This window comes from Paenibacillus sp. DRB1-1 (genome assembly GCF_052119485.1).
Lineage (GTDB): Bacteria > Bacillota > Bacilli > Paenibacillales > Paenibacillaceae > Paenibacillus > Paenibacillus polymyxa_B.
On the sequence record NZ_JBODQH010000001.1, the window covers coordinates 3250001 to 3306702 of the forward strand.

Below are 56702 nucleotides of genomic sequence, written 5' to 3' on the forward strand. Positions count from 1 at the left end.
AGAATCGTTAACTCTTTGGAGATTGACTGATAATCAAACAGCTTTGCACCTTGAAAACTGGATACCGAAACGAAATTGCGTTTTAGAATATTCCTTTAAGCTGATCTTGTGTAAACAAGTGAAATAAAGGTAGCTGCCTTGAATTTCATTCACACGTAAGTGTTGAACCGAAATTCAAAGCAAATCGTATTTACCATGTAAATACTAGGTTAAGCTACAAAGAGCACACGGAGGATGCCTAGGCGCCAGGAGCCGACGAAGGACGTGGCGAACAACGATAAGGCCTCGGGGAGCTGTAAGCAAGCTTTGATCCGGGGATGTCCGAATGGGGAAACCCGGCTGTCTTCATCGACAGTCACTTTCTGCTGAATACATAGGCAGAATAGAGGCAGACCAGGGGAACTGAAACATCTAAGTACCCTGAGGAAGAGAAAACAATAGTGATTCCGTCAGTAGCGGCGAGCGAACGCGGATTAGCCCAAACCAAGGAGCTTGCTCCTTGGGGTTGTGGGACGTCTCACATGGAGTTACAAAGGAACCGGTTAGATGAAGAGGCCTGGAAAGGCCCGCCAGAGAAGGTAAAAGCCCTGTAGTTCAAAACTTGTTCTCTCCGAGACGGATCCCGAGTAGTGCGGGGCACGTGAAACCCCGTATGAATCCGGCAGGACCATCTGCCAAGGCTAAATACTCCCTGGCGACCGATAGTGAAGCAGTACCGTGAGGGAAAGGTGAAAAGCACCCCGGAAGGGGAGTGAAATAGATCCTGAAACCGTGTGCTTACAAGAAGTCAGAGCCCGATCTATGGGTGATGGCGTGCCTTTTGTAGAATGAACCGGCGAGTTACGTTCCCGTGCAAGGTTAAGGTGAAGAGCTGAAGCCGCAGCGAAAGCGAGTCTGAATAGGGCGAATGAGTACGTGGACGTAGACCCGAAACCGGGTGATCTACCCCTGTCCAGGGTGAAGGTGCGGTAACACGCACTGGAGGCCCGAACCCACGCATGTTGAAAAATGCGGGGATGAGGTGGGGGTAGCGGAGAAATTCCAATCGAACCCGGAGATAGCTGGTTCTCCCCGAAATAGCTTTAGGGCTAGCCTCGGAAAAAAGAATCGTGGAGGTAGAGCACTGATTGGGTGCGGGGCCCGCAAGGGTTACCAAGCTCAGTCAAACTCCGAATGCCATAGATTTAGTTCCGGGAGTCAGACAGTGAGTGCTAAGATCCATTGTCGAAAGGGAAACAGCCCAGACCATCAGCTAAGGTCCCCAAGTGTGTGTTAAGTGGGAAAGGATGTGGAGTTGCACAGACAACCAGGATGTTGGCTTAGAAGCAGCCACCATTGAAAGAGTGCGTAATAGCTCACTGGTCGAGTGACTCTGCGCCGAAAATGTAACGGGGCTAAACACACCACCGAAGCTATGGCTTGATGCTTGCATCAGGGGTAGGGGAGCGTTGAATGCGGGTTGAAGGTGTACCGTAAGGAGCGCTGGACTGCATTCAAGTGAGAATGCCGGTATGAGTAACGAAAAGATCTGTGAGAATCAGATCCGCCGAAAGCCTAAGGGTTCCTGAGGAAGGTTCGTCCGCTCAGGGTAAGTCGGGACCTAAGGCGAGGCCGATAGGCGTAGTCGAAGGACAACAGGTCGAAATTCCTGTACCACCGTAATCCGTTATGAGCAATGGGGTGACGCAGTAGGGTAGTGACGCGGACTGATGGATGTCCGTCTAAGCAGTGAGGCTGGTGTGTAGGCAAATCCGCACATCGTTAAGGCTGGGCTGTGATGGGGAGCGAAAATTGTAGTAGCGAAGGTCATGATCTCAGACTGCCAAGAAAAGCCTCTAGCCAGGAGAAGGTGCCCGTACCGCAAACCGACACAGGTAGGCGAGAAGAGAATTCTAAGGCGCGCGGAAGAACTCTCGTTAAGGAACTCGGCAAAATGACCCCGTAACTTCGGGAGAAGGGGTGCCTCGGTAGGGTGAATAGCCCGAGGGGGCCGCAGTGAAAAGGCCCAAGCGACTGTTTAGCAAAAACACAGGTCTGTGCGAAGCCGCAAGGCGAAGTATACGGGCTGACGCCTGCCCGGTGCTGGAAGGTTAAGGGGAGTGGTAAGCCTTCGGGCGAAGCTATGAACCGAAGCCCCAGTAAACGGCGGCCGTAACTATAACGGTCCTAAGGTAGCGAAATTCCTTGTCAGGTAAATTCTGACCCGCACGAATGGCGTAACGACTTGGGCGCTGTCTCAACGAGAGATCCGGTGAAATTTTAATACCTGTGAAGATGCAGGTTACCCGCGACAAGACGGAAAGACCCCATGGAGCTTTACTGCAGCTTGATATTGAATTTGGGTACGATCTGTACAGGATAGGTGGGAGCCGTTGAATCTTGAGCGCCAGCTTGAGAGGAGGCATCCTTGGGATACCACCCTGATCGTATCTAGGTTCTAACTTGGTACCGTGATCCGGTGCGAGGACAGTGTCAGGTGGGCAGTTTGACTGGGGCGGTCGCCTCCTAAAGAGTAACGGAGGCGCCCCAAGGTTCCCTCAGAATGGTTGGAAATCATTCGAAGAGTGCAAAGGCAGAAGGGAGCTTGACTGCGAGACCTACAAGTCGAGCAGGGACGAAAGTCGGGCTTAGTGATCCGGTGGTACCGCATGGAAGGGCCATCGCTCAACGGATAAAAGCTACCCTGGGGATAACAGGCTTATCTCCCCCAAGAGTCCACATCGACGGGGAGGTTTGGCACCTCGATGTCGGCTCATCGCATCCTGGGGCTGAAGTAGGTCCCAAGGGTTGGGCTGTTCGCCCATTAAAGCGGTACGCGAGCTGGGTTCAGAACGTCGTGAGACAGTTCGGTCCCTATCTGTCGTGGGCGTAGGAAATTTGAGAGGAGCTGTCCTTAGTACGAGAGGACCGGGATGGACGTACCGCTGGTGTACCAGTTGTTCCGCCAGGAGCACCGCTGGGTAGCTATGTACGGAAGGGATAAGCGCTGAAAGCATCTAAGCGTGAAGCCCCCCTCAAGATGAGATTTCCCAATTAGTAAGACCCCTTGAAGACGACGAGGTAGATAGGTTGGGGGTGGAAGTGCAGTAATGCATGGAGCTGACCAATACTAATCGGTCGAGGGCTTATCCTAAAAATAAAACGCAAATGAGTTTCGGATCCAGTTTTCAGGGTGTAACCTTGAAAGTATGTACAAGTGACATACGACAAGCGCATGGCTATTCATTCACACGATAAGTGATGAACCGAATAACTATACGGTAGAATTTGCACAGCAAATTCATGTTTGGTGGCGATAGCGGAGGGGTTCCACACGTACCCATCCCGAACACGACCGTTAAGCCCTCCAGCGCCGATGGTACTTGGACCGCAGGGTCCTGGGAGAGTAGGACGTCGCCAAGCAATAAGTAAAGAGGACCATGATCTCAATGAGATCATGGTCCTCTTTTTATGCGTTTTAGATGACCACCTGTTTCTAAGGTTGACAGAGAGAATGGGGTTTGCCACACTCTTAGTGTGTAATCTTTTTATGGATGCCCAAGTATACAAGCGAGGTGACGAAGTTATGGAGATCAGACAATTACAACGTGAGGAATTTGAAGCGGCCATTGAATTATCTCAATATGCTTTTCAGTTTACAATGTCCCTGGAGGATCTGGAAAAATCCAAGAAGAAATTCAAACCAGAGCAAACATGGGGAATATTCGACGGACATGACTTGAATGCTAAATTGACTTTGTTACCCCTACAGGTATACATAAACGGTCAGGTTTTTGATATGGGGGGCATTGCTGGTGTGGCAACGTGGCCAGAAAAGCGTCGCGGAGGCATGGTGTCACGTTTGTTGACGCATGCGCTTGAAGAGATGAAGTCTGCGGGACAAAGCCTTTCTTTTCTGCATCCATTCTCCTTTGCCTTCTATCGTAAATTTGGTTGGGAAACGTATATTGAATATAAAAAGTACGTCATTCCCATTGATAAATTCCCTGCAAAACTTAAAACAGAAGGTACAGTCAAACGCGATGTCAAAGATATTTCAGAACTGGACCAAGTGTATCAAGCGTATGCATCTCGTTATAATGGCACGCTGGTACGAGATAAGGAATGGTGGCAAGAGCGGATTTTAAATGAGAACTATCGAACTGCGGTATATTACTCAGAATCAGGCGATCCTCAGGGATATGCGCTATACAAAATTGAAGATAAACAGTTGAATTGTGATGAGTTGGTATATGAAAATGAGACGGCTCGTCGGGCTTTATGGACTTATTTTGCAAATCATGACTCAATGATAGCCCAAGGTAAATTTAATTACGTTCCAGCAGATGACAATCTGCCATTTTTACTCGATGATCCACGAATTCAACAAGAAACTGTGCCTTATTTTATGGGTCGTATTGTGGATGCAGCTGCTTTTATAGAAAGATACCCTTTTGAACAGATTGGAGAAGAAACAAGTTTAACCTTAAATCTGACTGATCGGTATGCTCCATGGAATGATGGATTATGGAGATTAACGATTACTACGGAGGGGCAAGGACATCTGGAGAGAGTGGATATAAGCAATTCATCTGAAAACGCCATAGTAGCTGACTTGAAACTTGGGATTCAGTCACTGACGACTCTGATGCTTGGCTACCAGCAGGCTGATGATCTGTATAATTGGGGGCGTATTGAAGGCAGCAGTGAGTCTGTGTCTGCCCTTAAACGTGTAATACCGGTAAAACAAACGTTCTTATTGGATTTTTTCTGATAAAGGCCATTTAGTTCTTCTTAAGCTTCATCTTTCAGGGAACATGACTTGTGTGGTTATCAAAATTTTCAAAACTCTTTCTGTAATGGGAAGAGTTTTTTTATGATATTGTATAAAACATAATTAGATTGCGAAAAATGGTATTGACCCCTTGGCAAAAATGAATAATGTGCTATAATATGAATATAGTCAAAGAAAGTCAAAGTCAATCAAACCTCGTGTGATTCTGTAGAAGTATTATGTTGATGGATTGGCTGTATAAGGTAATTTTGATAGCAAAGAAGTAAATGAGGATCGAAATGATTTGCGTATAGATAGGAGCTGACTCTTATGAACATAAGAGAAGTGTATGATTAATCGCAAATAAAGGCCACACTAGAGACAAAACGGTACAATTCCAATGGATTTAGATCAGGCAATAGCCTGAATACAGCTTAGATTCGTGACTTTACCGTTTGGTTAAGTTCAATATACGGCGGACTCTGTGGAGCGTAAAATGTACTTGAATACTTGCGTTTCCGTTAGTGGAGGATGATGAAATGCGCAATGTTTCCGATATTATTGAACAATATTTGAAGAGTATATTGCTGGAAAGTCCCCAAGGTTTAGTGGAGATTCAGCGCAATGATCTGGCTGACCGCTTTTCCTGCGTGCCGTCGCAAATTAATTATGTAATTAGCACCCGGTTTACGCTGGAAAAAGGCTATGTAGTGGAAAGTAAACGCGGTGGCGGGGGCTACATTCGTATTCAGCGAATTCAGCTGCCTGCACAGCATGCCATCCATACACATCTTCATCAGAGCATCGGGGAGGAAATAAGCCAATCGGCAGCCGAAGGACTGATTTATCAGTTAGAGGAAGCCCATTTTTTAAGCAAAAGGGAAGCTAATCTAATGAAGGCTGCTTTATCAAGGGATACATTATTACTGAAGCTTCCCTATCGTGATCAACTGCGAGCAAGATTGCTTAAGGCTATGCTGATCTCGTTGCTGGCGACCAAATAGTATGTGAATAGAGACTAACGTTTGGATGTAGGGATTGGTATAAATCCTGACATTGAAGGAGGTGCTTTTATGCTGTGCCAAGAATGTAATATGCGGCCGGCAACTTTGCATTTCACCAAAATTGTGAATGGCGAAAAGACAGAGTTTCATATTTGTGAGACGTGTGCCAAGGAAAAAGGGGAGATGATCCCTGGAACACCTAACGGCTTTTCGATTCATAGCTTGTTGTCGGGGATGTTGGATTTTGACTCCAGTACAAAGAGCCAGTCTCCAGGCCACAGTGGTCCGCAGAACCTGCAATGCAAGGATTGTGGCATGACCTATGCACAGTTTAGTAAGCTGGGACGTTTCGGATGCCCATCGTGCTATCAATATTTTGATAGTCGTCTGGACCCTCTGTTCAAGCGTGTGCATGGCAGTACGAATCATGTTGGTAAAGTTCCGGTTCGCACTGGAGGCCGACTGAAGGTTAAACGGCAAATTGACGATTTGAAAAAAGAGATGCAACAGCATATTGTACAGGAAGAATTTGAATCAGCTGCTGAGCTTAGGGATCAAATCAGAGAGCTTGAAAAAGAAATGACTGAAGAGTAAAGTTTGTGAAGAGTAGGAGGGATGCGTAATGCCCAATATTCGGTTTACGGAGAAGCCGCTAAGTGACTGGATGCGTGGTGATGCTGCGGATTCGGAGATTGTCATTAGCAGCCGGGTGAGAATTGCGCGTAACTTGCAGCATCTGCCTTTTCCCATGCTTGCTACCAATCAGCAGTCGGAAGAAGCACTTCAACGCTTGACGGATATCCTTCAGTATGATGATTTAGGCGGTTTTGGTACTTTTCATACGTTGAAAATATCCGAGTTGGATGAGATCGACAAGCAGGTGCTGGTTGAGAAGCATTTGATAAGTCCAAATTTGGCGAACGAATCTCGTAACGGTGCTGTTTTAATTAGCGATGATGAATCGGTTAGTGTTATGATAAACGAAGAGGATCATCTGCGTATCCAGTGCTTATATCCGGGATGTCAGGTTAGGGAAGCTTGGGAACGCGCTATGGTTATTGATGATGCATTTGAAGCGCATGTTGATTATGCATTTGATGATCGGAGAGGTTTTCTGACCAGTTGTCCGACGAATGTCGGCACAGGTATGAGAGCTTCGGTGATGATGCATTTGCCTGCATTAGTTATGACTCATCAAATCAATCGTATATTGTCTGCTGTTTCACAGGTAGGTCTTACAGTTCGTGGCATTTACGGTGAAGGCAGCGAAGCGGTCGGAAATTTGTTTCAGGTATCTAATCAGATTACACTGGGACAAACCGAAGCGGAGATTATTGAGAATCTACATGGCGTGGTGCTACAAATTATTGAGCACGAGCGTTCTGCCAGAGAAAGGCTAATGAATGAATCTATGCTGCGAATTACAGATCGGGTGATGCGTTCATTCGGTATTTTGTCATATGCAGCAGTATTGGATTCCAAGGAGGCTGCACAGCGGCTATCCGATGTACGTCTTGGCGTAGATTTAGGAATTTTGGAGCGTCCTTCCACCGCAGCGATGAATGAGCTGAATGTGATGACACAACCCGGGTTCCTGCAAAAAAGCTTTGGGGATAAAATGAATACCGAAGAGCGCGATATGTACCGGGCGAAGCTGATCCGGCAAAAATTAGGCACAACCCTTTAATATATAGAATGATCTGAAATACACACTGTGGAGGTGCAGGATATATGATGTTTGGAAGATTTACGGAACGTGCACAGAAAGTGCTTGCTTTGGCTCAGGAAGAAGCTGTTCGATTGGGACACAACAACATTGGCACAGAGCACATTTTGCTAGGCCTCATTCGTGAAGGTGAAGGAATAGCCGCGAAAGCCTTAATCGGTTTAGGGCTGGGACTGGAAAAGATCCAGGATGAAGTGGAAACGCTGATTGGACGCGGTCAAGAGCAACCGACGAACATTGCCTATACTCCACGCGCCAAAAAAGTCATCGAACTGTCTATGGATGAAGCCCGCAAACTGGGCCATACCTATGTAGGTACAGAACATATTTTGCTTGGTCTTATTCGTGAAGGCGAAGGCGTAGCAGCACGTGTACTGAACAACCTGGGCATCAGTCTGAATAAAGCGCGTCAGCAAGTGCTTCAATTGCTCGGCAGTAGCGAAGCTGTTTCCAGCCATCACGGTGCTCCAGCTAATGTCAGCACGCCAACTCTGGACAGTCTGGCACGCGATCTGACGGCATCTGCGAAGGAAAACAACCTGGACCCTGTTATTGGGCGTAGTAAGGAAATTGAACGCGTAATTCAGGTGCTCAGCCGCCGTACAAAGAACAATCCGGTTCTAATCGGTGAGCCTGGGGTAGGTAAAACGGCGATTGCCGAAGGATTGGCCCAAAAAATCATAGCGAATGAGATTCCCGAAACGTTGCGCGACAAGCGCGTAATGACGCTGGATATGGGTTCTGTGGTAGCAGGCACCAAGTATCGTGGTGAATTCGAAGATCGTTTGAAAAAAATTATGGACGAGATTCGTCAAGCGGGTAATATCGTGTTGTTCATTGATGAGCTGCATACGCTGATTGGTGCTGGTGGAGCGGAAGGCGCAATTGATGCGTCCAACATCCTGAAACCTGCTCTGGCACGTGGCGAGCTGCAATGCATCGGTGCGACCACGCTGGATGAATACCGCAAATATATTGAGAAAGATGCTGCTTTGGAACGTCGTTTTCAACCCATTACAGTGGATCAGCCTTCTCCAGAAGAGGCGATTCAAATCTTGTATGGTCTGCGTGACCGTTACGAAGCGCATCACCGTGTAAAGATCACAGATGAGGCTATTGAAGCGGCCGTAAAATTGTCAGATCGTTATATCACCGATCGCTTCCTGCCAGATAAGGCTATTGACCTTATTGATGAAGCGGGCTCCAAAGTAAGGCTGAATTCTTACACTGTACCGCCAAACCTGAAACAGCTGGAAAACCGTCTGGAAGATATCCGTAAGGAAAAGGATTCAGCGGTACAAAGTCAGGAGTTTGAAAAAGCGGCAGCGCTGCGTGATACAGAGCAAAAAATTCGTGAAGAGCTAGACGTGACGAAAAACCAATGGAAAGAACAACAGGGTCGTACAGATTCTGAAGTTACACCAGAGGATATCGCTCAGGTCGTTGCAATCTGGACAGGTGTTCCAGTCAGCAAGCTGAAAGAGGAAGAAACACACCGCTTGTTGAATATGGAAGAGTTGCTGCATGAGCGGGTAATTGGACAGGATGAAGCAGTTAAGGCAGTAAGCCGGGCAATTCGTCGGGCACGTGCCGGACTGAAAGATCCGAAGCGTCCAATCGGTTCCTTTATTTTCCTTGGCCCAACTGGGGTTGGTAAAACAGAGTTGGCACGTGCCTTGGCTGAATCCATGTTTGGAGATGAAAATGCGGTTATCCGTATTGATATGTCCGAATATATGGAGAAGCACTCCACGTCCCGTCTGGTAGGAGCACCTCCAGGGTACGTTGGATACGAAGAAGGCGGTCAACTGACTGAGAAGGTACGTCGTAAGCCATACTCTGTTGTGTTGCTGGATGAAATTGAAAAAGCACACCCAGAAGTATTCAATATTCTTCTACAAGTGCTGGAAGATGGTCGTCTAACAGATTCCAAAGGTCGTGTCGTCGATTTCCGTAACACACTCATCATCCTAACATCTAATGTTGGTGCACAGGCGATTAAACGTAACTCCACGCTTGGTTTTACAGCTGTAGTGGACGCCGGGGCGGATTACGATAATATGAAGGGCAAAGTGATGGATGAACTGAAGAAAAGCTTCCGTCCTGAGTTCTTGAACCGGATTGATGAAATTATCGTTTTCCATTCTCTCGAAGAAAAACATATTGCCGAAATTGTGTCACTCATGTCTGAGGAGCTGCGTAAGCGCCTGAATGAGTATGAGGTGGACTTCGAGTTGACAGACAACGCTAAAAAATTCCTTGCCAAGGAAGGCTTTGATCCAGCGTATGGTGCGCGTCCATTGCGTCGTGCAATCCAGAAGCATATTGAAGATCGCCTGTCCGAGGAACTGTTGACTGGCAACATTACTAAAGGTGACTCTCTCTTCATTGATGAGGAGAATGGCGCATTGACTGTAACGAAAAAGGATAATGTATCTGCCAAGTCCTAAAGCAGTTTACTAAATAAATAGTAGAAAAGGGTGTCTCGCAGGCTGAAAAGCTATTGCGAAGACACCCTTTTTGTGTATAAAACACGGTGAAAAGGTTGGGTAAATGCTTTGGGAAAGTTTGTGATATTGCTTTACGTCCGCCAAGCTTCAATGGTAAACTTTTATTGTTACAGCTCTTTCTGGGCTGTATGAACATAAATTTGACATCATCGTCGTCAATAAGGAGCCAAGGAATAAAGTATGGCTAAAGTGAAAACTAAATTTTCCTGTACGGAATGTGGTTATGAATCGCCCAAATGGTACGGAAAATGTCCTGGGTGCCAGGCATGGAATTCCATGGTCGAAGAAACGGAAAGCGTTGTAAAAACTCAAGGAATGGGGTCTTCCCTTCTTACTCATAGCACAAAAGACAAGCCACTCCCTATTATAGAGGTGGAGAGTGGCAAAGAAACACGAATTTTGACGGGAATTGGCGAATTGAATCGAGTACTCGGTGGAGGTGTGGTGCCGGGTTCACTCGTTTTGGTGGGCGGTGATCCGGGAATCGGTAAATCTACGCTTATGCTGCAAACATCTAATGAGCTAGCTTTAACTGGTTTAAAGGTGCTATACGTGTCTGGCGAGGAATCTGTCCGTCAAACGAAACTACGTGCAGATCGGCTCGGTGCCTTGTCTCCCAGCCTATACGTATTATGTGAGACGAATTTGGAGACGATTGAAGAAGCGGTGGACAGCTTGAAGCCGGAGTTTTTGGTCATCGACTCGATACAGACCGTATATTTGCCTGAGGTGACGAGTGCACCAGGTAGTGTGGCTCAGGTGCGGGAGTGTACTTCACGCTTTATGCGAATTGCCAAGGGGCTAGGTATTGCTACAGTATTGGTAGGACATGTGACCAAGGAAGGGGCCATTGCAGGTCCACGTTTGTTGGAACATATGGTTGATTGTGTGCTTTATTTTGAAGGAGAGCGTCATCATACGTATCGGCTTTTGCGTGCAGTTAAAAACCGTTTCGGTTCTACAAATGAAATTGGTATTTTTGAAATGGCTGAAAGCGGTTTGCGTGAGGTGTCAAATCCTTCTGAACTATTCCTGTCTGAACGACCACTGGGGGTGGCGGGTTCTACTGTTGTAGCCAGTATGGAAGGAACCCGACCTGTATTGGTTGAACTGCAAGCATTGATTGCAGCTACGCATTTTCCATCTCCGCGCCGAATGGGCACAGGAGTCGACCATCATCGAATGGGATTAATCATAGCCGTGCTAGAAAAGCGGATGGGCATGTTTTTGCAAAACCAGGACGCTTATCTCAACGTAGCCGGAGGCGTGAAGTTGGATGAACCGGCGGTGGATTTGGCTATCGCTGTGAGCATTGCTTCCAGCTTTAGGGATGCTCCTACCAAGCCGTACGATGTGATTTTTGGCGAGGTGGGACTGACAGGTGAGGTACGTGCGGTATCCCGAGCAGAACAGCGAGTACGGGAAGCGGAGAAACTAGGTTTCAAACGGGTGATCATGCCGGAGAAAAGCTTGAAGGGCTGGACACATCCGAAAGGGATTCAAATTATAGGAGTAGGAACGGTGGCAGATGCACTGGCAGCCGCATTAGATTAGGGGGCATTGAGAATGAAAGAAGCGAGCCAACTGGATAAAATGAACGATTTGCTGCGGCTTGTGGCACCGGGAACTCCCTTTCGCGACGGGTTGGAAAACGTTTTGCGTGCCAAAACGGGTGCTCTTCTGGTCGTTGGCTATAGCCCAGAAGTTATGGAAGTCGTGGATGGCGGTTTCTCCATTAATTGTGATTTTTCGCCTAACTATTTGTATGAGTTGGCTAAAATGGATGGTGCAATCATATTGAGCGAGGATTTAAAACGAATTTTATATGCCAATACGCAACTGATTCCGGACTCCTCCATTTCTTCAATTGAAACAGGAATTCGGCATCGGACAGCAGAACGAGTTGCGAAACAGACTGGCAAACTAGTGGTGTCTATTTCCCAGCGGCGTAATATTATTACCTTGTATCAGGGGACCTTACGGTATGCGCTCAAGGAAATCGGGGTTATTTTGACGAAAGCCAATCAGGCTATTCAGACGTTAGAAAAATATAGATCCGTGTTGGGGCAAGCCTCTACGAATTTGACAGCTTCTGAATTTGAAGAGCTGGTTACCATGCCGGAGGTCGTTAATGTCATCCAGCGGATCGAAATGGTGCTGCGCATCAAAATGGAGATCAAACGATTTATTAATGAGCTCGGAAATGAGGGCCGTCTGATTAGTATGCAGATGGAAGAGCTTGTCAGCAATATTGAGGAAGAAGCATGGTTGCTGTATAAGGATTATGCCAAAGACGATAGCGACGAGAAAATTCGTGAAATTATATTGGGACTCAAACGTTCTACAGACGACGAATTGTTGGATGTGAATCATATTGTACGTTTACTAGGCTACCCTTCTTCAGCTGCGACATCAGAGGAATATATTGCTGCACGCGGCTATCGGGTACTGAACAAGATACCGCGTTTGCCGAATGTGATTATTCATAATCTGGTGGAGCGGTTTGGACGTTTTCCACATGTCATGACAGCAACGATAGAAGAACTGGATGAAGTGGATGGTATTGGAGAGGTTCGTGCGCGTACGATTAAAGAAGGTCTTAAACGTTTGCAGGAACAAGTTTTCATTGACAGGCAAATGTAAATGTAATACAGTGAAAGGATTATAATGGAACAATTCATACATTGAGGTGAAGAGATGATTACCAAATCAATTCCGAACATGTGTACCTTAGGTAACTTGTTTCTCGGAATGATCGCCATTTTATTGGCTGTAGACGGAAAATACAGTCTTGCCGCTATTATGGTTATTGTCGCCATGTTGTTGGACGGACTGGATGGAAGGATGGCCCGGGTCCTGAACGCCCAAAGCGAATTCGGTAAAGAACTGGACTCCTTATCAGATATGATATCTTTTGGCGTTGCTCCCGCAGTTATTATGTACATGGTTGCTTTTCATGATGCGAATTCGGCTCTCGCTTGGACGGTTACTGCCATTTTCCCGATGTGCGGAGCGTTGCGTTTGGCTCGATTTAACGTACGTCCTGGTGTACCAGGTTATTTTACGGGATTACCAATTCCGGCAGCAGGTGGCGTATTAGCGACTTTGTCCTTATTCCATAACGATATTTCATTGTTATACATGTCGATTGCCATGTTGCTGGTCTCTTATCTGATGGTCAGCTCCATGAGATATCCGAATTTTAAAAAGGTCGGCCTCCCCAAAAAAGCGATCTGGGTTGCTCCATGGGTCGTAATTGCAGCGGTGGTGTTGGCTGTTAAATTCCCTGACCAGCTGTCGAAGCTGATTTTTGTACCGCTGGTGCTGTATGCATTGTATGGTATGAAACTGAACATTCGTAAGCTGTCACGCAGACGTGGACGTGATCGGGAGCGTTCCAGTCAGGAAGAACAGGACGATCAATATCGTCATTCACAGCGTTAGTATCAAGCAAGAACAAGAATAAGCATTTATTTCCTTGAAGCATTTCAGGGAGATAAATGCTTTTTTTTATGCATAAAAAGTGAAAATACAGGGTTAGTTATGTTGGAAATGGATCATACTGGTAAGAGAAATGCTATGTATCCAATAAATAGCAGACTCTATGAAAAGAAAATAAAGGAGGTATAGAGAATCAATGTGGAGAAAGGCTATTTTAACTTTTACAGGATTGTGCGGAGCATGGTTTGGCTATACGTTATACCAGCGGGTTGGAGGCATTGTATCGTGGATGCCACAATGGTTGAGTGATGGGTCTTTACCGGGAATCGTTGTTTGGATGATGGCGGGAGCAGTGCTATTTATGGCTGGATGCTCATTCGCAGGGGCATCCGTGGCGAATCGATTGCAGCAGGGCATTGAAGGCTTGGTACGAATTCCGATGAACGAGATGATGGCAGGTGTGATTGGTTTAGCGGTGGGATTGATACTTTCCTTAGCAGTTTATCCGCTTTTTTCATGGTTGGGGGCCCCGGGTCAACTTATCCAGACGGCTGTTACCGTGATATGTGGATATGTGGGATTGATGGTTGGGCTAGAGAAGCGGGACGAGCTGTCATCCTTTTGGAGTTCTGGTTTTTTTGGTCGGGGAACGGGTGTAGAAGAACGCAAGCTGGAGGAGCATAAAATACTGGATACCAGCGTCATTATAGATGGGCGTATTGCAGATATTTGCAAGACAGGTTTTATTGAAGGAACGATTGTAATTCCTGAATTTGTGCTGGAGGAGCTTCAGCATATTGCAGATTCATCAGATTTGCTTAAGCGTAATCGTGGACGGCGGGGTTTGGATATTTTGAATAAAATCCAAAAAGAACTGGATGTGAATGTGCTCATTTACGAAGGTGATTTTGAGGAGATTTCAGAGGTCGACAGTAAGTTGGTCAAGCTGGCAAAGGTGTTACAGGGTAAAGTTGTAACTAATGATTTTAACCTGAATAAAGTATGCGAACTTCAAGGTGTATCGGTGCTGAATATTAACGATTTGGCGAATGCAGTGAAGCCTGTCGTACTGCCCGGCGAGGAAATTATGGTGCAGATTATTAAAGACGGCAAGGAGCATGGGCAGGGTGTAGCCTATCTGGATGATGGCACGATGATTGTTGTAGAAGGCGGGCGTGACTATATTGGCTCTCTGATGGAAGTGCTGGTCACGAGTGTACTTCAGACCTCAGCCGGCCGTATGATCTTTGCCAAACCGAAATTATTGGAAAAAGCTCAATAAACGCGGTATGATGAAGTAGATGTGTTATCATACGGATCGTCCAAGTGCGATCAGGGCAGGAGTTATTTGAATGAACAATCGGGTAGGAGTTGTCATTGTGGCAGCAGGGCGCGGCTCCCGTATGGGGACGCAGGAGAGCAAGCAATTTCTGCTTTTGCGGGACAAGCCCATCTTCATACATACACTTGAAATATTCGCAGCTATGCCCGAAGTGGATGAAATGGTGATGGTGACTGGGACAGGAGATGTGGAACGCTGCCGAGATTGGATTCATCAATACAAAATCGGTAAAAATGTACGGGTGGTGGCTGGTGGCAGTGAACGCCAGCATTCGGTTTATCGCGGTCTGCGCCACTTACAAGCGGATTGGGTGATGGTGCATGATGGTGTGCGTCCACTAATTCAACCTGAGCTTGTACGTTCATGCCTTGAGGCAGCCCAGCGTACTGGTGCTTCTGTAGCGGCAGTACCTGTAAAGGATACAGTCAAGCAAGTGAACGGGGATGGTATCATTACAGCAACGCCGGATCGCCGAAGTCTGTGGAGTATTCAAACGCCACAGACTTTTCGTCTTTCCGATCTGCTGCGAGCCTATGAGGAAGCGGAGCAGTCGGGCTTCTTGGGAACAGATGATTCTATGCTGATAGAGCGACTAGGAATTCCGGTTACTGTCGTTCAAGGCAGCTACAAGAACATCAAAATTACTACGCCTGAGGATTTGGATATGGCGGCATTATGGGTAAAAACAGAGGGAGAGGATATCAAGTGATCAGAGTGGGACAAGGATTTGACGTCCACCAGCTGGTGGAAGGAAGGCCATGCATCATCGGAGGTGTGAATATTCCGTATGAAAAAGGCTTGTTGGGCCATTCCGATGCAGACGTGCTGCTGCATGCCATTAGCGATGCCATCTTGGGCGCGCTTGGCTTGGGAGACATCGGGAAGCATTTTCCGGATAATGACCCAGAATTTAAGGATGCCGACAGTCTTAAGCTACTGGAGCATGTGTGGGGACTAGCTAAAGAGCGAGGATATCGCTTGGGGAATATTGATTCTACGATTATCGCACAAAAGCCCAAAATGGCATCTTATATTCCGCAGATGAATGAAGTCATCGCTCGGGCGCTGGAAGCAGAGGAGCTATCCCAGGTGAACGTCAAGGCGACCACGACAGAGCAACTCGGGTTTCCCGGCCGGGGTGAAGGAATCGCCGCTCAATCGGTTGTCTGTCTTATTAAGTAAATGCTATCATCTTGAGTAATTCAATTTGGAGGAGATTATATGAACACGGAAGTTCGTGTACGTTATGCACCAAGCCCTACAGGGCATCTGCACATTGGAAATGCCAGAACGGCATTATTTAATTATTTGTTTGCCCGCAATCAAGGTGGGAAATTTATTATTCGTATCGAAGACACAGATGTGAAGCGCAATATTGAGGGCGGAGAAGAAAGCCAACTTAAATATTTGAAATGGTTGGGTATGGACTGGGATGAGAGCGTAGACGTGGGAGGCGAGTTTGGACCTTATCGTCAGACTGAACGCTTGGACATATATAAAACGTACTGGCAGGATTTGCTGGACCGTGGTTTGGCTTACCGTTGTTACTGCACTGAAGAAGAGCTGGAGCGCGAGCGTGAAGAGCAGACGGCACGTGGGGAGACACCACGCTATTCTGGGAAACATCGTGATCTAACAGAAGAACAGTGCCAGGCATTTGAAGCAGAGGGCCGTGTACCAAGTATTCGTTTTCGCGTACCGGAAGATCGTGAATATACGTTTGACGATATCGTAAAAGGTCAAATTACGTTCAATTCCAAGGAAAGCGGCGATTTTGTTATCGTCAAAAAGGATGGTATTCCGACATATAACTTCGCAGTAGCAGTTGACGATTATTTAATGAAAATATCGCATGTACTACGGGGCGAAGACCATGTTTCCAATACACCGCGGCAGTTGATGATCTTTGAAGCTCTTGGCTGGGAGCCGCCACGCTTCGGTCATATGACGCTGATTGTAGGCGAGGATCACAAAAAGCTCAGTAAGCGTAACGAATCCATTATTCAGTTCATGGAGCAGTATGACAAGTTGGGCTATTTGCCAGAAGCTATATTCAACTTCATTGCACTGCTGGGCTGGTCCCCGGAAGGCGAAGAAGAAATCTATGATCGGGAACAACTGATTTCGATTTTCGATCCTAATCGTTTGTCCAAAAGTCCAGCTGTGTTTGATACAAATAAGCTTGCTTACCTGAACAATCACTATATTAAAAAGGCTGATCCTGAGCGAATTGCCAGCATGGCGATTCCACATCTCCAGGCAGCGGGACTGTTGCCGACTGAACTGTCTGCGGAACAACTGGATTGGGCTAAGGCCCTTGTTCGCTTATACCAGGAACAGATGACTTCTGCATCCGATATTGTAGCGTTGTCTGAGTTGTTTTTCCGTTCACATCTGGAACTGGATGCTGAAGCAGCAGCTGTATTGGCCGAAGAGCAGGTTCCTGAGGTACTTAGAGCTTTTGCAGGTAAAGTTGAAACGAGCGAGGAATTTACAGCTCCACAAATGGCTAAGCTGATCAAGGAAGTTCAAAAGGAAACTGGTTTTAAGGGAAAACAACTATTCATGCCGATTCGTGTGGCTCTTACAGGGCAAACGCATGGACGGGATCTGAATGAAACTATCTTTTTGCTCGGACGTGACAAGGTACTGGATCGTCTTAAGGCACAAATTAAAGGCTGATATTTCTTGTCAATTTGTTGTCTTTTCGCTATAATGACTCCATTGATATGGATTGATATTTACGTGTAAAGGCTGCGAACAGGAGAAGTACACTGCATATGGGCATCTGCCAGAGAGGACGGTCGAGGGGAAACCCCGGGCTGAGAGCCGTCCAGATGACCTGCGGAGGAAATGCGCCTGGGAGCCGTGCGCCCGAACTCTCATTAGCTCAAATGCTGATGTGACAAGGGCGTGCCGAGTCGTTCCCGTTACAGGACGCCAAAGACGGACTGCTTTGCTTTTTATGCAGCAGATATGTTCGAAGCAGAGTGGGACCACGTTCATGCGTCTCTGCAGCTTAGGCTGCGGAGGCGCTTTTTCTTTTTTATCAGACTCAGACTCATTATAGATAGAAAAATGTCGAAGAGTGCTGGTGGATGCGGAAATTGGCGGAACGTGAAGTGTTGTGATGATGCGGCAAGGATATGAAGGGAATAGGAGGGCGACATGTTCAGACATTTCAGATCCGACATTCAGACTGTTTTGGATAATGATCCGGCCGCCCGGAGTATGCTTGAGGTCATTTTTACGTATTCCGGCGTTCATGCCCTTTGGGCACACCGAATCGCACATTGGTTTTATTTGCGAAACTGGTGTACTCTAGCCCGTGTTATATCCCAGGTATCGAGGTTTATGACAGGCATTGAAATTCATCCTGGCGCTCGTATCGGAGATCGGCTGTTCATTGACCATGGCATGGGAGTTGTCATCGGTGAAACCTGTGAGATTGGCGACGATGTCGTATTGTATCAGGGGGTCACACTCGGCGGGACTGGGAAAGAGAAAGGGAAGCGCCATCCGACCATTGGAAATAATGTTGTTATCGGCTCTGGTGCGAAGATATTGGGCTCTTTTACGATTGGAGCACAGTCCAACATTGGCTCCAACTCGGTTGTGCTCAAAGAAGTCCCACCAAACAGTACGGTGGTAGGAATCCCGGGGCGAGTTGTCAGACAGGATGGTAGGCGTCCAGACCGACTTAGTCATCAGTTGCCTGATCCGGTTGTGGACTCTATGAGAGAACTTCAACGGGAAATAGAACGTTTGCGTGCAGAAATATCTGATTTGAAGGATGGGCCATCCGCTCAGAAACATCAGGTGACCCAAGAGAATAAATTAGAAAAATGATTTTCATGAGGGAGGAACATAACAATGCCGCTTCAAATTTATAATACAATGACGAGGAGTCGGGAGCCTTTTGTGCCACTGGAGCCTGGAAAGGTTAAAATGTATGTATGCGGACCTACCGTGTATGATTACATTCATATTGGCAATGCACGACCTGTAATTGTATTTGACGTGGTGCGCAGCTACCTGGAGTACTTGGGCTATGATGTAAACTATGTGGTGAATTTTACGGATGTTGATGATAAACTAATCCGCAAAGCTCGGGAACTTGATATGGATGTTTCGGCAGTTGCTGAGAAATTTATTGCTGCCTACCATGAGGATCTGGCAGGATTGAATGTTCCTACTGCCAGCATGAACCCTCGTGTAACAGAGAGCATGGACCTGATTATTGATTTTATTAAGGAATTGGTAGACAAAGGCTATGCTTATGAAAATGATGGCGATGTATTCTATCGGACCAAAAAGTTCAAAGATTACGGACAACTATCAGGTCAAAATCTGGAAGAGCTTCAGTTCGGAATTCGCATCAATGTGGATGAACGCAAGGAAAATGCCGAGGACTTTGTACTCTGGAAGGCAGCGAAGCTGGGTGAAATTCATTGGTCGAGTCCTTGGGGAGATGGACGACCAGGCTGGCATATCGAATGCTCTGCTATGGCTCGCCATTATTTGGGGGATACACTGGATATTCATGGGGGCGGACAGGATCTGCAATTTCCGCATCATGAATGTGAATGCGCACAATCTGAAGTGATTACGGGTAAGCCTTTATCTCGCTACTGGATGCATAACGGATATATTCGCATAGATAATGAAAAAATGTCGAAATCACTCGGTAATGGTATTTTGGTTAAAGATTTGCGCGCTCACCACAAGCCGGAGGCTTTACGTTATTTTATGTTGTCGACACATTACCGGAATCCGTTGAACTATAACCAAGAGACTATGAGTCAGGCGGAGAACAGTGTTGAGCGGATCGCCAATGCAGTTGCCAATGTGAAGCATCGTTTAGCTAATGCGCTGGAAGGTAATGGGGGAGTATCGACGGAACTGCAAACGAAGCTCGACGGAATTTTGCAGCAGTTTGGCGAAAAAATGAATGATGATTTTAATACACCTGATGCGATTACTGCTGTATTTGATTGGGTTAGCGAAGCAAACCATTTGTTGCAGCGAGATGTCGTACATCAGGCGGAACTACAAGCTGTATTGCATACCTTTCATTCGATGAATAGCGTACTTCGCATTTATTCGGAACCGAGTGAAGAGTTGCTGGATGACGAAATTGAGCAGTTAATTGCAGAACGTGTCGAAGCTCGTAAGACCAAAAACTGGGGTAGAGCTGACGAAATTCGTGATCTGTTGGCTGCAAAAGGCATTGTGCTTGAAGATACGGCGCAGGGGATGCGGTGGCGGCGAAAATGAGTGATAAGCCACTGAACTCAGGAGCATCGGAAGGTACGGGGAACTGGTTCCCGTACCCTGCATCCAAGCCAGCCCGTTTGATGCCCCCCATTGCACTAGCTTACATTGGTGATGCAGTGTACGAGGTAGCTGTCCGGCAATATTTGTTGGCTCAGCCTAACCTGCGTCCAAATCATCTGCATCGGCGAGCCACAGGGCTAGTCTCCGCCAAGGCGCAGAGTCGCATGTTGGGGCTATTGGAAAAGGTACTGACGGAAGAAGAACGCGATATTGTCCGACAAGGAAGAAATGCTAAATCAGGAAGTTTGCCCAAAAATGCTGATGTGCTTGAGTATCGGCATGCCACTGCACTGGAAGGGTTGATTGGATCTCTTTATTGTGATGGACATTTGGACAGATTAAGAGAGTTGATTACGTTCGGAATTGCACAAATGGAAAATACAGAAAAATTATAAATGGGAACGGACTGGATGGAACAAGCATCGTCCGTTTCCCGGGAGGAAGCTAGAGATGGAAGAAGAATGGATTGCCGGTAAGCATTCGGTAACGGAGGCATTGCGTTCAGGCAGAACGATAAATAAAATATGGATTGCGGATAATGCACAAAAACATTTGACGCTGCCGATTACAGCTGAGGCGAAAAAAGCAGGAATCATTGTCTTGCAGGTGGACAAGCGTAAGCTGGATCAAATGGTTCCGGGCATTCAGCATCAGGGAGTGGTCGCGCAAGCTGCGCCTTTTGCCTATGTTGAAGTGGAAGAATTGCTCGCCACTGCTCGTGATAAGGGAGAAGAGCCGTTTTTAATTTTGCTGGATGAGATTGAAGACCCTCATAATTTGGGCTCCATCCTTCGTACAGCGGACTGTACTGGAGCGCATGGTGTTATTGTGCCGAAAAGGCGTTCTGCAGCTGTAACTGTAACGGTGTCCAAAACATCGGCAGGTGCTGTGGAGTATGTCCCGGTGGCGCGTGTAAACAATCTGGGACAAACCATTGACCGTCTTAAAGAAGAAGGTGTATGGGTAGTTGGTACGGATGTTACAGCGACAGACCCTGTCTTTGGGAATGGAGTATTTACGGGACCGGTAGCCATTGTCATTGGTAACGAAAATAAAGGAATGGGCCGTTTGATCCGTGAGAAATGCGATGTACTCGTCAAGCTGCCAATGGCGGGGCAAATTAATTCCCTTAATGCTTCTGTAGCTGCAGGTGTTGTCATGTACGAAGTATTGCGCGGACGACAGGCACGGGGCTAACGATATGGCTGACATGCGGGATGTTCTGCTTGTGGACGGTTACAACATGATTGGAGCCTGGCCCGAACTTTCCGCACTGGTACAATCTGGTATGCAGGAAGCGAGGGACAGACTTCTTGAACGGCTGGCGGATCATCAGGCGTATTCCGGCAGAAGAGTCATCGTCGTATTTGATGCTTACAGGGTGCCAGGATTAGGTAAGACCTTTGCCCAGAGCAAAGTCCAAATTTATTTTACCAGAGAAAAAGAAACTGCTGATGAGTGCATCGAGCGATTGGTTCGGGAGCTGAGCAGTAAAAGAAGAAGTATTTACGTGGCCACAAGCGATCAGGTAGAGCAACATGTCGCATTTGGGCAAGGTGCACTCAGGGTGTCGGCGCGGGAATTACTGATCGAGATTGAGGAATCCGAAAGGGAAGTGCAGAAGCGAATCCAGCAGGATAGTGCCAAATTGTCCCGTAACTCGCTAGATGCCAAACTGAGTCCGGAGCTTCGAAAGTTGTTTGAACGATGGAGAAGAGAATAAACCAATAATTGGACCCTTCTCCATTTTGAAACCATTGACAATTTTGTTAGCGCTCTTCTTTTTTAGGTTGTTGTGGTTGACGGTATCAGGTTACATCGCGTATACTTGTCGTATATTTGAGAGAGTAACGGGTACCTTGCGTTGCAGCCGGAGGGATTGTTAGTGAGTGTGGACCTCAAGGATATCATGTTGTCAAAGTTTGATTACAAAAATGATGAAGACATTGTCGGAGCAGTCCATGAAGGTGATGGGGAAGCGCTGGAGTTTCTGATTAACAAATACCGGAACTTTGTGCGGGCCAAGGCCAGATCCTACTTCCTGATTGGTGCTGATCGCGAGGATATTATTCAGGAGGGCATGATTGGTCTCTACAAATCCATTCGTGATTTTAAGGGAGACAAGCTTGCTTCGTTCAAGGCTTTCGCCGAGTTGTGCATTACACGACAGATCATTACGGCAATTAAGACGGCTACACGACAAAAGCACATTCCTCTGAACTCTTACGTGTCTCTGGACAAGCCCATCTATGATGAAGAGTCAGACCGGACGTTGCTCGACGTGATTTGCGGAACACAAGTAAGTGACCCTGAAGAGCTGATAATCAATCAGGAAGAGTTTGTGGGCCTTGAGGACAAGATGTCCGAGATTCTGAGCGAGCTGGAACGCAAGGTACTTATGTTGTATCTAGACGGACGTTCGTATCAGGAGATTGCAGAAGATCTTGACCGCCATGTGAAATCCATTGATAACGCGCTGCAACGGGTCAAGCGTAAACTTGAAAAGTATCTGGAAGTAAGAGATAGTTGAAAGTAGAGGCTGACAGGGAAAAGGCTCGAGTCCGAGTCTTTTTTTATTCGTTATAGGTAGATTATGCAGGTTTATAAGTGTTACAAATGATTTATACTAAAAAAGATGAATAATAGATATCGCCTTGATTTTTGGAGCAGCTTTTCAGAGAACAGTTTTAAAGGATCCACAGATGTTAAAATGCACCACAGCCGGGACTGCGAATTGTATGTAAACATTCGTTGACATGGAAAACCCCGTGTGATAAAGTGTTTTAGGTAGGCCTAAATTCGCGGTTTTTTTTAGGATCAATTATGAGACTTCCGGTGTTGGATGTCTTCGGGAGGTGCACATCATGCGGGTAATTATTACTTTGGCTTGTACAACATGCAAACAAAGAAATTACACAACGACGAAAAACAAGCGTAATCACCCCGACCGCATGGAGATGAAGAAATTCTGTAAGTCCTGTAACGAACAGACTTCTCATCGGGAAACCAGATAGTTTTTGGAGGTGTAGTCGGCGTGAAACGCAGTTTCAAGTCTCTGTTTTCCTTTTTCTCTGAAAGCTGGGCTGAACTCAAGAAGGTTCGCTGGCCCAATCGTAAAGAACTGACCAACTATACGCTGATTGTCATAGGGACAATTGCGTTCGTCACGATTTATTTTTGGGTTCTCGATATCGGCATTTCCGCTGTGATCGAAGCGATTATCTAGGAAGGGTTCCAGGTGGCTTGATATGGAAAAAAGATGGTACGTCGTTCATACCTATTCAGGGTATGAGAACAAAGTCAAAGCCAATTTGGAAAAACGCGTTGAGTCCATGGGCATGGAAGACAAGATATTCCGTGTTCTTGTTCCTATGGAAGAAGAACTGGTAACCAAGGACGGTAAGAAAAAAACCGTTATGCGTAAAGTCTACCCTGGTTATGTCTTAGTCGAAATGGTCCAAACCGACGACTCTTGGTATGTTGTACGCAACACACCAGGTGTTACGGGATTTGTAGGGTCGACAGGCTCGGGTTCCAAACCGACGCCATTGCTTCCAGAAGAAGTTGAACAGATTCTGAAGCATATGGGCATGGTAGAGCCGAAACCGAAGATTGAATTCGATGTTAAGGAATCCGTGCGAATTAAAGTTGGTCCTTTTGCGAATTTTGTGGGCTCCGTGGAAGAAATTTTGGTTGAGAAGAGCAAGCTTAAGGTTCACGTCAACATGTTTGGACGGGAAACCCCGCTTGAGTTAGATTATACTCAAGTGGAGAAAATATAGATTTTTCTTACAGGTTTCTTGTGGGAGGATCGATAGGTCCGTCTACCACTATTGAGTCAAGGAGGTGTCATCCATGGCAAAAAAGGTAATTAAAATGGTAAAACTGCAGATTCCTGCAGGGAAAGCTAATCCAGCGCCTCCAGTAGGTCCAGCTTTGGGTCAAGCAGGTGTCAACATCATGGCATTCTGTAAAGAGTTCAATGCTCGTACTGCTGATCAAGCAGGCCTGATTATTCCGGTTGAAATTTCGGTATTTGAGGATCGTTCTTTTACGTTCATCACCAAAACTCCACCGGCTGCTGTTCTGTTGAAAGTTGCTGCTAAAATCGAAAAAGGTTCCGGTGAACCGAATAAAACGAAAGTTGCAACTGTAAATCGCGCTGCTGTTCGTCAAATTGCAGAGCAAAAAATGCCTGACCTTAACGCAGCTTCCGTAGAATCGGCAATGCGTATGGTTGAAGGTACTGCTCGCAGCATGGGTATCACCATCGTAGATTAATTTTATTAATCTACGTGTGCCGGCAGTTTGACTGTCCGGCAAGTGTGGGAGGAATATCCGCTAATACCACATAAGGAGGAAAACATTATGGCTAAACATGGTAAGAAGTACCTGGAAGCTGCTAAGCTGATTGACAGCGAAGCAACTTACGAGCCTTTAGAAGCCGTTGAACTGGTGAAAAAGGCAGCGACTGCTAAATTCGACGAAACCGTTGAAGCGGCAGTTCGTCTGGGCGTAGATTCCCGTAAACAAGACCAGGCTGTTCGTGGTGTTGTTGTCCTGCCGCATGGTACGGGTAAAACACAACGCGTTCTGGTATTTGCAAAAGGTGACAAAGTGAAAGAAGCGGAAGCGGCTGGCGCTGATTTTGTTGGTGATCAAGATATGATCAACAAAATCCAACAAGGCTGGTTCGAATTCGACGTCTGCGTTGCGACACCTGATATGATGAGTGAGGTTGGTAAACTGGGTCGTTTGCTCGGTGGTAAAGGTTTGATGCCTAACCCTAAAGCAGGCACAGTTACTTTCGACGTTGCCAAGGCTGTTCAAGAAATTAAAGCCGGTAAAATCGAATACCGTCTCGACAAAGCCGGTCAAATTCATGCGCCAATCGGCAAAGCTTCCTTCAGTGCTGAACAGCTGAACGAGAACCTTAAAGCCTTGGTTGAAGCCTTGAACCGTGCGAAGCCAGCGGCTGCTAAAGGTGTATACCTGAAAAACATCGCTATTTCTTCGACTATGGGACCAAGTGCACGTGTGAACGCATCTGTTTACAGATAATATTTTGATTGACACACTCAATCAAATTTGTTATTCTATAAAAGTTGTGAGTCCTTGTGACTGACCATTAAAGTTGAATATGCTTACCGTAGACAGTAGGTGCCTTCGGGCTTAATTTCCTACCGAGGTGTTATGATAGAACGTTTCATGTGACGGGCTTGTCCCGTCCATGTAGATTTATCAAGCCTTCGTACTCTACGGAGGCTTTTTTCATGCTTATGAAAGCAAGCTTTGTAAGATCACCAGATCGGGTGCTTCGAACAAAGCGGATAAATTGATCAGGAGGTGTACAGTTTGGCAAATGCAAAGGTGATTCAAGCAAAACAAGAAGCTGTTGAAGTTGTAGCTGCGAAATTGCGCGAGAGCGTAACAACTGTGGTTGCAGACTATCGCGGTCTGAATGTTGCCCAAGTAACTGAGCTGCGTAAGCAGCTTCGCGAAGCCGGAATCGAATTTCAAGTGCTGAAAAACACACTGCTCCGCCGTGCAACTGCGGCAGCAGAATTGACTGAACTGGACGCAGTATTGACAGGTCCTACTGCAATCGCGTTCGGCAAAGATGATGCAGTGTCTGCAGCTAAAATCTTGAACGATTTCGCTAAGAAGAACAATGCACTGGAACTGAAAGGTGCAGTTGTAGAAGGTCGCGTTATCGGTGTTGAGGAAATCAAAGCACTGGCAGAACTGCCATCCCGCGAAGGTCTCCTTTCCATGCTCCTCAGCGTGCTTCAAGCTCCTGTACGCAACTTCGCGCTTGCAGTTAAAGCTGTTGCAGAAAAAGAAGAGCAAAGCGCATGAGTTAGGGATTAAACCTGCTGTATAGTAGTTGAGAACAAAAAAATACGAATTTAAATGGAGGTTCAACCATGAGTAAAGAGCAAATCTTGGAAGCGATTAAAGGTATGTCCGTATTGGAACTGAACGATCTCGTGAAAGCAATCGAAGAAGAATTCGGCGTAACTGCAGCAGCTCCAGTAGCTGTAGCAGGTGGCGCAGCAGGTGGCGCAGCAGAAGCTGAGCAATCCGAGTTCGACGTAATCTTGACAAGCGCTGGCGCTTCCAAAATCAACGTTATCAAAGCAGTTCGCGAAATCACAGGTCTTGGCCTGAAAGAAGCAAAAGAACTGGTTGACAACGCTCCAAAACCACTGAAAGAAAAAATCGCTAAAGAAGAAGCTGAATCCATTAAAGCAAAATTGGAAGAAGCAGGCGCTTCTGTAGAAGTAAAATAATTGACTGCTTTCTAGCAGACAATGAACTAAAACAAACCCCTTGAGGTGATCTTCAAGGGGTTTGTTGCTGTAAAACGGTAGTACCAGCATGTCTGAAAGGTTATTGTAAAGGCTATGATGGTAGTACAACCGAAAGAGGTGGGCATGAATGGCTGATCATTATTACTCCAAGCGGCCAGAGACGGCGCATGAACGACGGAGCCTGGAAACAGTGCTTCGGGGGCGGTCATACCGTTTTGCCAGCGATTCAGGCGTTTTTTCGAAGCAGGGAATTGATTACGGGAGTCGTGTGCTGATTGAAGCGATGCAGCTTCCTGCACAAGCTTCGGTATTGGATGTAGGATGCGGTTATGGGCCGATCGGTTTGGCGGCAGCTGCACTTGTCCCCGAGGGACACGTCACAATGGTTGATATTAATGAGCGAGCCGTTCAACTAGCGATAGAGAATGCGGAACGTAATGGGGTTAAGAATGTCACCATTAAGCAAAGCGATTTGTTTGCGGAAGTGAAGAATGAACGTTTTGACGTGATCTTGACGAATCCTCCTATACGTGCAGGAAAAGAAACAGTGCATACCATTTTTGAGCTTGCTTATGAGCATTTAAAAGAGGGTGGAGCTTTGTGGGTAGTCATTCAGAAAAAGCAGGGGGCCCCTTCGGCGAGTGCTAAGATAGAGAGCCTTTTCGGTTATGTAGAGGAAGTTACAAAGGATAAAGGTTATCGAATTTTGAAGGCTGAAAAAAGTTTTTAAGAAAATGCAATAGGACCATTGACTTGAATCCTGGTCTGTGATATTATTATAAAATGTCAGTATTAGGATGCCCTCCATGGCTTTAGTTTGTTGAAATGTCAATAGATTTATGCGTAGTAGGTATAGTATTTATCTCTATTACGTATAATACAACCATTTTGGGCAAATCTACAAGTGATGAAGATCTTCCGGTAAGAGGATTCTGCAGATACGTTGCTCTTTTTTCGAATGCATTCGAGTAAGGGCTTTTCTGTATTTGTAAGATTGAATCTTCTGTATGTGTCTTATTATAAGGTCACAAACAGAGGTTCGCAATGTATTTTTAAAGTGAGTAGACATGAGGGGTGAGTTTAAGTTGGCAGGACATCTTGTTCAATATGGTCGACGCACTCGGCGCAGTTATGCACGTATTAATGAGGTACTCGAGGTTCCGAACCTGATTGAGATCCAACAAAAATCCTATGATTGGTTTTTGGAGGAAGGATTACGGGAAATGTTTCGGGATATTTCGCCAATTCAGGATTTCACTGGAAACCTGATTCTGGAGTTTATCGACTATTCTCTCGGAGAACCCAAATATACCGTTGACGACGCAAAGGAACGCGACGTTACGTATGCAGCACCGCTTCGGGTAAAAGTCCGGCTTATTAATAAAGAAACCGGGGAAGTGAAAGAGCAGGAAGTATTCATGGGAGACTTCCCGCTGATGACTGAAACGGGTACGTTTATTATTAACGGTGCGGAACGGGTTATTGTCAGCCAGTTGGTTCGCTCTCCCAGCGTCTATTTCAGCACAAAAGTCGACAAGAATGCGAAAACAACATACACCGCAACGGTAATTCCTAACCGGGGGGCTTGGCTCGAACTGGAGATGGATGCGAAGGATATTATCTATGTCCGGATTGACCGTACCCGTAAAATTCCGGTTACGGTGTTGCTGCGTGCGCTGGGCTTTGGCACTGATGCTGAGATTCTGGATTTGCTCGGCAATGACGAATATATCCGCAACACACTTGATAAAGACAACACGGATTCCACCGAGAAAGCGCTGATTGAAATTTATGAGCGTCTTCGTCCGGGTGAGCCGCCTACACTGGATAACGCAAAGAGCTTGCTGGTTGCGCGCTTCTTTGATCCAAAACGTTATGATCTGGCCAACGTAGGCCGTTACAAAATCAATAAAAAGCTTCACATCAAAAATCGTCTGTTCAATCAACGACTTGCTGAGACTTTGATTGATACAACAACTGGTGAAATCATCGCTGAAGCCGGACAAATGGTAGATCGCCGCCTGTTGGACGAGATTTTGGCCCAACTGGAGGAATCAGTAGGACATCGTACGTATCATGTTGCGAGTGGTGTGCTAGAAAGCAATGATATTCCACTTCAAACGATCGATGTATTCTCACCAATTGAGGATGGTAAAGTAGTAAAACTGATTGCTAACGGAAATATTGATAAATCGGTTAAGAATATTACGCCTGCCGATATTATTTCCTCCATCAGTTATTTTATTAACTTGCTTCACGGAATCGGAAGTACGGACGATATTGACCATTTGGGTAACCGTCGTTTACGTTCTGTAGGTGAGTTGCTCCAAAACCAGTTCCGTATTGGTTTGTCCCGTATGGAACGTGTAGTGCGTGAAAGAATGTCGATTCAGGATGCTAATGTAATTACGCCACAAGCGCTGATTAACATACGTCCGGTAATTGCTTCGATTAAAGAGTTCTTTGGTAGCTCGCAGCTGTCCCAGTTCATGGATCAGACGAATCCGCTTGCTGAATTAACGCACAAACGTCGTCTGTCTGCACTCGGACCCGGCGGTTTGACGCGCGAACGCGCGGGTATGGAAGTACGTGACGTCCATCCGAGTCACTACGGCCGCATGTGTCCTATCGAGACACCAGAGGGACCAAACATTGGTTTGATCAACTCTTTGTCCACTTTTGCACGCATCAACGAGTACGGATTTATCGAAGCACCTTATCGTTGGGTAGATCCAAAAACCGGAAAAGTTACAGAGCAGATTGATTACCTGACTGCTGATGAAGAAGATAACTACATCGTAGCTCAGGCGAATGCGGAATTGACGGAGGAAAACACCTTTAAGGATGAGGTCGTCATTGTCCGTTATAACAAACAGTCTGATAACATTATTCCGATGGCTAGTAGCCGTGTCGATTACATGGACGTATCGCCTAAACAGGTCGTATCGGTCGCGACTGCATTGATTCCGTTTCTGGAGAATGATGACTCTAACCGCGCATTGATGGGTTCCAACATGCAGCGTCAGGCTGTCCCACTTCTGATTCCGAAGTCTCCATTGGTCGGAACAGGAATGGAGCACAAGTCTGCAAAAGATTCTGGTGTTTGCGTTGTATCCAAATACAACGGAGTTATCGAACGTTCTTCGGCCAACGAAATTTGGTTGCGTCGTATCGAAACTGTAGATGGCGCTGAAGTAAAGGGCGACATTGTTAAGTATAAATTACACAAATTTATGCGATCTAACCAAGGAACTTGCATCAACCAACGTCCGATTGTGAACAGAGGAGATATTGTCAAAGTTGGCGATATTCTTGCGGATGGTCCATCTACAGAGATGGGTGAGTTGGCGTTGGGACGTAACGTTGTCGTTGCCTTCATGACTTGGGAAGGTTACAACTACGAGGATGCAATCCTGCTGAGTGAGAAACTGGTTAAGGAAGATGTATACACCTCGATCCATATTGAGGAATACGAATCCGAGGCTCGTGACACGAAGCTTGGACCTGAAGAAATCACTCGCGACATTCCAAATGTCGGTGAAGAAGCGCTTCGCAACTTGGATGAGCGTGGAATCATTCGTATTGGTGCCGAAATCGGCGCAGGTGACATTCTCGTTGGTAAAGTAACACCTAAAGGTGTGACTGAATTGACAGCTGAAGAACGTCTCTTACACGCAATCTTTGGTGAGAAGGCACGCGAGGTTCGCGATACTTCTTTGAGAGTTCCTCACGGAACAGACGGGATTGTTGTAGATGTTAAGGTGTTTACACGTGAAAATGGTGATGAACTGCCACCAGGTGTAAATCAGTTGGTTCGTGTATATATTGCTCAAAAACGTAAAATCTCCGAAGGCGATAAAATGGCTGGACGTCACGGTAACAAGGGTGTCGTTGCTCGTATTTTGCCTGAAGAAGATATGCCGTTCCTGCCGGATGGCACACCAGTACAGGTCGTTCTGAACCCGCTGGGCGTACCTTCACGGATGAACATCGGACAGGTGCTTGAAGTCCATTTGGGTATGGCTGCAATGCGTCTTGGTATTCATGTGGCAACTCCAGTATTCGATGGTGCCAAGGAGTATGACGTATTCGATACAATGGAAGAGGCAGGCATGCAGCGTAATGGTAAGACTGTGTTGTATGACGGACGTACGGGTGATCGTTTTGAACGTGAAGTTACTGTCGGTGTCATGCACATGATCAAACTGGCGCACATGGTCGATGATAAAATCCATGCTCGTTCTACAGGTCCTTACTCTCTCGTTACGCAACAACCATTGGGTGGTAAAGCTCAATTCGGTGGACAGCGTTTCGGGGAGATGGAAGTATGGGCATTGGAAGCCTACGGCGCGGCGTACACGCTTCAGGAAATTTTGACTGTGAAATCCGATGATGTGGTTGGGCGTGTTAAAACTTACGAATCCATTGTCAAAGGTGAAAATGTACCTGAACCGGGTGTTCCAGAATCATTTAAGGTCCTGATCAAAGAGCTGCAAAGCTTGGGTATGGACGTGAAGATTCTGTCTGAAGACGAACAAGAGATCGAAATGAGAGAGCTTGATGATGAGGATGACACAACCGGCGATAAGCTGAGTTTGAATCTGGAAGGCTCTGAGGTTGGCGTAGAGTAGTTTGACTGCTGACTGACTCATATCAGCTTTGTTATATACCTTGATCCATTCTAGAATGGATCAGGTTTCTTGATACCGCCCGGTGCTGCTGGGCGGTATCAAACCTAAAAACTCAGGATTTGGTTAAGGAGGGTTGCTCCTTGTTGGACGTTAACAATTTCGAATATATGAAAATCGGGCTTGCTTCCCCCGAAAAGATTCGTTCTTGGTCCCGCGGAGAAGTCAAAAAACCGGAGACGATTAACTATCGTACGCTTAAACCGGAAAAAGAAGGACTATTTTGCGAGAAAATTTTCGGACCTACGAAAGACTGGGAATGTCATTGCGGTAAGTACAAACGTGTACGCTATAAAGGTGTTGTCTGTGACCGTTGTGGAGTAGAAGTTACTCGCGCTAAGGTTCGCCGTGAGCGTATGGGCCATATTGAGTTGGCTGCTCCCGTATCGCACATTTGGTACTTTAAAGGCATTCCAAGTCGTATGGGTCTTGCTCTTGATATGTCTCCAAGATCTCTGGAAGAGATCATTTACTTCGCATCTTATGTTGTAACCGATCCAGGAGATACGCCTTTGGAGAAAAAGCAACTCCTGTCCGAGAAAGAATACCGTAGCTATCGTGAGAAATACGGCTATGGCTTCCAGGCAGGTATGGGTGCTGAAGCGGTTAAAAAGCTTCTTCAAGATTTGGACATAGACAAAGAGTTGGAATTCTTGAAAGAAGAGCTGCGTACAGCTCAAGGACAACGTCGTAACCGTGCAATCAAACGCCTTGAAGTTATTGAGGCATTCCGTAACTCCGGCAACCAACCGGATTGGATGATCATGGACGTACTTCCTGTTATTCCTCCTGAGCTTCGTCCAATGGTACAGTTGGATGGTGGTCGTTTTGCTACCTCTGACCTTAACGACTTGTATCGTCGTGTTATTAACCGTAATAACCGTCTGAAACGTCTGTTAGATTTAGGTGCGCCAGATATTATCGTACAAAATGAAAAACGGATGTTGCAGGAAGCTGTTGACGCCTTGATTGATAATGGTCGTCGTGGTCGTCCTGTTACAGGTCCAGGTAACCGTCCTTTGAAATCCCTCAGCCACATGCTGAAAGGTAAACAAGGACGTTTCCGTCAGAACTTGCTCGGAAAACGTGTTGACTACTCTGGTCGTTCCGTTATCGTTGTAGGTCCGTACTTGAAAATGTATCAATGCGGTTTGCCGAAAGAAATGGCACTTGAACTGTTCAAACCTTTTGTTATGAAAGAACTAGTGAACAAAGGTTTGGCGCACAATATCAAGAGCGCGAAGCGTAAAGTAGAACGTGTGAGTGCAGAAGTATGGGATGTGCTGGAAGAAGTAATCAAGGAGCATCCAGTTCTTTTGAACCGTGCCCCTACGTTGCATAGACTCGGTATCCAGGCGTTCGAACCGATTTTGGTTGAGGGTCGTGCGATTCGTCTGCATCCGCTCGTATGTACTGCATATAATGCCGACTTTGACGGTGACCAAATGGCTGTTCACGTTCCGTTGTCTGCGGAAGCTCAAGCTGAAGCTCGTTTGCTTATGCTAGCATCCGGCAACATTTTGAATCCGAAAGACGGCAAGCCAGTTGTTACACCTTCTCAGGATATGGTTCTTGGTTCTTTCTATCTGACTATGGATAACAAAGAAGAAGAAGGAAGCAATATGATCCTTCGCAACATGAATGAAGCTATATCGGCCTACCAACGCGGTACAGCTGGCCTTCATGCTCGTGTAGCTATTCCGGTTAAAGCTTTGAATAAAACGAGCTTTACGGAAAAACAACAGGAAGCGATGTTGATCACAACGGTTGGTAAAATTATCTTTAATGAAATTTTCCCGGCAAGCTTCCCGTACATCAATGATGCGACCCGTGCGAACTTGCTTTATGGTACTGCGGAGGAGTTCTTTGTTTACGAGAAGGGTGTAAATCTTACAGAAGCCATTCAAAACGCTCCGCAAGCTAACGGGGTAGGCAAGGATTACCTTGGTAATATCATTGCCCGTTGTTTTGAGACTTACCATACAACAGAAACAGCTGTAATTCTGGATAAAATCAAGCAGCTTGGCTTTACGTATTCCACTCGTGCAGGGGTAACCGTTGCTGTATCGGACGTAATCGTGCCGGTGGAAAAACAAGAGATTCTTAAGGGATCTGAGGACAAAGCGCAAGTTGTGACGAATCAGTATCGTCGTGGTCTGATTACGAATGAAGAACGCTATGACCGGATTATCGACATTTGGTCTAAAGCAAAAGATGATATTACCGAAGTATTGATGAAGTCCATGGATCGCTACAACTCTATCATGATGATGGTGGACTCCAAAGCGCGGGGTAACAAATCACAGATTACTCAGCTCGGCGGTATGCGTGGTCTGATGGCCAATCCATCCGGACGTATTATCGAACTCCCAATCAAATCAAATTTCCGTGAAGGTCTGACAGTACTCGAGTACTTCATCTCCACTCACGGAGCGCGTAAAGGTTTGGCGGATACAGCCCTCCGTACGGCTGACTCCGGTTACCTGACTCGTCGTCTCGTAGATGTGGCACAGGATGTTATCGTGCGCGAAGAAGACTGCGGAACGGATAAAGGCTTCACAGTAAGTCGTATCCAGGACGGTAAAGAAGTGATTGAGGATCTCTATGACCGTCTGGAAGGTCGCTATTGCTTTGAAACGGTACGTCATCCTGAGACTGGCGAGATTTTGGCTAGACGTAACGAACTGATTGACTCCGACAAAGCTGAAGCGATTGTTAAAGCCGGTGTACACAAAGTTCAGATTCGTTCTGTACTAAGTTGCCGTGCTAAACATGGCGTCTGCAAGAAATGCTACGGTCGCAATCTGGCTACTGGTAAACACGTTGAGATTGGTGAAGCAGTTGGTATTATCGCTGCACAATCCATTGGTGAGCCAGGAACACAGCTTACTATGCGTACGTTCCACACAGGCGGCGTAGCGGGTGACGATATTACACAAGGTTTGCCTCGTATCCAGGAGCTTTTTGAAGCACGTAATCCTAAAGGTCAGGCAACTATTAGTGAAATTGACGGTACAGTTAAAGAAGTTCGTGAAGGTAAAGACCGCCGTGAGATTGACATTCAGGGTGAAGCCGAAACGAAAACATATTCAGTAACGTATGGTTCCCGCCTGCGCGTAAGCGAAGGTATGACTGTTGAAGCTGGGGACGAACTGACGGATGGTTCAATTGATCCTAAAGAAATGCTGCGTATTAAAGGTATTCGCGGGGTACAGAACTATATCCTTCAGGAAGTTCAACGCGTATACCGGAACCAGGGCGTGGAAATCAACGACAAGCACGTAGAAGTTATGATTCGTCAAATGTTGCGTAAAATCCGTATCATTGATGCGGGTGACACGATCTTACTTCCAGGCTCCTTTGTTGATGTCCATGAGTATGAAAATGCAAACAAGATAGCGATTCTCAGCGGTCAGGAACCAGCGGTAGCTAAGCCGGTACTGCTCGGTATTACCAAGGCCTCTCTGGAAACTGACTCCTTCTTGTCAGCAGCATCCTTCCAGGAAACTACTCGTGTCCTGACTGATGCAGCTATTAAAGGCAAGGTCGATCAGTTGCTTGGACTGAAGGAGAACGTAATTATTGGTAAATTGATTCCTGCGGGAACAGGTATGAACCGTTACCGTAGTGTGAAATTTGCCCAACCGGAAGAGGGAGAGTCTCCATCTGAGGAGCTCGAACCTATTTCGGCCGAGTAATATAAAAATAGTATGATTGCCGGAACACCGTAGACATAAGCTTTGCATAAAAGCTACAGCAGACGGTGCTCCGGTGTTTTTCAAAAAAGAATCGTACTATTCTGTTTAAATGAATTATAGTTTATAATTGTCTTGACATTACTTATAGTCAATGCTAATATAGCAAAGGTGCGTGAGCAGCCTATATGCTATTGGGTCTTTTCGGAGGAATGAGATATGTCTAAAGAACAGGGACTGCAAGATGCTCATGTCAAAATCGGTACCAAACAAACCATTCGTATGGTAGAATTGGGCTTTGCCTCAGAAGTATATGTGGCAGAAGACGCAGATCAGCGTCTCACTTCCAACATCATTGCTTTGTGCAACAAGCAAGGAGTCAAAGTGACTCTCGTAGACACAATGAAAAATCTCGGAGCTGCATGTGGGATTGAAGTGGGAGCCGCAATGGCTGCTATCGTAAAACAATAGGGTAAGGAACGTTTTTGTCTAAGGAATTGTTATTCTTGGCGGCAAAGACTTTTCATTTGTTCTTTTATGAACCGCCTGGGTCTGTGGGCTTAGATAAGGTTTGTAAAGTAACAGCAAAAATTGAGGAAGGGGGTGGCAACCAACATGCCAACTATTAACCAACTGGTTCGTAAAGGACGTCAAGCCAAAATCGAGAAATCGAAATCACCGGCTTTGCAAAAAGGTTTTAATGCCTTGAAACGTGAAGCTACCGACATCAGTGCCCCGCAAAAACGCGGAGTGTGCACTCGTGTAGGTACTATGACTCCGAAAAAACCAAACTCCGCACTTCGTAAATATGCTCGTGTTCGCTTGACGAACCGTGTAGAGGTGACTGCTTACATTCCAGGTATTGGACATAACCTTCAAGAACACAGCGTAGTGCTGATTCGCGGCGGTCGTGTAAAAGACCTTCCGGGTGTACGTTACCATATCGTTCGCGGTGCTTTGGATACTGCAGGCGTAAACAACCGCATGCAAGCTCGTTCCAAATACGGCGCAAAACGCCCTAAAGCTAAAAAATCCTAATGAGATATAAACCGCGTATGTCGGTTTAACATGTAAGAAAGGGGGATATCCATGCCACGCAAAGGTCCAGTTACCAAAAGAGACGTGTTGCCAGATCCGGTATACAACAGCAAGTTGGTTACCCGCTTGATCAACCGCATCATGCTCGACGGAAAACGAGGCGTTGCTCAAAGCATTCTGTACAATGCGTTCAAGCTTATCCAAGAACGTACGGGGAATGACCCGATGGAAGTTTTTGAAGCAGCTATCAAGAATATCATGCCAGTCCTGGAAGTTAAAGCACGCCGTGTCGGCGGTGCCAACTACCAAGTACCAATCGAGGTGAAACCAGAAAGACGTACGTCCCTGGGATTACGTTGGCTCGTAAACTACTCCCGCAACCGCGGTGAGAAAACCATGGAAGAGCGTTTGGCGGCTGAAATTATCGATGCTTCCAACAACACAGGCGCTTCCGTGAAAAAACGTGAAGACACGCACAAAATGGCTGAAGCGAACAAAGCGTTTGCTCACTATCGTTGGTAGGATTCAGCTCAAAAAAATAACTTCAATTTTGAAGGGAGACCCATTTCATGGCAAGAGAGTTCTCCTTGAAAAATACACGTAATATCGGGATCATGGCTCATATTGACGCGGGTAAAACCACAACAACAGAGCGGATCTTGTTCTACACAGGCCGTACGCACAAAATCGGTGAAGTTCACGAAGGCGCTGCGACAATGGACTGGATGGAACAAGAACAAGAGCGCGGAATCACGATTACTTCCGCTGCGACGACCGCTGCCTGGAAAGGTCACCGCGTCAATATCATCGACACCCCGGGGCACGTTGACTTCACTGTTGAAGTTGAACGTTCCCTTCGTGTATTGGACGGAGCAGTTGGTGTTTTCAGTGCGAAAGAAGGCGTTGAGCCTCAGTCTGAAACCGTATGGAGACAGGCTGATCGCTACGGCGTTCCACGGATCGCATATGTAAACAAAATGGATATCATTGGTGCCGACTTCTTGAATGTTGTCTCCGACATGCGTGATCGCCTTCAAGCGAACGCAGTTGCGATTCAATTGCCAATCGGCGCAGAAAATGATTTTACTGGTATTATCGATATCGTTGAACAAAAAGCTCATATGTACAAAGATGATCTTGGTCAAGATATCGAAGAAGTAGAAATTCCTGCGGAATTCAAAGATCAGGTTGAAGAACTCCGTAATGAATTGATCGAGAAGGTTGCTGAACTGGACGAAGAATTGACAATGAAATACCTGGAAGGCGAAGAAATTTCGGTTGCCGAAATTAAAGCCGCTCTCCGTAAAGGTGTTGTAGAAGTTAAAATCTTCCCAGTTATCTGTGGATCTTCTTACCGCAATAAAGGTGTTCAGCTGATGTTGGATGCTGTTCTCGACTATTTGCCGGCTCCTACTGACGTGCCAAGTATTCAAGGGCATTTGGAAGACGGTACGGAAGTTGAACGTCACTCTTCCGATGAAGAGCCATTCTCCGCTTTGGCCTTCAAAATCATGACGGACCCTTACGTTGGTAAGTTGACATTTTTCCGCGTATACTCCGGTGTTCTTCAATCCGGTTCTTACGTATTGAATGCAACAAAGGGTAAACGCGAACGTATCGGACGTATTCTTCAAATGCATGCGAACAGTCGTCAAGAAATCACTGTAGTTTACTCTGGTGATATTGCGGCTGCCGTAGGTTTGAAAGATACAGGTACAGGTGATACACTGTGTGATGAGAAGAATCCTGTTATTCTCGAGTCCATGAACTTCCCTGATCCGGTTATCGAAATCGCGGTTGAGCCTAAAACCAAAGCTGACCAAGATAAAATGTCTGTGGCTCTCGGTAAGTTGACTGAAGAGGATCCAACTCTTCGCGCTCATACTAACGAAGAAACAGGTCAAACCATCTTGGCGGGTATGGGTGAGCTTCACTTGGACATCATCATTGACCGTATGCGTCGTGAGTTCAAGGTAGAAACGAATGTGGGTAAACCACAGGTTGCTTACCGTGAAACGTTCCGTGCTCCAGCACGTGTCGAAGGTAAATTCGTTCGTCAGTCCGGTGGTCGTGGTCAATATGGTCACGTATGGGTTGAGTTCGAACCACTCGAGCCAGGTACTGGTAGTCAATTCGAAAGTAAGGTAGTCGGCGGCTCTGTTCCTAGAGAGTACATCGCTCCTGCTCTTGCTGGTATTGAGGAACAAATGAAAAACGGCGTTATCGCAGGCTTCCCGCTTGTGGACGTTAAAGCTACAATCGTGGACGGATCATACCATGATGTCGATTCCAATGAAATGGCATTTAAAATTGCCGGATCAATGGCGCTGAAAGCAGCGAAAGACAAATGTAAACCAGTATTGCTTGAGCCGATTATGAAAGTTGAAGTAACGGTTCCTGAGGAATACATGGGTGACGTAATGGGTATGTTGAACTCCCGTCGTGGTCGGATTGAAGGTATGGATTCCCGTAGTGGAGCTCAAATCATTCGTGCGAAGGTGCCTTTGTCCGAAATGTTCGGATACTCGACTACACTTCGTTCCGGTACACAAGGACGCGGCGTGTTCTCTATGGAACTTTCTCATTATGAAGAAGTGCCGAAGAGCATTGCTGAAGAGATCGTTGCCAAAACCAAAGGCGGCGAGTAATACAATGTATCAGCTGACCGGTACACTTAAGGTTTTACCAAAAGGGTATCCGGCAGCCTAAAATAAAACAAGTTATTGAGGAGGAATTGTTCAAATGGCAAAGGCTAAGTTTGAACGTAACAAACCGCACGTTAATATCGGTACTATTGGTCACGTCGATCATGGTAAAACTACTTTGACTGCTGCAATCACAACTGTATTGTCCAAAACTTACGGTGGTGCTGCTGTAGCATTCGATCAAATCGATAAAGCTCCAGAAGAGCGCGAACGCGGTATCACAATCTCCACTGCACACGTGGAATATGAAACACCTAACCGTCACTATGCACACGTTGACTGCCCAGGTCACGCCGACTATGTTAAAAACATGATCACTGGCGCTGCACAAATGGACGGAGCGATTCTGGTTGTTTCCGCAGCTGACGGCCCAATGCCGCAAACTCGCGAGCACATCCTGTTGTCCCGCCAAGTTGGTGTTCCTTACATCGTTGTATTCCTGAACAAATGCGACATGGTTGAAGACGAAGAGTTGCTGGAATTGGTTGAAATGGAAGTTCGTGATTTGCTGAGCGAATATGACTTCCCAGGTGACGACACTCCAATCATTCGCGGTTCAGCTCGTGAAGCTCTGCAAAACCCAGAGGGCGACTATGCTAAGAAAATCGTTGAAATGTTCGAAACAATCGACACTTACATCCCGACTCCAGAACGCGATACTGACAAGCCTTTCTTGATGCCTGTCGAGGACGTATTCTCCATCACTGGTCGTGGTACAGTTGCTACAGGCCGTGTAGAGCGTGGTACAGTTAAAGTGGGCGACGAAATCGAAATCATCGGTATTCAAGAAGAATCCCGTAAATCCGTAGTAACAGGCGTAGAAATGTTCCGTAAATTGCTTGACTCTGCTCAAGCTGGCGATAACATCGGCGCATTGCTTCGTGGTGTAGATCGTGCACAAATCGAGCGTGGCCAAGTATTGGCTAAACCAGGTTCTGTTAAACCTCATACAGAATTCTCTGCTCAAATCTACGTTTTGACTAAAGAAGAGGGTGGACGTCACAAACCTTTCTTCACTGGTTACCGTCCACAGTTCTACTTCCGTACAACTGACGTAACTGGTATCATTACTTTGCCAGAAGGTTCCGAAATGGTAATGCCTGGTGACAACATCACGGTTACTGTTCAACTGATCAACCCGATCGCTATCGAAGAAGGAACTAAGTTCTCTATTCGTGAAGGCGGACGTACAGTTGGCGCTGGTGCCGTAGCAACAATCTCCAAATAAGAAGGCTTTAGCCTTTAAATAGAGCAACAGTGTACTGGAACGAGTAACATTGTATTGGAACGAAGCTAAACGAGCCCCTGCCCTGGTGCGGGGGCTTTTCTCTTGAGAAAATCGCGAGCTGCGATCGCAATTGTATCTTTTGAAAATAAGATGCATTGTTTTTTCGTTTTTGCTTGCAATAGGCAGAACTATTCGATATAATAACTAATGTTGTTTGTGACTGTGCGATGATGTGAGAGGTTACTGACACACCCGGCCCCTTTGCCATGGGAGGGCTGTCGGAAAATTTTCACGGAGTATGTCCGATACCAAATTGGGCGATAGAAGGAGGGACTAAAATGGCAAAGCAAAAAATTCGTATTCGTTTGAAAGCTTACGATCATAGAATTCTTGATCAATCCGCTGAGAAAATTGTTGAAACAGCTAAACGTTCGGGCGCAGGTGTATCCGGGCCAATTCCGCTGCCAACTGAAAAACAAATCATTACTATTCTCCGTGCGGTACACAAGTACAAGGATTCCCGGGAGCAGTTCGAAATGCGCACACACAAGCGTTTGATCGACATTGTTAACCCGACTCCACAAACTGTGGATGCCTTGATGCGCTTGGACCTGCCGTCCGGTGTAGATATCGAAATTAAATTGTAATATGTAATTAGGAAAAGAAATGAGGTGTCAACATGAAAGGTATCTTAGGAAAAAAACTCGGAATGACTCAAGTGTTTACCCCTGAAGGTAACGTACTTGCTGTTACGGTTATCGAAGCAGGTCCTTGTGTTGTTCTGCAAAAGAAAGATCTGGAAAACGATGGATACGAAGCTATCCAACTCGGTTTCTCTGATAAAAAAGAAAAAAGATCCAACAAACCTGAAGCAGGACATGCGAAAAAAGCAAATACTGCACCTAAGCGCTACGTTCGTGAACTTCGTGGCATCGACCTTGCTGCGTACGAGGTTGGCCAAGAACTGAAGGCTGATGTCTTCACAGAAGGCGAGTTCGTTGACGTAACAGGTATTTCTAAAGGTAAAGGTTTTGCCGGCGTTATCAAACGTTGGGGACAAAGCCGCGGACCAATGGCACACGGCTCGCGTTACCACAGAGGTCCAGGTTCTATGGGTTCCATTCAAGCTAACCGCGTTCCTAAAGGTAAACACCTTCCAGGACACATGGGGCATGAAACGGTAACGATCCAACGTCTTGAAGTTGTTAAGATCGATACAGAACGTAATGTGTTGCTCGTGAAAGGTTCCATTCCAGGACCTAAAAATAGCTTCGTTAAAGTATTAGAAACGGTGAAAAAATAAACAACTGAAGAAAGGAGGAACACGAAATGCCAAAAGTAGCACTATTTAATATTAGCGGCAGCCAAGTTGGTGAAATTGAATTGAATGACGCAGTGTTCGGTATCGAGCCGAATAAGCACGTTCTTCATGACGCTGTTGTTATGCAATTGGCTTCCCTGCGTCAAGGTACTCACAAAGTAAAAGGACGTTCTGAAGTACGTGGTGGCGGACGTAAACCTTGGAAACAAAAAGGTACTGGCCGCGCTCGTCAAGGTTCGATCCGTGCGCCGCAATGGGTTGGTGGCGGTACTGTATTCGGTCCCACTCCACGCAGCTATGCTTACAAATTGCCTAAAAAGGTTCGTCGTCTGGCGATCAAATCGGCGTTGTCATCCAAAGTGATTGAGAATGAAATTATCGTATTGGACGCTCTTACACTGAACGGACCTAAAACGAAAGAATTCGCAGCCATTTTGAATAACCTTAAAGCTGATCGTAAAGCATTGATCGTAGCTCCTAGCTATGATGATAATGTAGCACTGTCCGCTCGTAATATTCCTGGTGTGAAGTTTGTAGCCGCAGACGGCATTAATGTTCTTGATGTGCTCGGACACGACAAACTGATCATTACGAAGGAAGCAGTTCAGAAGGTAGAGGAGGTGCTCGCGTAATGAAGGATCCTCGTGATATTATCAAACGTCCGGTTATCACCGAACGTACGGCTGGTATGATGAATGACTTGAAATACGTTTTCGAGGTTGACATTCGTTCTAACAAAGTCGAAGTTAAAAAAGCAATCGAAGCCATTTTTAACGTGAAAGTAAGTAACGTAAATACGCTTCGTGTTCCTGCAAAACCAAAACGCTACGGACGTCATTCCGGCTATACGAGCGAGTGGAAGAAAGCGTTCGTAACGCTGAGCAAAGACAGTAAGCCGCTTGAGTTTTTTGAAACGGTATAATTGAAACTGTAAAGTAAGGAGGGAAACTCAGTGCCAATTAAAAAGTATAAACCAACGTCCCCGGCCAGACGTGCTATGTCTGTATCTACTTTCGAGGAGATTACAACTAATCAGCCCGAGAAATCGTTGCTGGCACCTCTGAGCAAGCAAGCTGGACGCAATAACCAAGGTAAAATTACAGTTCGTCATCAAGGCGGCGGACACAAACGTAAATACCGTATTATTGACTTCAAACGTAACAAAGATGGAATACCGGGCCGCGTTGCTACGATCGAATATGATCCAAACCGTACGTCCAACATCGCACTTATCCACTATGTGGATGGTGAAAAACGTTACATCATCGCTCCTAAAGGTCTGAAAGTAGGAGACGAAGTGGTATCCGGTGCAGGTTCCGATATCAAAATCGGTAACTCCTTGCCATTGGAAAACATTCCAGTAGGTACGGTTATCCACAACATCGAATTGAAACCGGGTAAAGGTGGCCAACTTGTTCGCGCTGCTGGTACGGAAGCCCAACTTCTTGGTAAAGAAGAAAAGTATGTTACAATTCGTTTGACTTCTGGTGAAGTTCGCCGCATTCTGAAAGTTTGCCGCGCTACAATCGGTTCTGTAGGTAACGAAGACCACGAACTGGTGAAAATCGGTAAAGCCGGTCGTAGTCGCTGGTTGGGACAACGTCCTGAAGTTCGCGGTGTTGTAATGAACCCTAACGATCACCCACACGGTGGTGGTGAAGGTCGCGCTCCAATCGGACGTAAATCTCCAATGTCTCCATGGGGTAAACCAACCCTTGGTTACAAGACACGTAAAAAAGGTAAAGCATCTGATAAGTACATCGTTCGTCGTCGTACTAAGTAATAAAACGTGCGCTTAAGTCGCACGTTAACATATTAAGGAACGACTACGTTTTAACGAAGGGAGGATTCATAAATGGGTCGCAGTCTCAAAAAAGGACCATTCATTGATGGTTACCTGTTGAAAAAAGTAGAGGTTTTGAACGAGTCGGACAAAAAAGTGGTAATCAAAACTTGGTCCCGTCGCTCTACGATTTTCCCGCAATTTATCGGACATACGTTTGGTGTATACGATGGCCGTAAACACGTGCCAGTATACGTAACGGAAGATATGGTCGGACACAAATTGGGCGAATTTGCTCCAACACGTACGTACAAAGGCCATACGGATGACGATAAGAAAACAAGAAGATAATCAACACAGCGTAGTGTTTGAGAGGAGGTAAACTCAATGGAAGCAAAAGCACATGCTAAGTCCGTACGGATTTCTGCTCGCAAAGTGAAACTTGTTATCGATTTGATTCGCGGTAAGCAGGTTGGTGAGGCGATCGCAATTCTTCGTCACACTCCAAAGTCCGCTTCTCCAGTCGTTGAGAAATTGTTGAATTCTGCGATTGCAAATGCAGATCACAACTACTCTTTGGACGTAAATAAATTGGTAGTATCTCAGGTTTTTGTAAACCAAGGTCCTACAATGAAACGATTCCGCCCGCGTGCAATGGGTCGTGCAAGCCGCATCAACAAACGCACCAGTCATATTACTCTGGTGGTATCTGAAAAATAAGGAGGGAAAACGTGTGGGCCAAAAGGTAAATCCCGTCGGACTCCGAATCGGTATTATCCGTGATTGGGAATCCAAATGGTATGCAGGCAAAGATTTCGGTGATCTTTTGCTGGAAGACGTTAGAATTCGTGAACATCTGAAAAAAAGATTGAAAGACTCCGCTGTATCCCGTGTTGAAATCGAGAGAGCAGCTAACCGTGTCAACGTAACGATTCACACTGCGAAACCAGGTATGGTTATCGGTAAGGGTGGTTCCGAAGTTGAAAATCTGCGTAATGAAATTACTAAAATCGCAGGCGGTAAAAAGGTACACATCAATATTTCTGAAATTAAAAATCCTGAACTGGACGCAATTCTGGTTGCTGAAAGCATTGCACAACAATTGGAACGTCGTGTTTCTTTCCGTCGTGCTTTGAAACAAGCGATTCAAAGAACTATGCGTTCCGGAGCAAAAGGAATTAAAACTCAAGTAGGCGGACGTCTTGGCGGTGCCGAAATCGCTCGTTCCGAAGGGTACAGCGAAGGAACTGTTCCACTGCATACACTTCGTGCTGACATTGACTATGGTACAGCGGAAGCTCATACTACTTACGGTCGTCTTGGCGTAAAAGTATGGATCTATCGTGGAGAGGTTCTTCCTCCAGCTAAGAAACAAGCTCCTCAGGAAGGAGGCAACTAATCATGTTGGTACCAAAACGCGTAAAACATCGTAAACAACAACGTGGTCATATGAAGGGTCGTGCAAAAGGCGGTACTACACTGAACTTTGGTGAGTACGGTTTGCAAGCTACTGAACCTGCATGGATTACTAACCGTCAAATCGAAGCTGCTCGTATTGCGATGACTCGTTACATCAAACGTGGTGGTAAGGTTTGGATTAAAATTTTCCCTGACAAACCAATTACTCAGAAGCCTCTTGAGGTTCGTATGGGTAGTGGTAAAGGTAACGTAGAAAAATGGGTTGCAGTAGTGAAACCAGGCAAGATTATGTTTGAACTTGCTGGTGTTCCGGAAGAGATTGCTCGTGAAGCAATGCGTCTTGCCGCTCACAAACTGCCAATCAAAACTAAGTTTGTGAAACGTGAAGAATTGGGTGGTGAAGCAAATGAAGGCTAGTGAATTCCGCAACCTAACCACTGCTGAAATCGAACAAAAGATCTCCGGCTTTAAAGAAGAACTTTTCAACCTTCGTTTTCAACTCGCTACCGGTCAGCTTGATAACCCGACTCGGATCGGCGCTGTGCGTAAGGAAATTGCTCGTGCTAAAACTGTGATCCGTGAAAGAGAACTTGGGATTAGCTAAGATATCAGACCGGGTGGGAAATCCGCCTGTAATTAGGAAGGAGGCCAACAATGAGCGAACGTAATGCCCGTAAAGTATTAGTCGGTAAAGTAGTCAGCGACAAAATGGATAAAACGATTGTGATTGCTGTAGAAACTTACAAAAAACATGATCTCTACCATAAACGCATTAAAGTAACTAAGAAATTCAAAGCTCATGATGAAAACAACACTGCACAAATCGGTGATACTGTTAAAATCATGGAAACTCGCCCTTTGTCCAAAGACAAAAACTGGAGACTGGTCGAAATCGTTGAAAAAGCTGTTATAATCTAATGTAGTGTAGTTTTTCCGAAAGGAGGATAAATAAATGATTCAACCATTTACACGTTTGACTGTAGCTGACAATTCCGGCGCGAAGGAACTGATGTGTATCCGTGTGCTCGGTGGTACGGGACGTCGTACAGCTCAAATTGGTGACCTGATCGTTTGTTCCGTAAAACAAGCAACACCAGGCGGCGTTGTCAAAAAGGGTGATGTAGTAAGAGCGGTTGTTGTTCGTACTAAACGTTCTATCCGCCGTAAAGACGGTTCCTACATCGGATTTGACGAGAACGCAGCAGTGGTCGTTAAAGAAGACAAGAGCCCACGTGGTACTCGTATTTTCGGACCAGTTGCTCGCGAACTTCGTGACAAGGACTTCATGAAAATCGTTTCCTTGGCTCCGGAAGTGATCTAAACTCACCTTAAAATGTGCCCGTAGGAGGTGTACGAAATGCCAAAAGTGAAAAAAGTTCTGGAATCCCATAACAACAAGCTGCACGTCAAAAAAGACGACACTGTTCTGGTGATTACAGGTAAAGATAAAGGTAAAAAAGGTCGCGTTATCGCTGCTTACCCTCGTCAAAACCGTGTGCTTGTGGAAGGTGTTAACATGATTAAAAAACACCAAAAGCCTAATCAGCTGAATCCACAAGGCGGCATCATCGAGAAAGAAGCTCCGATTCACGTTTCCAACGTTATGCACATTGATCCGAAGAGCGGAAAAGTAACCCGTGTTGGTTACAAAGTTTTGGACAACGGAAAAAAAGTGCGCATTGCAAAACGTTCTGGCGAAGTGATCGACTAATTATTTTTTGAAGAAAGGAGGTATATGATTCATGGCTACAACAAGAATGAAAGAACGTTTCTTGAAAGAAATCACTCCTGCCTTGATGCAGAAGTTCAACTATACAACAGTGATGCAAGTGCCTAAAATCGAGAAAGTTGTAATCAACATGGGTGTTGGCGACGCAGTCCAAAACTCCAAAGTACTTGATTCAGCTCTCAACGACATGCAGCTAATTGCTGGTCAAAAACCAGTAATCACTCGCGCAAAAAAATCTATTGCAGGTTTTAAATTGCGTGAAAACATGCCGATCGGTGTAAAGGTAACACTTCGTGGCGAGCGTATGTATTATTTCTTGGACAAATTGTTCAACATTACTCTTCCTCGCGTACGTGACTTCCATGGTGTATCGACAAAAGCTTTCGACGGACGTGGTAACTACACACTTGGTCTGAAAGAACAGTTGATCTTCCCGGAAATCGAGTATGATCAAGTTGATAAAGTTCGTGGTATGGACATCGTTATCGTAACGACTGCCAAAACTGACGAAGAGTCCCGTGAGCTTCTGACTCAGCTGGGCATGCCTTTCGCAAAATAATGTTGGCATAACGTTTCGGGCGTCTGATTTTAAAGACACCCTGTTCTCCGAAACTATTTAGGAGGTGTCAGGCTAAGTGGCAAAAACTTCAATGAAAGTCAAACAACAACGCGCACCAAAGTTTAAAGTTCGTGCTTACACTCGTTGCGAGCGTTGTGGTCGTCCACATTCGGTACTGCAAAAGTTTAAGATCTGCAGAATTTGCTTCCGTGAATTAGCTTATAAAGGCCAGATTCCTGGCGTGAAAAAAGCAAGCTGGTAAAAAGTCCTGTTTGGGAAGGAGGTTTATACACAATGACTATGTCTGATCCAATTGCAGATATGCTTACTCGTATTCGTAACGCGAACACAGTTCGTCACGAAACAGTAGAAATGCCTGCATCTACAATGAAAAAACAAATCGCCGACATCCTGAAACGTGAAGGATTCATTCGTGATGCGGAATTTGTTGAAGATAGCAAACAAGGGATCATCCGTATTTTCTTGAAATACGGTGCGAACAACGAGCGTGTTATTACAGGTTTGAAAAGAATCAGTAAACCAGGTCTTCGCGTTTACACGAAGAGCAATGAGATTCCACGCGTACTGGGTGGACTCGGGATCGCAATCATTTCAACATCCAAAGGTATCATGACCGACAAAGAAGCACGTCAGTCTAAAGCCGGCGGAGAAGTTGTTTGCTACGTTTGGTAAGATAACGTTTAAAAGATAGGAGGTGCAACAGATATGTCCCGTATTGGTCGTAAACCAATCACAGTACCAAGTGGTGTTGACGTGACTTTGAACAACACAGCGATCACAGTTAAAGGTCCTAAAGGAACATTGACTCGTGAGCTTCATAAAGACATGTCCGTTACTGTGGAAAACAATGAAATTAATGTAGTTCGTCCTTCGGACAACAAACTTCACCGCTCTTTGCATGGAACAACCCGCAGCGTTGTCAACAACATGGTAAGTGGTGTAACTGAAGGGTTTTCAAAATCTCTGGAGCTGGTTGGGGTCGGATATCGTGCAAGCAAATCCGGAGATAAAATCGTTTTGAACGTTGGATACTCTCACCCGGTTGAAATCACACCGGAAGCGGGCATCGAATTCGAAGTTCCTTCGAACACTAAAATTATCGTTCGCGGAATTGATAAAGAGCGTGTAGGTGCCTACGCTGCTAAAATCCGTTCCGTTCGTGAACCTGAACCGTACAAAGGTAAAGGGATTAAATACGAAGGCGAGCGCATCATTCGTAAAGAAGGTAAAGCCGGTAAGAAGAAATAAGTTTCTTACCGACTTTGTGCGGTCTTTCTGCTGGAAAGACTTCGTACTTCTTTTTTACCCAGTGCGTCTTAGTATAAAGTTTTAAAAGGCAAACTGAAGGGAGTGAAAACTTGAGATGATTACAAAACAAGATAAAAATAAAGCACGTGTCAGAAGACATCTGCGTGTACGTAAGAAAATCGAAGGTACGGCTGTACGTCCTCGTTTGAACGTATTCCGCTCTTCCAAGCATATCTACGCACAACTGATTGATGATGTAGCTGGTGTAACATTGGTATCTGCATCCACTATGGATAAAGAACTGAGCAGCGAAATCAAAAACGGCGGTAGTGTAGAAGCAGCTCGTAAAGTTGGCGAACTCGTTGCTAAACGTGCGAAAGAAAAAGGTCATGCTAACATCGTATTTGACCGTGGTGGATACTTGTATCATGGACGGATTCAAGCTTTGGCTGATGCAGCTCGCGAAGCAGGCCTTGAATTCTAAGACATTTCTCAAAAGGAGGTTAACGACTTGCGTGTAGATCCGAATACTTTGGAACTGACTGAAAGAGTAGTAAATATTAATCGTGTAGCTAAAGTTGTCAAAGGCGGACGCCGTTTCAGCTTCAGTGCTCTGGTAGTAGTGGGCGACGGCAACGGCTGGGTAGGCGCTGGAATCGGTAAAGCTGGCGAAGTACCTGATGCAATTCGCAAAGGTATTGAAGATGCTAAGAAAAACCTGGTTCACGTTCCACTCGTAGGAACAACAATTCCTCACCTTGTTACAGGTAAGTTCGGTGCTGGCCGGGTTCTGTTGAAACCGGCATCGGAAGGTACTGGAGTTATCGCTGGTGGTCCGGTTCGTGCTGTACTGGAACTTGCTGGTGTAGGTGATATCTTGACAAAATCTTTGGGTTCTTCGAATTCCATGAATATGGTCAATGCGACTTTGGAAGGTTTGTCCCGCTTGAAACGCGCTGAAGAAGTTGCAAAATTGCGCGGCAAATCCATCGAAGAGCTGCTGGGCTAAGGAGGGAATATCATGGCGAAATTAGAAATTACCCTCGTTCGTTCGTTGATCGGCCGTCCTGGTAATCAGAGAACGACTGTTAAAACGCTCGGCTTGCGTAAAATCAACCATAAAGTAGTTCAACCCGACAATGCAGCTATTCGCGGGATGATTAATCAAGTTAGCCATTTGGTTTCTGTTAAAGAAATTGAGGCTTAAGAAATAAAGTATTTTAACAATAATCAAGGAGGTGCAACGAACGATGAAGTTACATGAACTTTCCCCAGCTCCAGGGTCCCGCAAAGAACGTAAACGTTTGGGTCGTGGTCCTAGTAGCGGTACGGGTAAAACTTCTGGTCGTGGTCATAAAGGTCAAAACGCTCGTTCCGGCGGTGGTGTACGTCCGGGCTTCGAGGGTGGTCAAAACCCACTGTATCGTCGCTTGCCTAAACGCGGTTTCGTAAATCCTACTCGTAAAGAGTATGCGGTTTTGAATATCGAAGATTTGAACAGTTTTGCAGCGGGTACTGAAGTAAGCCCTGAGTTTTTGCTGAACAATGGCATTGTGAAAAACGCCAAATCCGGAATTAAAATTCTGGGTAACGGTGAAATCACTGTGAAGTTGACAGTTAAAGCGAACAAGTTCTCTCAATCTGCGGTAGAGAAAATTGAAGCTGCCGGCGGTAAAACCGAGGTGATCTAATGTTCAAGACCCTGAAAAATATATGGCGGGTTGAGGATCTTAGAACCCGAATCCTGTTTACCCTGTTTATACTCTTTGTATATCGTATTGGCTCCTTCGTGCCGGTTCCCGGCGTGAACAAGCAAGTCTTTACTTCTCAGGATCAGGCAGGAAGCGAGTTGTTTGGACTCCTTAACACCTTCTCAGGGGGCGCATTGTATCAGTTTTCGATCTTCGCCCTCGGGATTATGCCATATATTACAGCGTCCATCATTGTACAGTTGCTGTCAATGGACGTGATTCCGAAACTTGCGGAATGGGCTAAACAAGGAGAGCATGGTAAAAAGAAGTTGGCTCAAATTACGCGTTATGGTACGGTAATACTTGGCCTGATTCAAGCATTCGGAACGTCGATTGGCTTTAATCGACTGTACGGTGCAGCGATGATTCCAGGAGCCACTTTTGCAGATTATCTGGTCATTGCCATTGTGCTTACAGCAGGAACTACGTTCCTTATGTGGCTCGGTGAGCAAATTACCGAAAAGGGAATCGGCAACGGTATCTCTATTGTTATCTTCGCAGGGATTGCGGCGGGTATTCCAAGACATATTCGGACGGTTGTAGAATCTCAGTTTATTCAGGCAGATCAGCTGTTTATGAATATTCTGAAGGCAATTATAATTGCCCTGGTGATTGTTCTGATTATTGTTGGTGTTATCTACATCCAGCAAGGTATTCGGAAAATCCCGGTACAATACGCGAAACGTGTAGTTGGCAACAAAATGTACGGTGGCCAGAATACGCATATTCCGATGAAAATTAATGCGGCAGGCGTTATTCCGGTAATCTTTGCGGTATCATTGCTGCAATTCCCGACAATTATTGCGAGTTTCTGGGCAGATCACGCTTGGGCTAAGTGGATTACCACTTACTTGTATTATGACAAGCCGCTGGGCATGGTTTTGTATGTCGTAATGATTATCGGTTTCACATTCTTCTATACCTTTGTACAGATGAATCCGCAGCAAATGGCCGACAACATGAAGAAAAACGGCGGTTATATTCCGGGAATTCGCCCGGGTAAAGCCACGGAGAAATACTTGACACGAGTAATGTCACGTTTGACAATGACAGGAGCTTTGTTTCTGGCAGTCATATCCGTTTTGCCGGTATTCTTCGGTTCGCTTTCGGGCTTGCCTCGTTCCGTGCAAATTGGCGGTACTTCATTGCTCATCATCATTGGTGTAGCATTGGATACAATGAAGCAAATCGAAAGCCAACTGATCAAACGCCATTACAAAGGCTTCATCAACAAATAGGCAATAGGTACCGGCTTAGGATGTTCGCATGCTTACCGGCACCTTTTGTGCTGTTTCTTGTGTAGGGGTCGTCTTGAGGAGTGACAGATTGTGAATATTTTGATCATGGGCCCTCCGGGGGCTGGTAAAGGTACACAAGCAGATGTCATTGTGAAGGAATTCGGCATTCCTCATATCTCGACAGGTGATGCTTTTCGCCTAGCGATGAAACAGGGAACACCTATTGGCATTAAAGCTAAAGAATATATCGACAAGGGTGAACTTGTTCCGGATGACGTAACAATCGGTATCGTTGAAGAACGGCTACAACAGCCAGATTGCAAGAAAGGGTTCTTGCTGGACGGTTTTCCAAGAACTTTGGCTCAAGCTGAAGCCTTGGATCAAATTTTGGGTCGTTTGAATACGAAGCTAGATGACGTCATCAACCTGAAAGTGGATAGTGACAACTTGTTGGCACGAATCACTGGACGGAGGGTTTGTAAAAGCTGCGGAACTAGCTATCATATTGTCTTTAATCCTCCTAAGGTTGAAGGCATTTGCGATAAAGACGGTGGGGAACTCTATCAGCGTCCTGACGATAATGAAGATAGCGTAAGAACACGACTTGACGAATATAGTAATAAAACAGCACCACTCCTCACGTTTTATGAGAACCAGAATCTTCTGCGTCATATTGACGGAGAACAGGATATTGATGTGGTTTCCCAAAATATCGTGTCCTTGTTGCGGGGTTAGCTGTAATGATCATTTGCAAGTCGGGGACGGAATCAAGCTTTATGAGGAAAGCTAAGAGAATAGATACGGAAACGGATCATCTCTTGGCAGGACACATCGAGCCCGGTATTACGACCGGTGAACTTGATCATTTAGCTGATCGGTATATTCGCAGTCAGGGAGCTGTGCCGTCTTTTAAAGGTTATAACGGTTTTCCTGCTAGCATTTGCGCTTCAGTCAACGAACAACTGGTGCACGGATTTCCCGGCAAACGCAAGTTAAACAAAGGCGATATCATCGCGAAAACTCGCCAGTTTACAATGTCGCATGCCATTCGGCAATATATTGAGAATCCAAACCGTGGTATTCCTGAGCAGGGGCCGAGGCTGAAAACCGGCATTGGGCTGGCTATTGAATCAATGATTCAGATAGGTTCTCACCATGTAGGGACGCTGGAAGACAACTGGACGGTCGTTACGATGAACGTAACCTCATGTGCTCATAACGAGCAAGCGGTGACGTGCGAAACGGGCGGCATGGACATTTTCACGAAACTGAGTGCGTAGGTGATTGGAATGATTCAGCAAGGAAACCTGCAAATCGGTCAGCTGGTGAAGATTCTGAAAGGCAGAGGTGCCGGACAGATTGCGGTTGTCGTTTCAGTAGCAGATAGCAGGTTTGTATATATTGCGGATGGGGATAAACGAAAGTTTGATCAAGCGAAGAAGAAAAATGTTCTTCATTTGGTGCCTCAGCCAAAGATTAGTAGCGAGATTGTAAACAGTTTAAACGAAAGCGGTCGGGTGACGAATGGAAAGCTGCGCCATGCAGTGAAAACTTTCCTGGACTCGTCCGAATACCAAGCTGAAGAGAAAGGAGACTGACTTTGGCCAAAGAAGATGTCATTGAGGTTGAAGGTACGGTAATCGAGCCACTGCCGAACGCTACGTTCAAGGTAGAGCTGGAGAACGGTCATCAAATTCTTGCTCATGTTTCCGGAAAGCTGCGGATGCACTTTATCCGTATTTTGACAGGCGACAAGGTGGTTGTACAGTTATCGCCTTACGATTTAACCAAAGGCCGTATAACGTACCGCAAGTAATTCATGCAGGTTTTTATTAAACTTATGTCATTTAAAAAACTTGTTTTGCTCGGCAAAACGATGTGAATGTTCACGAAGCGAGTTTTACCAGGGTAAAGCTTGGAGGAGGTAATCAACATGAAGGTAAGACCTTCTGTAAAACCTATTTGCGAAAAATGCAAAGTCATTCGCCGCAAAGGGAACGTAATGGTTATTTGCGAAAATCCGAAACACAAACAAAAACAAGGTTAATAGAAGGGGGTGTAGCGTAAAATGGCTCGTATAGCTGGTGTGGATTTGCCACGTGACAAACGCGTTGAGATCGCCTTGACTTACATTTTCGGAATCGGTAAAACGACTTCTCAGAAAATCTTGAAGGAAACAGGCATCAGTGCAAACACGCGTGTTCGTGATTTGACTGAAGATGAAGTGAGCAAATTACGTGAAACGATCGACAAAGAAGTTAAAGTAGAAGGCGATCTGCGTCGTGAAATTTCCTTGAATATTAAACGTCTGACTGAGATTGGCTGCTACCGTGGTGTTCGTCACCGTCGTGGGTTGCCTGTTCGCGGACAACGTACTAAAACCAATGCTCGTACCCGTAAAGGTCCTCGTCGGACTGTAGCGAACAAAAAGAAATAAGAAGGGAGGATAACATTCAATGGCTAAACCGAAAAAAGTTGTACGTACAAAACGCCGTGACCGTAAAAATATCGAGACTGGCGTGGCACACATCCGTTCCACGTTCAACAACACGATCGTTACGATCACAGATCCACACGGTAACGCAATCTCTTGGGCCAGCTCAGGCGGCATGGGATTCCGTGGTTCCCGTAAATCTACTCCATTCGCAGCGCAAATGGCCGCAGAAACTGCTGCTAAAGCTGCTATGGAACACGGCATGAAAACTGTCGAAGTCATGGTTAAAGGACCTGGTGCAGGTCGCGAAGCAGCAATCCGCTCTTTGCAAGCTGCTGGTTTGGAAGTTAACCTGATCAAAGACGTAACTCCGGTACCTCATAACGGATGCCGTCCTCCAAAACGTCGTCGCGTCTAATGAGATTTCTCCTCTGCGTGTAGTATAGATCCGGCACAAACTGCCAAGAATGGATGTTTAGGTATACTGCATGATAGACTATGGATAAGGTGAATGTTTCATATAGGAGCGACGTTTTGAAGGAGGGATATTGCAGTGATAGAAATCGAAAAGCCGAAAATTGAGACGGTTGACGTCAATGATGATGGCACCTATGGAAAATTCGTAGTAGAACCGCTGGAACGCGGATACGGTACGACGCTGGGAAACTCGCTTCGCCGTATTCTGTTATCCTCGTTACCGGGGGCAGCAGTCACATCGGTTCAGATCGATGGGGTTCTGCACGAGTTTGCAACGGTTCCCGGTGTGAAGGAAGACGTAACGGAGATCATTCTGAACTTGAAAGCTTTATCGCTTAAAATCCACTCGGATGAAGAGAAAGTACTCGAAATCGATGCGGAAGGCGAAGGAGTTGTAACGGCAGGAGATATCCGTGCGGATAGTGATGTGGAAATTCTTAATCCGGATCTTCACATTGCTACGCTCGGACCGGGTTCGAGACTTCACATGCGTATTTTTGCCAATCGCGGTCGCGGTTACGTTAAGCAGGATCGGAACAAACGTGATGACCAGCCGATCGGCGTCATTCCCGTCGACTCCATCTACACTCCGATTGCACGCGTGAACTACGGCGTAGAAAATACGCGTGTCGGCCAGGTTACGAATTATGACAAGCTGACACTTGAGGTTTGGACTGACGGAAGTATTCGTCCCGAGGAAGCAGTGAGCCTTGGAGCCAAAATTTTGACCGAGCATGTGATGTTGTTCGTGGGTCTCACGGACGAGGCAAAAGATGCTGAAATTATGGTTGAAAAAGAAGAAGACAAGAAAGAAAAAGTTCTTGAAATGACGATCGAAGAGCTGGATCTCTCCGTCCGTTCCTATAACTGCCTTAAGCGCGCTGGTATCAATACGGTACAAGAACTCACGACTAAATCTGAAGAAGATATGATGAAGGTCCGTAACTTGGGTCGCAAATCTTTGGAAGAAGTACAAGAGAAGCTCGAGGAACTTGGTTTAGGACTTCGTACGGAAGAATAGTACAGCAACGTTTTTGTGAAGGAGGGGAAATTACATGGCATACCAAAAATTGGGCCGTAACTCCAGTGCCCGTAAAGCTTTGTTTCGTGATTTGGTAACCGATCTGTTCTTGTATGAGCGTATCCAAACTACTGAGGCTAAAGCGAAAGAAGTTCGTTCTATTGCTGAAAAACTGATCACCAAAGCGAAAAAAGGAGATCTGCACGCACGTCGTCAAGTGGCTGCGTTCGTTCGCCGTGAAACTTTGGATGGTGAGCAGGATGCAATCCAAAAGCTGTTTAGCGAATTGGCTACACGTTACACTGAGCGTCCAGGTGGATACACTCGTATCCTGAAATTGGGACCTCGTCGTGGCGACGCCGCTCCAATGGTATATCTGGAATTGGTTGACCGCGCGTAAACAGGCGAAGATGAGGGAAGGGTGGACAGAATCGGCTTGATTCTGAACAACCCTTTTTTTCTCTTGGAGGAGTCCTTGAGGGGCTTCTCCTTTGTTATGTTCGGTTATTCCTTGTGAGGCCAGAGACTACCCCTACAAAGGTGTGAGAAGCATGCGGAACTTGTGCATGAAGGTGAACTATGACGGAACCCACTATGATGGCTTTCAGACGCAGCCTAACGGTAACACCATTCAGGACTGCCTTGAACATGCTATTTACTCATTGACGGGCGAGCGTCTTAAAATTACAGGCTCAGGCCGTACAGATGCAGGTGTACATGCATACGGGCAGGTATTCAATTTTCACACTGAATCGCCGATTCCGTTGCAGCGCTGGTGTCTGGCACTTAATGCCTGGTTGCCTCGTGATATCATCGTTACGGATGCGAGAGAGGTGCCACTGTCCTTTCATGCACGCCGCATGGCGAAGCGGAAGACATATCGGTACAGTATTAATGCGAATCGGTTTCCGGACATCTTTCACCGTCGTACACAGGCCCATCATCCAACGAGTCTGGATGTAAGAGCGATGGAGGAAGGGTTAGCTCATTTAGTTGGCACCTTTGACTATACTTCGTTCGCATCTCGACGCTCCCAAAAGACGAATCATGTTCGCACTATTTACGAAGCCTATATGACAGTAGACCATTCCTTTTCACGTCCGAACTCGGATGATCAGGGAATTATCCATACTTATATTACAGGTAGCGGATTTTTGCAGCACATGGTTCGGATTATTATGGGTACTTTGCTGGAAGTGGGAGAAGGCAAAAAATCGTCGGATGATATTCCTTCCATTTTGGAGGCGAAAAATCGTTCAAAGGCCGGACCTACGGCCGTTGGACATGCTTTAACGCTCTGGAATGTAGAGTACGACGAAAACATCAAAAAACATTGATTTTACCCTTGCGGAATTGATGGTTATCCTGTAATATAAAAGTTGTGTTTTCTTAATGGCTTTCCCACAGCCCCAATTAAGATAATCACTTTAAATCAACATCTAATCCATCAATAATGCAGCAACTTAACGAACGAAGATAAATGATGATTTCTGTTAACGAACTTAAGGAGGATACTTTTCATGCGTACTACGTATATGGCGAAGCCAAATGAAGTTGAGCGCAACTGGCACATCATTGATGCCGAAGGCAAAACGCTCGGCCGTCTGGCAAGCGAAGCGGCTGCGTTGATTCGCGGCAAACACAAGCCACAATTTACACCACATGTGGACACAGGTGATTTTGTTGTTGTAATCAATGCGGAAAAAATCGTATTGACCGGTAAAAAAATGGAGAACAAGAAATACTACCGTCACTCCCTGCATCCGGGTGGTCTGAAAGTAACGGTTGCACAAGAAATGGTTAAGAACAAGCCTGAGCGTATGTTGGAATTGGCTGTTCACGGTATGCTTCCTAAAACTCGTCAAGGCGAGAAAATGAAGCTGAGACTTAAAGCTTACAGAGGCACTGAGCATCCACATG

66 protein-coding genes, 2 rRNA genes and 1 other annotated feature (1 of these 69 cut by a window edge) are annotated in these 56702 nt (G+C 45.9%); all 68 genes read left to right on the top strand.

What is annotated here, in order from left to right:
- Positions 1 to 207 precede the first annotated feature (207 nt).
- Positions 208 to 3133 (top strand): 23S ribosomal RNA (locus tag ACQW03_RS14330).
- A gap of 152 nt (positions 3134 to 3285) precedes the next feature.
- Positions 3286 to 3402, top strand: a 5S ribosomal RNA gene (rrf, locus tag ACQW03_RS14335).
- Between the two features lie 163 nt (positions 3403 to 3565).
- Positions 3566 to 4753, top strand: a complete 1188-nt coding sequence (locus ACQW03_RS14340; RefSeq protein ID WP_076294726.1) for a GNAT family N-acetyltransferase — start codon at positions 3566 to 3568, stop codon at positions 4751 to 4753.
- A 539-nt stretch (positions 4754 to 5292) separates the two neighbouring features.
- A complete protein-coding gene (locus ACQW03_RS14345; protein WP_013312188.1) occupies positions 5293 to 5757 on the top strand; it encodes a CtsR family transcriptional regulator in 465 nt (154 codons plus the stop codon).
- A 69-nt stretch (positions 5758 to 5826) separates the two neighbouring features.
- Complete coding sequence (locus tag ACQW03_RS14350; RefSeq protein ID WP_023990574.1) at positions 5827 to 6351, top strand: UvrB/UvrC motif-containing protein; 525 nt, start codon at positions 5827 to 5829, stop codon at positions 6349 to 6351.
- A 28-nt stretch (positions 6352 to 6379) separates the two neighbouring features.
- Positions 6380 to 7444 (top strand): protein arginine kinase, encoded by a 1065-nt coding sequence (locus tag ACQW03_RS14355; protein WP_023990573.1) that lies wholly within the window; start codon positions 6380 to 6382, stop codon positions 7442 to 7444.
- Between the two features lie 44 nt (positions 7445 to 7488).
- A complete protein-coding gene (gene clpC / locus ACQW03_RS14360) occupies positions 7489 to 9933 on the top strand; it encodes an ATP-dependent protease ATP-binding subunit ClpC (protein ID WP_023990572.1) in 2445 nt (814 codons plus the stop codon).
- Between the two features lie 240 nt (positions 9934 to 10173).
- Positions 10174 to 11547, top strand: coding sequence for a DNA repair protein RadA (gene radA, locus ACQW03_RS14365; RefSeq protein ID WP_013312184.1), 1374 nt, complete (start codon positions 10174 to 10176; stop codon positions 11545 to 11547).
- A gap of 12 nt (positions 11548 to 11559) precedes the next feature.
- Positions 11560 to 12636: a DNA integrity scanning diadenylate cyclase DisA gene (disA, locus tag ACQW03_RS14370; protein WP_013373290.1), complete on the top strand. Its 1077-nt coding sequence runs from the start codon at positions 11560 to 11562 to the stop codon at positions 12634 to 12636.
- A 54-nt stretch (positions 12637 to 12690) separates the two neighbouring features.
- Positions 12691 to 13437, top strand: a complete 747-nt coding sequence (pssA, locus tag ACQW03_RS14375) for a CDP-diacylglycerol--serine O-phosphatidyltransferase (protein ID WP_025723803.1) — start codon at positions 12691 to 12693, stop codon at positions 13435 to 13437.
- Between the two features lie 193 nt (positions 13438 to 13630).
- Complete coding sequence (locus ACQW03_RS14380) at positions 13631 to 14716, top strand: PIN/TRAM domain-containing protein (protein ID WP_013312181.1); 1086 nt, start codon at positions 13631 to 13633, stop codon at positions 14714 to 14716.
- Positions 14717 to 14786: 70 nt separating this feature from the next.
- A complete protein-coding gene (gene ispD / locus ACQW03_RS14385; RefSeq protein ID WP_053326187.1) occupies positions 14787 to 15485 on the top strand; it encodes a 2-C-methyl-D-erythritol 4-phosphate cytidylyltransferase in 699 nt (232 codons plus the stop codon).
- The gene (ispF, locus tag ACQW03_RS14390; protein ID WP_025723806.1) at positions 15482 to 15958 is read left to right on the top strand and encodes a 2-C-methyl-D-erythritol 2,4-cyclodiphosphate synthase; all 477 of its coding nucleotides are present in this window, start codon (positions 15482 to 15484) and stop codon (positions 15956 to 15958) included. Before ispD ends, ispF begins: the two co-directional genes overlap by 4 nt.
- A gap of 39 nt (positions 15959 to 15997) precedes the next feature.
- Positions 15998 to 17458: a glutamate--tRNA ligase gene (gene gltX, locus ACQW03_RS14395; protein ID WP_076294715.1), complete on the top strand. Its 1461-nt coding sequence runs from the start codon at positions 15998 to 16000 to the stop codon at positions 17456 to 17458.
- A gap of 486 nt (positions 17459 to 17944) precedes the next feature.
- Positions 17945 to 18625 carry a serine O-acetyltransferase gene (cysE, locus tag ACQW03_RS14400; protein ID WP_076294716.1) on the top strand — a complete coding sequence of 227 codons (681 nt, stop codon included), beginning with the start codon at positions 17945 to 17947 and terminating at the stop codon, positions 18623 to 18625.
- Positions 18626 to 18649: 24 nt separating this feature from the next.
- On the top strand, positions 18650 to 20053 hold the full coding sequence (cysS, locus tag ACQW03_RS14405) for a cysteine--tRNA ligase (protein WP_441950287.1): 1404 nt from the start codon (positions 18650 to 18652) through the stop codon (positions 20051 to 20053).
- Positions 20050 to 20508: a Mini-ribonuclease 3 gene (locus ACQW03_RS14410; protein ID WP_104495561.1), complete on the top strand. Its 459-nt coding sequence runs from the start codon at positions 20050 to 20052 to the stop codon at positions 20506 to 20508. Before cysS ends, ACQW03_RS14410 begins: the two co-directional genes overlap by 4 nt.
- Before the next feature lie 55 nt (positions 20509 to 20563).
- Positions 20564 to 21310, top strand: coding sequence for a 23S rRNA (guanosine(2251)-2'-O)-methyltransferase RlmB (gene rlmB / locus ACQW03_RS14415; RefSeq protein ID WP_013312173.1), 747 nt, complete (start codon positions 20564 to 20566; stop codon positions 21308 to 21310).
- Between the two features lie 4 nt (positions 21311 to 21314).
- The gene (locus tag ACQW03_RS14420) at positions 21315 to 21836 is read left to right on the top strand and encodes an NYN domain-containing protein (RefSeq protein WP_023990563.1); all 522 of its coding nucleotides are present in this window, start codon (positions 21315 to 21317) and stop codon (positions 21834 to 21836) included.
- 162 nt (positions 21837 to 21998) lie between these two features.
- On the top strand, positions 21999 to 22643 hold the full coding sequence (gene sigH / locus ACQW03_RS14425; RefSeq protein WP_016324748.1) for an RNA polymerase sporulation sigma factor SigH: 645 nt from the start codon (positions 21999 to 22001) through the stop codon (positions 22641 to 22643).
- Positions 22644 to 22977: 334 nt separating this feature from the next.
- The gene (gene rpmG, locus ACQW03_RS14430) at positions 22978 to 23127 is read left to right on the top strand and encodes a 50S ribosomal protein L33 (RefSeq protein WP_023990562.1); all 150 of its coding nucleotides are present in this window, start codon (positions 22978 to 22980) and stop codon (positions 23125 to 23127) included.
- A gap of 20 nt (positions 23128 to 23147) precedes the next feature.
- Positions 23148 to 23339, top strand: coding sequence for a preprotein translocase subunit SecE (secE, locus tag ACQW03_RS14435; RefSeq protein WP_013312170.1), 192 nt, complete (start codon positions 23148 to 23150; stop codon positions 23337 to 23339).
- Positions 23340 to 23361: 22 nt separating this feature from the next.
- A complete protein-coding gene (gene nusG / locus ACQW03_RS14440) occupies positions 23362 to 23895 on the top strand; it encodes a transcription termination/antitermination protein NusG (RefSeq protein WP_007432596.1) in 534 nt (177 codons plus the stop codon).
- A gap of 73 nt (positions 23896 to 23968) precedes the next feature.
- Positions 23969 to 24394: a 50S ribosomal protein L11 gene (gene rplK / locus ACQW03_RS14445; RefSeq protein ID WP_007432595.1), complete on the top strand. Its 426-nt coding sequence runs from the start codon at positions 23969 to 23971 to the stop codon at positions 24392 to 24394.
- Positions 24395 to 24481: 87 nt separating this feature from the next.
- Positions 24482 to 25174 carry a 50S ribosomal protein L1 gene (gene rplA, locus ACQW03_RS14450; protein ID WP_013312169.1) on the top strand — a complete coding sequence of 231 codons (693 nt, stop codon included), beginning with the start codon at positions 24482 to 24484 and terminating at the stop codon, positions 25172 to 25174.
- Between the two features lie 68 nt (positions 25175 to 25242).
- Positions 25243 to 25394, top strand: a sequence feature (ribosomal protein L10 leader region).
- A gap of 74 nt (positions 25395 to 25468) precedes the next feature.
- Positions 25469 to 25972, top strand: coding sequence for a 50S ribosomal protein L10 (gene rplJ, locus ACQW03_RS14455; RefSeq protein ID WP_013312168.1), 504 nt, complete (start codon positions 25469 to 25471; stop codon positions 25970 to 25972).
- A gap of 68 nt (positions 25973 to 26040) precedes the next feature.
- A complete protein-coding gene (rplL, locus tag ACQW03_RS14460) occupies positions 26041 to 26406 on the top strand; it encodes a 50S ribosomal protein L7/L12 (RefSeq protein ID WP_010348819.1) in 366 nt (121 codons plus the stop codon).
- 148 nt (positions 26407 to 26554) lie between these two features.
- Positions 26555 to 27157, top strand: coding sequence for a class I SAM-dependent methyltransferase (locus ACQW03_RS14465; RefSeq protein ID WP_076294719.1), 603 nt, complete (start codon positions 26555 to 26557; stop codon positions 27155 to 27157).
- A 355-nt stretch (positions 27158 to 27512) separates the two neighbouring features.
- On the top strand, positions 27513 to 31058 hold the full coding sequence (gene rpoB / locus ACQW03_RS14470) for a DNA-directed RNA polymerase subunit beta (RefSeq protein WP_028542620.1): 3546 nt from the start codon (positions 27513 to 27515) through the stop codon (positions 31056 to 31058).
- Positions 31059 to 31198: 140 nt separating this feature from the next.
- Positions 31199 to 34813 carry a DNA-directed RNA polymerase subunit beta' gene (gene rpoC / locus ACQW03_RS14475; RefSeq protein WP_441950294.1) on the top strand — a complete coding sequence of 1205 codons (3615 nt, stop codon included), beginning with the start codon at positions 31199 to 31201 and terminating at the stop codon, positions 34811 to 34813.
- 216 nt (positions 34814 to 35029) lie between these two features.
- Positions 35030 to 35281, top strand: a complete 252-nt coding sequence (locus ACQW03_RS14480; protein WP_007432588.1) for a ribosomal L7Ae/L30e/S12e/Gadd45 family protein — start codon at positions 35030 to 35032, stop codon at positions 35279 to 35281.
- Positions 35282 to 35425: 144 nt separating this feature from the next.
- On the top strand, positions 35426 to 35848 hold the full coding sequence (gene rpsL / locus ACQW03_RS14485; protein WP_007432587.1) for a 30S ribosomal protein S12: 423 nt from the start codon (positions 35426 to 35428) through the stop codon (positions 35846 to 35848).
- A gap of 51 nt (positions 35849 to 35899) precedes the next feature.
- On the top strand, positions 35900 to 36370 hold the full coding sequence (gene rpsG, locus ACQW03_RS14490; RefSeq protein ID WP_007432586.1) for a 30S ribosomal protein S7: 471 nt from the start codon (positions 35900 to 35902) through the stop codon (positions 36368 to 36370).
- A 47-nt stretch (positions 36371 to 36417) separates the two neighbouring features.
- Entirely contained in the window at positions 36418 to 38496 is a 2079-nt protein-coding gene (fusA, locus tag ACQW03_RS14495) for an elongation factor G (RefSeq protein WP_071643178.1), read from the top strand.
- Positions 38497 to 38590: 94 nt separating this feature from the next.
- Positions 38591 to 39781, top strand: coding sequence for an elongation factor Tu (gene tuf, locus ACQW03_RS14500; RefSeq protein ID WP_028542619.1), 1191 nt, complete (start codon positions 38591 to 38593; stop codon positions 39779 to 39781).
- Between the two features lie 338 nt (positions 39782 to 40119).
- On the top strand, positions 40120 to 40428 hold the full coding sequence (gene rpsJ / locus ACQW03_RS14505) for a 30S ribosomal protein S10 (RefSeq protein WP_005544556.1): 309 nt from the start codon (positions 40120 to 40122) through the stop codon (positions 40426 to 40428).
- A 32-nt stretch (positions 40429 to 40460) separates the two neighbouring features.
- Positions 40461 to 41084, top strand: coding sequence for a 50S ribosomal protein L3 (gene rplC, locus ACQW03_RS14510; RefSeq protein WP_013312161.1), 624 nt, complete (start codon positions 40461 to 40463; stop codon positions 41082 to 41084).
- A gap of 26 nt (positions 41085 to 41110) precedes the next feature.
- On the top strand, positions 41111 to 41734 hold the full coding sequence (gene rplD, locus ACQW03_RS14515; protein WP_013312160.1) for a 50S ribosomal protein L4: 624 nt from the start codon (positions 41111 to 41113) through the stop codon (positions 41732 to 41734).
- Positions 41734 to 42024 carry a 50S ribosomal protein L23 gene (rplW, locus tag ACQW03_RS14520; protein WP_013312159.1) on the top strand — a complete coding sequence of 97 codons (291 nt, stop codon included), beginning with the start codon at positions 41734 to 41736 and terminating at the stop codon, positions 42022 to 42024. The genes rplD and rplW overlap by 1 nt, the downstream gene beginning before the upstream one ends.
- 30 nt (positions 42025 to 42054) lie before the next feature.
- A complete protein-coding gene (rplB, locus tag ACQW03_RS14525) occupies positions 42055 to 42885 on the top strand; it encodes a 50S ribosomal protein L2 (RefSeq protein ID WP_013312158.1) in 831 nt (276 codons plus the stop codon).
- A 72-nt stretch (positions 42886 to 42957) separates the two neighbouring features.
- Positions 42958 to 43236: a 30S ribosomal protein S19 gene (gene rpsS, locus ACQW03_RS14530; protein WP_007432579.1), complete on the top strand. Its 279-nt coding sequence runs from the start codon at positions 42958 to 42960 to the stop codon at positions 43234 to 43236.
- A gap of 36 nt (positions 43237 to 43272) precedes the next feature.
- Positions 43273 to 43605, top strand: coding sequence for a 50S ribosomal protein L22 (gene rplV / locus ACQW03_RS14535; RefSeq protein ID WP_013312157.1), 333 nt, complete (start codon positions 43273 to 43275; stop codon positions 43603 to 43605).
- Positions 43606 to 43618: 13 nt separating this feature from the next.
- Positions 43619 to 44284 carry a 30S ribosomal protein S3 gene (gene rpsC / locus ACQW03_RS14540; protein ID WP_013312156.1) on the top strand — a complete coding sequence of 222 codons (666 nt, stop codon included), beginning with the start codon at positions 43619 to 43621 and terminating at the stop codon, positions 44282 to 44284.
- Positions 44285 to 44286: 2 nt separating this feature from the next.
- Positions 44287 to 44721, top strand: coding sequence for a 50S ribosomal protein L16 (rplP, locus tag ACQW03_RS14545; RefSeq protein ID WP_007432576.1), 435 nt, complete (start codon positions 44287 to 44289; stop codon positions 44719 to 44721).
- Entirely contained in the window at positions 44711 to 44908 is a 198-nt protein-coding gene (rpmC, locus tag ACQW03_RS14550) for a 50S ribosomal protein L29 (protein ID WP_007432575.1), read from the top strand. The genes rplP and rpmC overlap by 11 nt, the downstream gene beginning before the upstream one ends.
- 50 nt (positions 44909 to 44958) lie before the next feature.
- Positions 44959 to 45222, top strand: a complete 264-nt coding sequence (gene rpsQ, locus ACQW03_RS14555; protein ID WP_007432574.1) for a 30S ribosomal protein S17 — start codon at positions 44959 to 44961, stop codon at positions 45220 to 45222.
- A gap of 34 nt (positions 45223 to 45256) precedes the next feature.
- A complete protein-coding gene (gene rplN, locus ACQW03_RS14560) occupies positions 45257 to 45625 on the top strand; it encodes a 50S ribosomal protein L14 (RefSeq protein ID WP_007432573.1) in 369 nt (122 codons plus the stop codon).
- Positions 45626 to 45661: 36 nt separating this feature from the next.
- Complete coding sequence (gene rplX / locus ACQW03_RS14565) at positions 45662 to 46015, top strand: 50S ribosomal protein L24 (protein ID WP_013312155.1); 354 nt, start codon at positions 45662 to 45664, stop codon at positions 46013 to 46015.
- A gap of 31 nt (positions 46016 to 46046) precedes the next feature.
- On the top strand, positions 46047 to 46592 hold the full coding sequence (gene rplE, locus ACQW03_RS14570) for a 50S ribosomal protein L5 (RefSeq protein ID WP_007432571.1): 546 nt from the start codon (positions 46047 to 46049) through the stop codon (positions 46590 to 46592).
- A gap of 76 nt (positions 46593 to 46668) precedes the next feature.
- Positions 46669 to 46854 carry a type Z 30S ribosomal protein S14 gene (locus ACQW03_RS14575; RefSeq protein WP_010348808.1) on the top strand — a complete coding sequence of 62 codons (186 nt, stop codon included), beginning with the start codon at positions 46669 to 46671 and terminating at the stop codon, positions 46852 to 46854.
- A gap of 32 nt (positions 46855 to 46886) precedes the next feature.
- Positions 46887 to 47285: a 30S ribosomal protein S8 gene (gene rpsH / locus ACQW03_RS14580; RefSeq protein WP_007432570.1), complete on the top strand. Its 399-nt coding sequence runs from the start codon at positions 46887 to 46889 to the stop codon at positions 47283 to 47285.
- Positions 47286 to 47318: 33 nt separating this feature from the next.
- Positions 47319 to 47861 (top strand): 50S ribosomal protein L6, encoded by a 543-nt coding sequence (rplF, locus tag ACQW03_RS14585; RefSeq protein WP_013312152.1) that lies wholly within the window; start codon positions 47319 to 47321, stop codon positions 47859 to 47861.
- A gap of 115 nt (positions 47862 to 47976) precedes the next feature.
- Positions 47977 to 48345 (top strand): 50S ribosomal protein L18, encoded by a 369-nt coding sequence (rplR, locus tag ACQW03_RS14590; RefSeq protein ID WP_007432568.1) that lies wholly within the window; start codon positions 47977 to 47979, stop codon positions 48343 to 48345.
- A 27-nt stretch (positions 48346 to 48372) separates the two neighbouring features.
- Positions 48373 to 48870, top strand: coding sequence for a 30S ribosomal protein S5 (gene rpsE / locus ACQW03_RS14595; protein ID WP_013312151.1), 498 nt, complete (start codon positions 48373 to 48375; stop codon positions 48868 to 48870).
- A gap of 12 nt (positions 48871 to 48882) precedes the next feature.
- Positions 48883 to 49068, top strand: coding sequence for a 50S ribosomal protein L30 (gene rpmD, locus ACQW03_RS14600; RefSeq protein ID WP_013312150.1), 186 nt, complete (start codon positions 48883 to 48885; stop codon positions 49066 to 49068).
- A gap of 43 nt (positions 49069 to 49111) precedes the next feature.
- Positions 49112 to 49552 carry a 50S ribosomal protein L15 gene (gene rplO, locus ACQW03_RS14605; RefSeq protein ID WP_013312149.1) on the top strand — a complete coding sequence of 147 codons (441 nt, stop codon included), beginning with the start codon at positions 49112 to 49114 and terminating at the stop codon, positions 49550 to 49552.
- The gene (gene secY, locus ACQW03_RS14610; RefSeq protein ID WP_061831397.1) at positions 49552 to 50850 is read left to right on the top strand and encodes a preprotein translocase subunit SecY; all 1299 of its coding nucleotides are present in this window, start codon (positions 49552 to 49554) and stop codon (positions 50848 to 50850) included. Before rplO ends, secY begins: the two co-directional genes overlap by 1 nt.
- Before the next feature lie 90 nt (positions 50851 to 50940).
- Positions 50941 to 51585, top strand: coding sequence for an adenylate kinase (locus ACQW03_RS14615; RefSeq protein WP_013312147.1), 645 nt, complete (start codon positions 50941 to 50943; stop codon positions 51583 to 51585).
- 5 nt (positions 51586 to 51590) lie between these two features.
- On the top strand, positions 51591 to 52130 hold the full coding sequence (locus ACQW03_RS14620) for a M24 family metallopeptidase (RefSeq protein WP_049827765.1): 540 nt from the start codon (positions 51591 to 51593) through the stop codon (positions 52128 to 52130).
- Positions 52131 to 52139: 9 nt separating this feature from the next.
- Complete coding sequence (locus ACQW03_RS14625; RefSeq protein ID WP_013312145.1) at positions 52140 to 52448, top strand: KOW domain-containing RNA-binding protein; 309 nt, start codon at positions 52140 to 52142, stop codon at positions 52446 to 52448.
- Positions 52449 to 52450: 2 nt separating this feature from the next.
- A complete protein-coding gene (gene infA, locus ACQW03_RS14630) occupies positions 52451 to 52666 on the top strand; it encodes a translation initiation factor IF-1 (RefSeq protein WP_006212898.1) in 216 nt (71 codons plus the stop codon).
- Between the two features lie 117 nt (positions 52667 to 52783).
- Positions 52784 to 52897, top strand: coding sequence for a 50S ribosomal protein L36 (rpmJ, locus tag ACQW03_RS14635; RefSeq protein WP_003333770.1), 114 nt, complete (start codon positions 52784 to 52786; stop codon positions 52895 to 52897).
- A gap of 21 nt (positions 52898 to 52918) precedes the next feature.
- On the top strand, positions 52919 to 53287 hold the full coding sequence (gene rpsM, locus ACQW03_RS14640; protein WP_007432560.1) for a 30S ribosomal protein S13: 369 nt from the start codon (positions 52919 to 52921) through the stop codon (positions 53285 to 53287).
- A 19-nt stretch (positions 53288 to 53306) separates the two neighbouring features.
- Positions 53307 to 53702, top strand: coding sequence for a 30S ribosomal protein S11 (gene rpsK / locus ACQW03_RS14645; RefSeq protein WP_013312144.1), 396 nt, complete (start codon positions 53307 to 53309; stop codon positions 53700 to 53702).
- Between the two features lie 135 nt (positions 53703 to 53837).
- Entirely contained in the window at positions 53838 to 54782 is a 945-nt protein-coding gene (locus ACQW03_RS14650; protein ID WP_007432558.1) for a DNA-directed RNA polymerase subunit alpha, read from the top strand.
- 34 nt (positions 54783 to 54816) lie between these two features.
- On the top strand, positions 54817 to 55182 hold the full coding sequence (gene rplQ / locus ACQW03_RS14655) for a 50S ribosomal protein L17 (RefSeq protein ID WP_013312143.1): 366 nt from the start codon (positions 54817 to 54819) through the stop codon (positions 55180 to 55182).
- A 151-nt stretch (positions 55183 to 55333) separates the two neighbouring features.
- Positions 55334 to 56119 carry a tRNA pseudouridine(38-40) synthase TruA gene (gene truA / locus ACQW03_RS14660; RefSeq protein ID WP_441950310.1) on the top strand — a complete coding sequence of 262 codons (786 nt, stop codon included), beginning with the start codon at positions 55334 to 55336 and terminating at the stop codon, positions 56117 to 56119.
- Positions 56120 to 56302: 183 nt separating this feature from the next.
- Positions 56303 to 56702, top strand: partial view of a 50S ribosomal protein L13 gene (gene rplM / locus ACQW03_RS14665; RefSeq protein ID WP_013312141.1) — the 5' portion only. Its footprint extends 38 nt past the window's final position; the window shows 400 of its 438 coding nt (coding positions 1–400); it begins with the start codon at positions 56303 to 56305; its stop codon lies beyond the right edge, outside the window.

Excerpts from the sequence above, each read along its gene's own strand:
- clpC (WP_023990572.1), top strand. The coding sequence starts at position 7,489 with ATGATGTTTGGAAGATTTACGGAACGTGCACAGAAAGTGCTTGCTTTG.
- rpsK (WP_013312144.1), top strand. The coding sequence starts at position 53,307 with ATGGCTAAACCGAAAAAAGTTGTACGTACAAAACGCCGTGACCGTAAA.
- ACQW03_RS14410 (WP_104495561.1), top strand. The coding sequence starts at position 20,050 with ATGAGTGATAAGCCACTGAACTCAGGAGCATCGGAAGGTACGGGGAAC.
- ACQW03_RS14420 (WP_023990563.1), top strand. The coding sequence starts at position 21,315 with ATGGCTGACATGCGGGATGTTCTGCTTGTGGACGGTTACAACATGATT.
- rplQ (WP_013312143.1), top strand. The coding sequence starts at position 54,817 with ATGGCATACCAAAAATTGGGCCGTAACTCCAGTGCCCGTAAAGCTTTG.
- tuf (WP_028542619.1), top strand. The coding sequence starts at position 38,591 with ATGGCAAAGGCTAAGTTTGAACGTAACAAACCGCACGTTAATATCGGT.
- rpsJ (WP_005544556.1), top strand. The coding sequence starts at position 40,120 with ATGGCAAAGCAAAAAATTCGTATTCGTTTGAAAGCTTACGATCATAGA.
- ispD (WP_053326187.1), top strand. The coding sequence starts at position 14,787 with ATGAACAATCGGGTAGGAGTTGTCATTGTGGCAGCAGGGCGCGGCTCC.
- ACQW03_RS14465 (WP_076294719.1), top strand. The coding sequence starts at position 26,555 with ATGGCTGATCATTATTACTCCAAGCGGCCAGAGACGGCGCATGAACGA.
- rpmC (WP_007432575.1), top strand. The coding sequence starts at position 44,711 with ATGAAGGCTAGTGAATTCCGCAACCTAACCACTGCTGAAATCGAACAA.
- rplA (WP_013312169.1), top strand. The coding sequence starts at position 24,482 with ATGGCTAAACATGGTAAGAAGTACCTGGAAGCTGCTAAGCTGATTGAC.
- rpsS (WP_007432579.1), top strand. The coding sequence starts at position 42,958 with ATGGGTCGCAGTCTCAAAAAAGGACCATTCATTGATGGTTACCTGTTG.
- rplX (WP_013312155.1), top strand. The coding sequence starts at position 45,662 with ATGCCAAAAGTGAAAAAAGTTCTGGAATCCCATAACAACAAGCTGCAC.
- ACQW03_RS14625 (WP_013312145.1), top strand. The coding sequence starts at position 52,140 with ATGATTCAGCAAGGAAACCTGCAAATCGGTCAGCTGGTGAAGATTCTG.
- rplF (WP_013312152.1), top strand. The coding sequence starts at position 47,319 with ATGTCCCGTATTGGTCGTAAACCAATCACAGTACCAAGTGGTGTTGAC.
- rpsG (WP_007432586.1), top strand. The coding sequence starts at position 35,900 with ATGCCACGCAAAGGTCCAGTTACCAAAAGAGACGTGTTGCCAGATCCG.
- rlmB (WP_013312173.1), top strand. The coding sequence starts at position 20,564 with ATGGAAGAAGAATGGATTGCCGGTAAGCATTCGGTAACGGAGGCATTG.
- secY (WP_061831397.1), top strand. The coding sequence starts at position 49,552 with ATGTTCAAGACCCTGAAAAATATATGGCGGGTTGAGGATCTTAGAACC.
- nusG (WP_007432596.1), top strand. The coding sequence starts at position 23,362 with ATGGAAAAAAGATGGTACGTCGTTCATACCTATTCAGGGTATGAGAAC.
- cysS (WP_441950287.1), top strand. The coding sequence starts at position 18,650 with ATGCCGCTTCAAATTTATAATACAATGACGAGGAGTCGGGAGCCTTTT.
- rpsQ (WP_007432574.1), top strand. The coding sequence starts at position 44,959 with ATGAGCGAACGTAATGCCCGTAAAGTATTAGTCGGTAAAGTAGTCAGC.
- cysE (WP_076294716.1), top strand. The coding sequence starts at position 17,945 with ATGTTCAGACATTTCAGATCCGACATTCAGACTGTTTTGGATAATGAT.
- truA (WP_441950310.1), top strand. The coding sequence starts at position 55,334 with ATGCGGAACTTGTGCATGAAGGTGAACTATGACGGAACCCACTATGAT.
- fusA (WP_071643178.1), top strand. The coding sequence starts at position 36,418 with ATGGCAAGAGAGTTCTCCTTGAAAAATACACGTAATATCGGGATCATG.
- rplE (WP_007432571.1), top strand. The coding sequence starts at position 46,047 with ATGGCTACAACAAGAATGAAAGAACGTTTCTTGAAAGAAATCACTCCT.
- rpmG (WP_023990562.1), top strand. The coding sequence starts at position 22,978 with ATGCGGGTAATTATTACTTTGGCTTGTACAACATGCAAACAAAGAAAT.
- disA (WP_013373290.1), top strand. The coding sequence starts at position 11,560 with ATGAAAGAAGCGAGCCAACTGGATAAAATGAACGATTTGCTGCGGCTT.
- rpmJ (WP_003333770.1), top strand. The coding sequence starts at position 52,784 with ATGAAGGTAAGACCTTCTGTAAAACCTATTTGCGAAAAATGCAAAGTC.
- ACQW03_RS14345 (WP_013312188.1), top strand. The coding sequence starts at position 5,293 with ATGCGCAATGTTTCCGATATTATTGAACAATATTTGAAGAGTATATTG.
- rplC (WP_013312161.1), top strand. The coding sequence starts at position 40,461 with ATGAAAGGTATCTTAGGAAAAAAACTCGGAATGACTCAAGTGTTTACC.
- rplP (WP_007432576.1), top strand. The coding sequence starts at position 44,287 with ATGTTGGTACCAAAACGCGTAAAACATCGTAAACAACAACGTGGTCAT.
- rplR (WP_007432568.1), top strand. The coding sequence starts at position 47,977 with ATGATTACAAAACAAGATAAAAATAAAGCACGTGTCAGAAGACATCTG.
- ACQW03_RS14340 (WP_076294726.1), top strand. The coding sequence starts at position 3,566 with ATGGAGATCAGACAATTACAACGTGAGGAATTTGAAGCGGCCATTGAA.
- rplK (WP_007432595.1), top strand. The coding sequence starts at position 23,969 with ATGGCAAAAAAGGTAATTAAAATGGTAAAACTGCAGATTCCTGCAGGG.
- rplO (WP_013312149.1), top strand. The coding sequence starts at position 49,112 with ATGAAGTTACATGAACTTTCCCCAGCTCCAGGGTCCCGCAAAGAACGT.
- ACQW03_RS14620 (WP_049827765.1), top strand. The coding sequence starts at position 51,591 with ATGATCATTTGCAAGTCGGGGACGGAATCAAGCTTTATGAGGAAAGCT.
- rplN (WP_007432573.1), top strand. The coding sequence starts at position 45,257 with ATGATTCAACCATTTACACGTTTGACTGTAGCTGACAATTCCGGCGCG.
- ACQW03_RS14380 (WP_013312181.1), top strand. The coding sequence starts at position 13,631 with ATGTGGAGAAAGGCTATTTTAACTTTTACAGGATTGTGCGGAGCATGG.
- rpsM (WP_007432560.1), top strand. The coding sequence starts at position 52,919 with ATGGCTCGTATAGCTGGTGTGGATTTGCCACGTGACAAACGCGTTGAG.
- radA (WP_013312184.1), top strand. The coding sequence starts at position 10,174 with ATGGCTAAAGTGAAAACTAAATTTTCCTGTACGGAATGTGGTTATGAA.
- rplW (WP_013312159.1), top strand. The coding sequence starts at position 41,734 with ATGAAGGATCCTCGTGATATTATCAAACGTCCGGTTATCACCGAACGT.
- ACQW03_RS14480 (WP_007432588.1), top strand. The coding sequence starts at position 35,030 with ATGTCTAAAGAACAGGGACTGCAAGATGCTCATGTCAAAATCGGTACC.
- rpsL (WP_007432587.1), top strand. The coding sequence starts at position 35,426 with ATGCCAACTATTAACCAACTGGTTCGTAAAGGACGTCAAGCCAAAATC.
- ACQW03_RS14350 (WP_023990574.1), top strand. The coding sequence starts at position 5,827 with ATGCTGTGCCAAGAATGTAATATGCGGCCGGCAACTTTGCATTTCACC.
- rpmD (WP_013312150.1), top strand. The coding sequence starts at position 48,883 with ATGGCGAAATTAGAAATTACCCTCGTTCGTTCGTTGATCGGCCGTCCT.
- rplV (WP_013312157.1), top strand. The coding sequence starts at position 43,273 with ATGGAAGCAAAAGCACATGCTAAGTCCGTACGGATTTCTGCTCGCAAA.
- rplL (WP_010348819.1), top strand. The coding sequence starts at position 26,041 with ATGAGTAAAGAGCAAATCTTGGAAGCGATTAAAGGTATGTCCGTATTG.
- rpsH (WP_007432570.1), top strand. The coding sequence starts at position 46,887 with ATGACTATGTCTGATCCAATTGCAGATATGCTTACTCGTATTCGTAAC.
- rplD (WP_013312160.1), top strand. The coding sequence starts at position 41,111 with ATGCCAAAAGTAGCACTATTTAATATTAGCGGCAGCCAAGTTGGTGAA.
- pssA (WP_025723803.1), top strand. The coding sequence starts at position 12,691 with ATGATTACCAAATCAATTCCGAACATGTGTACCTTAGGTAACTTGTTT.
- gltX (WP_076294715.1), top strand. The coding sequence starts at position 15,998 with ATGAACACGGAAGTTCGTGTACGTTATGCACCAAGCCCTACAGGGCAT.
- ACQW03_RS14355 (WP_023990573.1), top strand. The coding sequence starts at position 6,380 with ATGCCCAATATTCGGTTTACGGAGAAGCCGCTAAGTGACTGGATGCGT.